At 55.6% G+C, this 56,208-nt stretch carries 52 protein-coding genes, 2 tRNA genes and 1 other RNA gene (1 of these 55 cut by a window edge); 30 read left to right on the top strand and 25 right to left on the bottom strand.

Annotated elements, in window-relative coordinates; all coding sequences use genetic code 11:
* Positions 1-73: 73 nt before the first annotated feature.
* Together aroH and ppsR are read right to left on the bottom strand one after the other, a co-directional pair.
* A complete protein-coding gene (gene aroH, locus ACMWJS_RS02200; protein WP_414746526.1) occupies positions 74-1,120 on the bottom strand; it encodes a 3-deoxy-7-phosphoheptulonate synthase AroH in 1,047 nt (348 codons plus the stop codon).
* 152 nt (positions 1,121-1,272) lie between these two features.
* Entirely contained in the window at positions 1,273-2,106 is an 834-nt protein-coding gene (gene ppsR, locus ACMWJS_RS02205) for a posphoenolpyruvate synthetase regulatory kinase/phosphorylase PpsR (protein ID WP_008500644.1), read from the bottom strand.
* Between the two features lie 335 nt (positions 2,107-2,441).
* Here ppsR and ppsA point away from each other — a divergent pair, with 335 nt between their 5' ends.
* The 3 genes from ppsA (at position 2,442) to ACMWJS_RS02220 (ending at position 8,833) form a co-directional block, all read left to right on the top strand.
* Positions 2,442-4,820 (top strand): phosphoenolpyruvate synthase, encoded by a 2,379-nt coding sequence (gene ppsA / locus ACMWJS_RS02210; RefSeq protein WP_045910280.1) that lies wholly within the window; start codon positions 2,442-2,444, stop codon positions 4,818-4,820.
* Positions 4,821-5,053: 233 nt separating this feature from the next.
* Positions 5,054-6,454, top strand: coding sequence for an MFS transporter (locus ACMWJS_RS02215; RefSeq protein WP_414746527.1), 1,401 nt, complete (start codon positions 5,054-5,056; stop codon positions 6,452-6,454).
* Between the two features lie 3 nt (positions 6,455-6,457).
* The gene (locus tag ACMWJS_RS02220) at positions 6,458-8,833 is read left to right on the top strand and encodes a glycoside hydrolase family 3 N-terminal domain-containing protein (RefSeq protein WP_414746528.1); all 2,376 of its coding nucleotides are present in this window, start codon (positions 6,458-6,460) and stop codon (positions 8,831-8,833) included.
* A 5-nt stretch (positions 8,834-8,838) separates the two neighbouring features.
* Here ACMWJS_RS02220 and rprA read toward each other — a convergent pair.
* Positions 8,839-8,946, bottom strand: an RNA gene (rprA, locus tag ACMWJS_RS02225) — antisense sRNA RprA.
* A gap of 209 nt (positions 8,947-9,155) precedes the next feature.
* On the bottom strand, positions 9,156-10,271 hold the full coding sequence (gene ydiK / locus ACMWJS_RS02230; RefSeq protein ID WP_045910283.1) for an AI-2E family transporter YdiK: 1,116 nt from the start codon (positions 10,269-10,271) through the stop codon (positions 9,156-9,158).
* 325 nt (positions 10,272-10,596) lie between these two features.
* Between ydiK and ACMWJS_RS02235 the strand changes: the two genes are divergently transcribed.
* The 3 genes from ACMWJS_RS02235 to ACMWJS_RS02245 all read left to right on the top strand — a co-directional run bounded on the left by ACMWJS_RS02235 (position 10,597) and on the right by ACMWJS_RS02245 (position 14,340).
* Complete coding sequence (locus ACMWJS_RS02235) at positions 10,597-13,653, top strand: FAD-binding and (Fe-S)-binding domain-containing protein (RefSeq protein ID WP_414746529.1); 3,057 nt, start codon at positions 10,597-10,599, stop codon at positions 13,651-13,653.
* Positions 13,650-14,060, top strand: coding sequence for a 1,4-dihydroxy-2-naphthoyl-CoA hydrolase (menI, locus tag ACMWJS_RS02240; RefSeq protein WP_021241102.1), 411 nt, complete (start codon positions 13,650-13,652; stop codon positions 14,058-14,060). The genes ACMWJS_RS02235 and menI overlap by 4 nt, the downstream gene beginning before the upstream one ends.
* Before the next feature lie 85 nt (positions 14,061-14,145).
* Positions 14,146-14,340 (top strand): YdiH family protein, encoded by a 195-nt coding sequence (locus ACMWJS_RS02245; RefSeq protein WP_047653618.1) that lies wholly within the window; start codon positions 14,146-14,148, stop codon positions 14,338-14,340.
* A gap of 45 nt (positions 14,341-14,385) precedes the next feature.
* Here the strand turns inward: ACMWJS_RS02245 and ACMWJS_RS02250 are convergent, their stop codons facing one another.
* Together ACMWJS_RS02250 and ACMWJS_RS02255 are read right to left on the bottom strand one after the other, a co-directional pair.
* A complete protein-coding gene (locus tag ACMWJS_RS02250; RefSeq protein WP_414746530.1) occupies positions 14,386-15,015 on the bottom strand; it encodes a helix-turn-helix domain-containing protein in 630 nt (209 codons plus the stop codon).
* A 69-nt stretch (positions 15,016-15,084) separates the two neighbouring features.
* On the bottom strand, positions 15,085-15,744 hold the full coding sequence (locus ACMWJS_RS02255) for a helix-turn-helix domain-containing protein (RefSeq protein WP_414746531.1): 660 nt from the start codon (positions 15,742-15,744) through the stop codon (positions 15,085-15,087).
* A 418-nt stretch (positions 15,745-16,162) separates the two neighbouring features.
* Between ACMWJS_RS02255 and ACMWJS_RS02260 the strand changes: the two genes are divergently transcribed.
* The 6 genes from ACMWJS_RS02260 to ACMWJS_RS02285 all read left to right on the top strand — a co-directional run bounded on the left by ACMWJS_RS02260 (position 16,163) and on the right by ACMWJS_RS02285 (position 22,183).
* On the top strand, positions 16,163-16,693 hold the full coding sequence (locus ACMWJS_RS02260) for a fimbrial protein (protein ID WP_414746532.1): 531 nt from the start codon (positions 16,163-16,165) through the stop codon (positions 16,691-16,693).
* Between the two features lie 79 nt (positions 16,694-16,772).
* The gene (locus ACMWJS_RS02265; RefSeq protein WP_262750402.1) at positions 16,773-17,450 is read left to right on the top strand and encodes a molecular chaperone; all 678 of its coding nucleotides are present in this window, start codon (positions 16,773-16,775) and stop codon (positions 17,448-17,450) included.
* Positions 17,451-17,494: 44 nt separating this feature from the next.
* Entirely contained in the window at positions 17,495-20,011 is a 2,517-nt protein-coding gene (locus tag ACMWJS_RS02270) for a fimbria/pilus outer membrane usher protein (protein ID WP_414746533.1), read from the top strand.
* Between the two features lie 9 nt (positions 20,012-20,020).
* Positions 20,021-20,968 carry a fimbrial protein gene (locus ACMWJS_RS02275; protein ID WP_334754748.1) on the top strand — a complete coding sequence of 316 codons (948 nt, stop codon included), beginning with the start codon at positions 20,021-20,023 and terminating at the stop codon, positions 20,966-20,968.
* Between the two features lie 5 nt (positions 20,969-20,973).
* Positions 20,974-21,492: a fimbrial protein gene (locus tag ACMWJS_RS02280; RefSeq protein WP_411814015.1), complete on the top strand. Its 519-nt coding sequence runs from the start codon at positions 20,974-20,976 to the stop codon at positions 21,490-21,492.
* A gap of 49 nt (positions 21,493-21,541) precedes the next feature.
* Entirely contained in the window at positions 21,542-22,183 is a 642-nt protein-coding gene (locus tag ACMWJS_RS02285; RefSeq protein ID WP_334754749.1) for a helix-turn-helix transcriptional regulator, read from the top strand.
* Positions 22,184-22,248: 65 nt separating this feature from the next.
* Here the strand turns inward: ACMWJS_RS02285 and fdhF are convergent, their stop codons facing one another.
* The 4 genes from fdhF to ycgZ all read right to left on the bottom strand — a co-directional run bounded on the left by fdhF (position 22,249) and on the right by ycgZ (position 25,462).
* Positions 22,249-24,399: a formate dehydrogenase subunit alpha gene (gene fdhF, locus ACMWJS_RS02290; protein WP_334754750.1), complete on the bottom strand. Its 2,151-nt coding sequence runs from the start codon at positions 24,397-24,399 to the stop codon at positions 22,249-22,251.
* 190 nt (positions 24,400-24,589) lie between these two features.
* Positions 24,590-24,868 (bottom strand): biofilm development regulator YmgB/AriR family protein, encoded by a 279-nt coding sequence (locus tag ACMWJS_RS02295; protein WP_023327185.1) that lies wholly within the window; start codon positions 24,866-24,868, stop codon positions 24,590-24,592.
* 29 nt (positions 24,869-24,897) lie between these two features.
* On the bottom strand, positions 24,898-25,218 hold the full coding sequence (locus ACMWJS_RS02300; protein ID WP_045910303.1) for a hypothetical protein: 321 nt from the start codon (positions 25,216-25,218) through the stop codon (positions 24,898-24,900).
* A 4-nt stretch (positions 25,219-25,222) separates the two neighbouring features.
* Positions 25,223-25,462 carry a regulatory protein YcgZ gene (gene ycgZ / locus ACMWJS_RS02305; protein ID WP_167212885.1) on the bottom strand — a complete coding sequence of 80 codons (240 nt, stop codon included), beginning with the start codon at positions 25,460-25,462 and terminating at the stop codon, positions 25,223-25,225.
* 339 nt (positions 25,463-25,801) lie between these two features.
* Between ycgZ and ACMWJS_RS02310 the strand changes: the two genes are divergently transcribed.
* The 9 genes from ACMWJS_RS02310 to ldtE all read left to right on the top strand — a co-directional run bounded on the left by ACMWJS_RS02310 (position 25,802) and on the right by ldtE (position 34,881).
* Positions 25,802-27,022 carry a diguanylate phosphodiesterase gene (locus tag ACMWJS_RS02310; protein WP_045910304.1) on the top strand — a complete coding sequence of 407 codons (1,221 nt, stop codon included), beginning with the start codon at positions 25,802-25,804 and terminating at the stop codon, positions 27,020-27,022.
* A 188-nt stretch (positions 27,023-27,210) separates the two neighbouring features.
* Entirely contained in the window at positions 27,211-27,939 is a 729-nt protein-coding gene (locus ACMWJS_RS02315) for a MerR family transcriptional regulator (RefSeq protein ID WP_039266180.1), read from the top strand.
* 313 nt (positions 27,940-28,252) lie between these two features.
* On the top strand, positions 28,253-28,621 hold the full coding sequence (gene sufA, locus ACMWJS_RS02320; protein WP_008500631.1) for a Fe-S cluster assembly scaffold SufA: 369 nt from the start codon (positions 28,253-28,255) through the stop codon (positions 28,619-28,621).
* Between the two features lie 8 nt (positions 28,622-28,629).
* Positions 28,630-30,120 (top strand): Fe-S cluster assembly protein SufB, encoded by a 1,491-nt coding sequence (gene sufB, locus ACMWJS_RS02325; RefSeq protein ID WP_334754751.1) that lies wholly within the window; start codon positions 28,630-28,632, stop codon positions 30,118-30,120.
* Between the two features lie 9 nt (positions 30,121-30,129).
* Entirely contained in the window at positions 30,130-30,876 is a 747-nt protein-coding gene (gene sufC / locus ACMWJS_RS02330) for a Fe-S cluster assembly ATPase SufC (RefSeq protein WP_048027583.1), read from the top strand.
* On the top strand, positions 30,851-32,122 hold the full coding sequence (sufD, locus tag ACMWJS_RS02335; protein WP_334754753.1) for a Fe-S cluster assembly protein SufD: 1,272 nt from the start codon (positions 30,851-30,853) through the stop codon (positions 32,120-32,122). Before sufC ends, sufD begins: the two co-directional genes overlap by 26 nt.
* Positions 32,119-33,339 carry a cysteine desulfurase SufS gene (gene sufS / locus ACMWJS_RS02340; RefSeq protein ID WP_414746534.1) on the top strand — a complete coding sequence of 407 codons (1,221 nt, stop codon included), beginning with the start codon at positions 32,119-32,121 and terminating at the stop codon, positions 33,337-33,339. The genes sufD and sufS overlap by 4 nt, the downstream gene beginning before the upstream one ends.
* Before the next feature lie 14 nt (positions 33,340-33,353).
* Positions 33,354-33,770: a cysteine desulfuration protein SufE gene (sufE, locus tag ACMWJS_RS02345; RefSeq protein ID WP_039023841.1), complete on the top strand. Its 417-nt coding sequence runs from the start codon at positions 33,354-33,356 to the stop codon at positions 33,768-33,770.
* Positions 33,771-33,867: 97 nt separating this feature from the next.
* A complete protein-coding gene (gene ldtE / locus ACMWJS_RS02350; RefSeq protein ID WP_167212896.1) occupies positions 33,868-34,881 on the top strand; it encodes a L,D-transpeptidase LdtE in 1,014 nt (337 codons plus the stop codon).
* A 60-nt stretch (positions 34,882-34,941) separates the two neighbouring features.
* Here ldtE and lpp read toward each other — a convergent pair whose 3' ends face one another.
* The 4 genes from lpp to ACMWJS_RS02370 all read right to left on the bottom strand — a co-directional run bounded on the left by lpp (position 34,942) and on the right by ACMWJS_RS02370 (position 39,805).
* Entirely contained in the window at positions 34,942-35,178 is a 237-nt protein-coding gene (gene lpp / locus ACMWJS_RS02355) for a murein lipoprotein Lpp (RefSeq protein ID WP_010430241.1), read from the bottom strand.
* A 309-nt stretch (positions 35,179-35,487) separates the two neighbouring features.
* Positions 35,488-36,900 carry a pyruvate kinase PykF gene (gene pykF / locus ACMWJS_RS02360; RefSeq protein WP_045284943.1) on the bottom strand — a complete coding sequence of 471 codons (1,413 nt, stop codon included), beginning with the start codon at positions 36,898-36,900 and terminating at the stop codon, positions 35,488-35,490.
* 377 nt (positions 36,901-37,277) lie between these two features.
* On the bottom strand, positions 37,278-38,423 hold the full coding sequence (locus ACMWJS_RS02365) for a trans-sulfuration enzyme family protein (protein ID WP_045910312.1): 1,146 nt from the start codon (positions 38,421-38,423) through the stop codon (positions 37,278-37,280).
* A gap of 11 nt (positions 38,424-38,434) precedes the next feature.
* Complete coding sequence (locus ACMWJS_RS02370; RefSeq protein ID WP_334754755.1) at positions 38,435-39,805, bottom strand: cystathionine beta-synthase; 1,371 nt, start codon at positions 39,803-39,805, stop codon at positions 38,435-38,437.
* A 400-nt stretch (positions 39,806-40,205) separates the two neighbouring features.
* On the opposite strand from ACMWJS_RS02370, the gene ACMWJS_RS02375 reads away from it, so the two are divergent.
* The 4 genes from ACMWJS_RS02375 to fumD all read left to right on the top strand — a co-directional run bounded on the left by ACMWJS_RS02375 (position 40,206) and on the right by fumD (position 43,045).
* Positions 40,206-41,228 (top strand): methionine ABC transporter ATP-binding protein, encoded by a 1,023-nt coding sequence (locus ACMWJS_RS02375; RefSeq protein WP_334754756.1) that lies wholly within the window; start codon positions 40,206-40,208, stop codon positions 41,226-41,228.
* Positions 41,221-41,889, top strand: a complete 669-nt coding sequence (locus ACMWJS_RS02380) for a methionine ABC transporter permease (RefSeq protein WP_008500617.1) — start codon at positions 41,221-41,223, stop codon at positions 41,887-41,889. Before ACMWJS_RS02375 ends, ACMWJS_RS02380 begins: the two co-directional genes overlap by 8 nt.
* 23 nt (positions 41,890-41,912) lie before the next feature.
* The gene (locus ACMWJS_RS02385) at positions 41,913-42,725 is read left to right on the top strand and encodes a MetQ/NlpA family ABC transporter substrate-binding protein (RefSeq protein WP_008500616.1); all 813 of its coding nucleotides are present in this window, start codon (positions 41,913-41,915) and stop codon (positions 42,723-42,725) included.
* A gap of 110 nt (positions 42,726-42,835) precedes the next feature.
* Positions 42,836-43,045, top strand: coding sequence for a fumarate hydratase FumD (gene fumD / locus ACMWJS_RS02390; RefSeq protein WP_023343959.1), 210 nt, complete (start codon positions 42,836-42,838; stop codon positions 43,043-43,045).
* On the opposite strand, the gene ACMWJS_RS02395 is transcribed toward fumD, so the two are convergent.
* From ACMWJS_RS02395 to ACMWJS_RS02410, 4 genes are read right to left on the bottom strand one after another with little or no spacing between them, the layout of a single operon-like run.
* Positions 43,026-43,712 carry an amino acid ABC transporter permease gene (locus ACMWJS_RS02395; RefSeq protein ID WP_048030750.1) on the bottom strand — a complete coding sequence of 229 codons (687 nt, stop codon included), beginning with the start codon at positions 43,710-43,712 and terminating at the stop codon, positions 43,026-43,028. The two genes, fumD and ACMWJS_RS02395, sit on opposite strands and share 20 nt — an antisense overlap.
* Positions 43,696-44,472: an amino acid ABC transporter permease gene (locus ACMWJS_RS02400; RefSeq protein WP_048030749.1), complete on the bottom strand. Its 777-nt coding sequence runs from the start codon at positions 44,470-44,472 to the stop codon at positions 43,696-43,698. The genes ACMWJS_RS02395 and ACMWJS_RS02400 overlap by 17 nt, the downstream gene beginning before the upstream one ends.
* Complete coding sequence (locus tag ACMWJS_RS02405; protein ID WP_048222746.1) at positions 44,472-45,287, bottom strand: amino acid ABC transporter ATP-binding protein; 816 nt, start codon at positions 45,285-45,287, stop codon at positions 44,472-44,474. The genes ACMWJS_RS02400 and ACMWJS_RS02405 overlap by 1 nt, the downstream gene beginning before the upstream one ends.
* A 2-nt stretch (positions 45,288-45,289) precedes the next feature.
* Positions 45,290-46,120: an ABC transporter substrate-binding protein gene (locus tag ACMWJS_RS02410; RefSeq protein WP_080347292.1), complete on the bottom strand. Its 831-nt coding sequence runs from the start codon at positions 46,118-46,120 to the stop codon at positions 45,290-45,292.
* Between the two features lie 246 nt (positions 46,121-46,366).
* Between ACMWJS_RS02410 and ACMWJS_RS02415 the strand changes: the two genes are divergently transcribed.
* Entirely contained in the window at positions 46,367-46,534 is a 168-nt protein-coding gene (locus tag ACMWJS_RS02415) for a hypothetical protein (protein WP_032666818.1), read from the top strand.
* 144 nt (positions 46,535-46,678) lie between these two features.
* Positions 46,679-48,085 carry a DUF1996 domain-containing protein gene (locus ACMWJS_RS02420; protein ID WP_334754912.1) on the top strand — a complete coding sequence of 469 codons (1,407 nt, stop codon included), beginning with the start codon at positions 46,679-46,681 and terminating at the stop codon, positions 48,083-48,085.
* Between the two features lie 45 nt (positions 48,086-48,130).
* Here the strand turns inward: ACMWJS_RS02420 and ACMWJS_RS02425 are convergent, their stop codons facing one another.
* Positions 48,131-48,271, bottom strand: a complete 141-nt coding sequence (locus ACMWJS_RS02425; protein WP_003857665.1) for a hypothetical protein — start codon at positions 48,269-48,271, stop codon at positions 48,131-48,133.
* Positions 48,272-48,396: 125 nt separating this feature from the next.
* Between ACMWJS_RS02425 and ACMWJS_RS02430 the strand changes: the two genes are divergently transcribed.
* Positions 48,397-49,179 carry an MBL fold metallo-hydrolase gene (locus ACMWJS_RS02430; RefSeq protein ID WP_334754758.1) on the top strand — a complete coding sequence of 261 codons (783 nt, stop codon included), beginning with the start codon at positions 48,397-48,399 and terminating at the stop codon, positions 49,177-49,179.
* A 72-nt stretch (positions 49,180-49,251) separates the two neighbouring features.
* The gene (locus tag ACMWJS_RS02435) at positions 49,252-49,887 is read left to right on the top strand and encodes a carbonic anhydrase (protein ID WP_109844381.1); all 636 of its coding nucleotides are present in this window, start codon (positions 49,252-49,254) and stop codon (positions 49,885-49,887) included.
* Between the two features lie 28 nt (positions 49,888-49,915).
* On the opposite strand, the gene ACMWJS_RS02440 is transcribed toward ACMWJS_RS02435, so the two are convergent.
* The 4 genes from ACMWJS_RS02440 to mdtK all read right to left on the bottom strand — a co-directional run bounded on the left by ACMWJS_RS02440 (position 49,916) and on the right by mdtK (position 53,316).
* On the bottom strand, positions 49,916-51,511 hold the full coding sequence (locus tag ACMWJS_RS02440; RefSeq protein ID WP_414746535.1) for an FAD-NAD(P)-binding protein: 1,596 nt from the start codon (positions 51,509-51,511) through the stop codon (positions 49,916-49,918).
* 120 nt (positions 51,512-51,631) lie between these two features.
* Positions 51,632-51,708, bottom strand: a tRNA-Val gene (locus ACMWJS_RS02445).
* A gap of 4 nt (positions 51,709-51,712) precedes the next feature.
* Positions 51,713-51,789, bottom strand: a tRNA-Val gene (locus ACMWJS_RS02450).
* 153 nt (positions 51,790-51,942) lie between these two features.
* Positions 51,943-53,316 (bottom strand): MdtK family multidrug efflux MATE transporter, encoded by a 1,374-nt coding sequence (gene mdtK / locus ACMWJS_RS02455; RefSeq protein ID WP_262821962.1) that lies wholly within the window; start codon positions 53,314-53,316, stop codon positions 51,943-51,945.
* Between the two features lie 225 nt (positions 53,317-53,541).
* Here mdtK and ACMWJS_RS02460 point away from each other — a divergent pair, with 225 nt between their 5' ends.
* Positions 53,542-54,183, top strand: a complete 642-nt coding sequence (locus tag ACMWJS_RS02460) for a riboflavin synthase (protein ID WP_047348807.1) — start codon at positions 53,542-53,544, stop codon at positions 54,181-54,183.
* Between the two features lie 31 nt (positions 54,184-54,214).
* On the opposite strand, the gene cfa is transcribed toward ACMWJS_RS02460, so the two are convergent.
* Together cfa and punC are read right to left on the bottom strand one after the other, a co-directional pair.
* Complete coding sequence (gene cfa, locus ACMWJS_RS02465; protein ID WP_008500601.1) at positions 54,215-55,363, bottom strand: cyclopropane fatty acyl phospholipid synthase; 1,149 nt, start codon at positions 55,361-55,363, stop codon at positions 54,215-54,217.
* A 298-nt stretch (positions 55,364-55,661) separates the two neighbouring features.
* On the bottom strand, positions 55,662-56,208 hold the 3' end of the coding sequence (gene punC, locus ACMWJS_RS02470) for a purine nucleoside transporter PunC (RefSeq protein WP_045910322.1). The gene runs 653 nt beyond the window's last position; the window shows 547 of its 1,200 coding nt (coding positions 654-1,200); its start codon lies off the right edge, out of view — the gene reads right to left on this strand; it ends in the stop codon at positions 55,662-55,664.

Raw genomic sequence — 56,208 nt, forward strand, 5'->3', positions numbered from 1 at the left:
ACCCTCTCCCACAGGGAGAGGGAGAAGGGCACGAATCGTAGGCCGGGTAAGCGCAGCGCCACCCGGCAGGATGTTAAAAGCGTGTGTCCACGGCTGCTGCGAGTTTCTCCAGCAGCAGCTCGCTGTCTTCCCAGCTCAGGCACGGGTCGGTGATCGACTGGCCGTATACCATCTGCTGGCCAGCAACGATTTTCTGCGTGCCTTCTTTGATAAAGCTCTCCGCCATAATCCCTGCAACGGCGGTTGAACCGCTGCGGATCTGCTGGCAGATCTCATCGCAGACGTCCAGCTGGCGGCGATGCTGCTTCTGGCAGTTGCCGTGGCTGAAGTCCACCACCAGATGTTCCGGCAGGTCGAACTCGGCCAGGGTTTCACAGGCCGCCGCAATATCTTGTGCATGGTAATTGGGTTTCTTGCCGCCGCGCATGATGATGTGCCCGTACGGGTTACCGCTGGTCTGGTAGATGGTCATATGACCGCTCTTGTCCGGCGACAGGAACATGTGGCTGGCACGGGCAGCGCGGATGGCATCAACCGCAATACGGGTATTGCCATCGGTCCCGTTTTTAAAGCCGACCGGACAGGAGAGGGCGGAGGCCATCTCGCGGTGGATTTGGCTTTCGGTGGTGCGTGCGCCAATCGCGCCCCAGCTGATCAGATCGGCGATAAACTGCCCGGTCACCATATCAAGAAACTCGGTGGCGGTCGGCACGCCCAGCTCGTTGACCTGCAAAAGCAGCTTACGTGCCAGCTCAATGCCGTGATTCACGCGATAGCTGCCGTTCAGGTCAGGGTCGGAAATCAGCCCTTTCCAGCCCACCACGGTCCGCGGTTTTTCAAAGTAGGTTCGCATCACAATCTCAAGGCGGTGCTGATACTTATCCCGCAGGCCCTGAAGCCGTTTTGCATAATCCATCGCGGCATTCAGATCGTGGATGGAGCAGGGACCAATCACCACCAGAAGACGCTTGTCTTCACCATTAAGTATTTTTTCAATGCGGCGGCGGGAGGCCGTCACGTGTTCCGCAACGGTAGCGGAAACAGGATGCCGCTGGGCCAGTTCAGCCGGCGTAACCAGGCTGTCAATGCGCGCAGTGCGGAGTTCATCGGTTTTATTCATGGAATGTCTCAGAAAATTTTTGCTTCATCGGCAGACTACCGGGAAGTGATGGGCATCACCTTAAACCAATCCCTGCTGATTTCAAGTTCGGGGCGACACCGCCCCGTGGTTGCAGATGATGATACCTGAATCCGAGCTAATGTACTAGCATGTTAGTACATGCGGCGATTAAGTCCCATGATGTCGAGAATTTTGGTGGCAATTTCTTCCACAGAGTAGTTGGTGCTGTTCAGCCACGGGATCTGATTTTTGCGGTACAGGGCTTCCACTTCGGAGACCTCCATCCGGCACTGGCGCATGGAGGCGTAACGGCTGTTCTCGCGGCGCTCTTCGCGGATGGCAGCAAGGCGTTCCGGATTAATGGTCAGGCCGAACAGTTTGTGCTGCAGCGGCTTAAGGGCGGCGGGCAGCACCAGGTTATCCATATCGTCAGCAATAAACGGGTAGTTGGCGGCGCGAATGCCGAACTGCATCGCCAGGTAGAGGCTGGTCGGCGTTTTGCCGCAGCGCGACACGCCAAGCAGGATCACCTGCGCCTGGTCGAGATTACGCAGAGAGATACCGTCGTCGTGCGCGAGGGTATAGTCAATGGCGGCGATACGTGCGTCGTACTTGGTCAGGTTGCCGGGGTTCAGCCCGTGGGTACGGTGGGCGATAGGCGTCGGGTCGAGCTTCAGCTCGCTTTGCAGCGGAGCCACCAGCGCCTGCACGATATCCTGGCAGAAGCCTTCACTCTGCAGAATGATGGCGCGAATCTCGGGGATCACGATGGAGTAGAACACCAGCGGGCGGACGCCGGTCTGTTGGTAAATGGCGTCGATCTGGTCCTTCACCGCTTTGGCGCGGCTCTCATTTTCGACAAACGGCAGCGTAATGCTGTTGATCGATACGGGAAACTGCGACATCACCGCGTGGCCCAGCACCTCGGCGGTGATCGCCGTACCATCAGAAATATAAAAAACGTGACGATCGACAGCACTATCCATTTTACCCACCCTGAATATCAGACGTAATTGTCTGAAAGCATAAATTAAAAAAGTAATTTACACAGCAAAGAACTTATCCTAATTATGAATGAAACGCTGTTTTTGATTTTCCTGAAAAGTGGATTTCATTTTTCAAATAGCGACTTTATTTTTGGGGTTTCTGGCTGAATATAGAGGAATCATCGGGTTAATCGTTGATGGGAAAGTATCCGAAAAGTTGAAATTTTAAATTGCTTACACGATTCACCGTTTTTTTAGCGGAAATAAATATGCCAGTATAAATACGTAGTCAGGTGTTACTTACTCCGATCAAATATCACAAAAGGATTGTTTCGATGTCCAACAATGGCTCGTCACCGCTGGTGCTTTGGTATAACCAACTCGGCATGAATGATGTAGACAGAGTTGGGGGCAAAAATGCCTCCCTGGGTGAAATGATTACAAACCTGTCGGGTATGGGTGTCTCCGTACCGAACGGGTTTGCCACCACCGCCGATGCCTTTAACCTGTTTTTAGACCAGAGCGGTGTTAACCAGCGCATTTACGACCTGCTGGATAAAACGGATATTGATGACGTCACTGAGCTTGCCAAAGCCGGGGCGCAGATCCGCCAGTGGATCATCGACACACCTTTCCAGCCGGAACTGGAAAAAGCCATTCACGACGCGTACAACCAGCTCTCTGCTGACGATGCGCAGGCCTCCTTTGCCGTGCGTTCCTCTGCGACCGCGGAAGACATGCCGGACGCCTCGTTTGCCGGGCAGCAGGAAACCTTCCTGAACGTCCAGGGTTACGATGCGGTGCTGGTGGCCGTGAAGCACGTGTTTGCTTCCCTGTTTAACGACCGTGCCATCTCCTATCGCGTGCACCAGGGCTACGACCATCGCGGCGTGGCACTTTCCGCTGGCGTGCAGCGCATGGTGCGCTCGGACGTAGGCTCATCCGGCGTGATGTTCTCCATTGATACCGAATCCGGCTTCGACCAGGTGGTGTTTATCACCTCCGCGTGGGGTCTGGGTGAGATGGTTGTGCAGGGTGCGGTAAACCCTGACGAATTCTACGTTCACAAGCCTACGCTGGCCGCTGGCCGTCCGGCGGTGGTGCGCCGCACCATGGGCTCGAAAAAAATCCGCATGATCTATGCCCCGACCCAGGAGCATGGCAAGCAGGTTAAAATTGAAGACGTACCGCAGGAACAGCGCGACCGCTTCTCCCTGACCGACGCCGAAGTGCAGGAGCTGGCGAAGCAGGCGGTGCAGATTGAAAAACACTACGGCCGCCCGATGGATATCGAATGGGCGAAAGACGGGAACACCGGCAAGCTGTTTATCGTGCAGGCGCGCCCGGAAACCGTCCGCTCTCGCGGCCAGGTGATGGAGCGTTATACGCTGCACGCCCAGGGCAAAATCGTGGCGGAAGGCCGTGCTATCGGTCACCGCATCGGTGCTGGCCCGGTGAAAGTGATCCACGACATCAGCGAGATGAACCGTATTGAGCCCGGCGACGTGCTGGTGACCGACATGACCGACCCGGACTGGGAACCGATCATGAAGAAAGCGGCGGCTATCGTCACCAACCGCGGCGGCCGTACCTGTCACGCGGCGATCATTGCACGCGAACTGGGTATTCCTGCGGTTGTCGGCTGCGGTGATGCTACCGAGCGCATGAAGGACGGACAGAACGTGACCGTCTCCTGTGCCGAAGGCGATACCGGCTACGTGTATGCCGATATCCTCGACTTCAGCGTGAAGAGCTCCAGCGTGGATACCATGCCGGATCTGCCGCTGAAGATCATGATGAACGTCGGTAACCCAGACCGCGCGTTCGACTTCGCCTGCCTGCCAAACGAAGGCGTAGGCCTGGCGCGCCTGGAATTTATCATCAACCGTATGATCGGCGTTCACCCGCGTGCGCTGCTGGAGTTTGACGACCAGGATCCGAAGCTGCAGAACGAAATCCGCGAGATGATGAAAGGCTACGACTCGCCGAAAGAGTTCTACGTCGGCCGTCTGACCGAAGGGATCGCGACGCTGGGTGCCGCCTTCTATCCGAAACGCGTGATTGTGCGTCTGTCTGACTTTAAGTCTAACGAATACGCCAACCTGGTCGGCGGCGAGCGCTACGAGCCGGAAGAAGAGAACCCGATGCTGGGCTTCCGCGGGGCCGGACGCTACGTGTCCGACAGCTTCCGCGACTGCTTCGCGCTGGAGTGTGAGGCGGTGAAGCGCGTGCGCAACGACATGGGTCTGACCAACGTGGAGATCATGATCCCGTTCGTACGTACCGTGGATCAGGCGAAAGCGGTTGTGGACGAGCTGGCGCGTCAGGGTCTGAAGCGCGGCGAGAACGGGCTGAAGATCATCATGATGTGTGAAATTCCGTCCAACGCCCTGCTGGCCGAGCAGTTCCTGGAGCACTTCGACGGCTTCTCTATCGGTTCGAACGACATGACGCAGCTGACGCTGGGTCTGGACCGCGACTCCGGCGTGGTCTCCGAGCTGTTCGATGAGCGTAACGAGGCGGTGAAGGCGCTGCTCTCCCTGTCCATCCGCGCGGCGAAGAAGCAGGGCAAATACGTCGGGATTTGTGGTCAGGGTCCATCCGACCATGAAGACTTTGCCGCCTGGCTGATGGAGGAGGGGATTGATAGCCTGTCCCTGAACCCGGATACGGTGGTGCAAACCTGGCTGAGCCTGGCGGAACTGAACAAGTAACCGCTTAAAAACGGATAAAGGCGAGGAGATATCTCCTCGCCTTTTTTATTTTCCCTCTTATTTGCTCCCCATCACAAATAAAGTAAAAAACCAAATATCATAATTTGTCTGTCAATTTAGACAATTGTTAGCGCGCAACGCGTTGCTAATACTTGAGCCTTACTGCGCATTTCCCTTTCAGTGATGCGCAACTGGTTGAAATACGTTTTAACCTGATAAAAAGGCAAATAACAATGACACTCTCCTCTGTATTGCGTACCAAAGATAAAATAGGTTATGGCTTAGGTGATATGGCCAGCGCGCTGGTCTGGCAAACGGCAACCTTATTTCTCGCTTATTTCTATACGGACGTTTTTGGGCTACCCGCCGCCATCATGGGCACCATGTTTTTAGTGGTGCGCGTGGTTGATGCGTTTGTCGACCCGTGCATTGGCGCCCTGGTGGATCGCACCCAGACGCGTCACGGTCGTTTCCGTCCCTGGCTGCTGTGGTTCGCCATTCCGTTTGGCGTAAGCTGCCTCATCACCTTCTATGTACCGGACGTGGGGCCGACGGCGAAAATCGTTTATGCCTGTGTGACCTACGCGATCTTAAGCCTGATTTACTCCGCCATTAACGTACCTTACTGCGCCATGCCCGGCGCGCTGACGCTGGATCCGCGCGAGCGTCACTCCCTGCAGTCGTGGCGCTTTGGCCTGTCGTTTATCGGCGGGTTGATTGTGACGGTGATTGCCCTGCCGCTGGTCTCACTGTTAGGCCAGGGCAACGTGCAGAAAGGCTATTTCTATGCCATGAGCCTGATGGGGCTGCTGGGCATTGTGCTCTTTTTCTGCTGTTTCCTGATGACCCGCGAGCGCTATTCGCCGCGCAATGATACCTCCGGCTCGATGCTGACCGATTTAAAACTGCTGGCCGGTAACAGCCAGTGGCGCATTGTTTTCCTGTTTAATATTTTGCTGTTAACGGCGGTGGTAACGCGTGGTTCCGCCACGATGTATTACGTGAACTATGTGCTGTTGCGCCCGGAGCTGGTTTTTGCCTTTATTGTTTCCGGGATGGTCGCTTCCTTAAGCGGCGCATTATTATCTGAACGGCTGCTGGGGAAATTTGACCGCGTGCGCGCCTACCAGTGGACCATTATTTCCTTCGTTATTTTCGGCGCGCTGATTTTCTTCCTGCCGCCTTCGCAGGTGTGGCTGATTTTTGGCCTCAACATCGTCTTTAGCTTTGTGCAAAACCTGACCACGCCGCTGCAGTGGACCATGTTCTCCGATGTGGTCGACTACGAAGAGCATCGCAGCGGCCGCCGCCTGGACGGCTTGGTCTTCTCCACCGCACTGTTTGCCATCAAATTAGGCCTGGCGCTGGGGGGCGCGGTGGTCGGCTGGGTGCTGGGCATGGTGGATTACGCCCCGGGACAGGCAACTCAGGCACCCCACGTACTCTCTACGATTAACGCGCTGTTCACCCTTATCCCTTGCGCGCTGTTCCTCTGCATGGTCGCGCTGCTTGCTATCTACAAGCTCAACAGTCGGCTGGTGGATTCCATCGCCCGGGAGTTGGCCAGCAAGCGTGAGGTGAGACCCGACGCGGGGCAGCTCAGCCCAACAATCCCTTCCGCACTACAGGAGTAAAACATGACAGCTATCTATAAGGACGCGGGACGTCCCGTGCACGAGCGCGTCGCCGATTTACTGGCGCGTATGACCCCGGAAGAGAAGTTCGCCCAGATGCATGCGTACTGGCTGATCCTCGATGAAAACGGCAACCATCGCGAACGCAGCGACCTCAGCGATGAATTCGCCGGCGTGAGCGAGCAGGCAGCGCTGAGTGAACGGCTAAAGCTGGGCGTCGGGCAGATCACCCGTCCGCTGGGTACCCATATCGTTGACGCGAAAACCGGGGTGCGCGCCGCTAACCGCCTGCAGCGCATGATGATGGAAGAGACGCGTCTCGGCATTCCGGCATTGTTCCATGAAGAGTGCCTGGTGGGGCTGCTGTGCAAAGACGCCACGCTGTTCCCGTCGTCGCTGAACTATGGCTCTACCTGGGATCCTGAACTGGTACAGCGCGCGGCAGAGCAGATCGGTAAAGAGGCGCGGTCCGTCGGCTGTCAGCAGGGGCTGGCGCCGGTGCTGGACGTTTCCCGCGACGTGCGCTGGGGGCGAACCGAAGAGACCTTCGGGGAAGATCCCTGGCTGGTGGGGGTGATGGCAACCGCCTACGTGAAAGGGTTGCAGGGCGATAAGCGCGATCTGTTGGCGACGCTCAAGCACTACGTGGGCCACTCGTTCAGCGAAGGGGCGCGCAACCATGCGCCGGTACATCTGGGCTTTAGCGAACTGAACGACACCTTCCTGCTGCCGTTTGAAATGGCGGTGAAGCTGGCCAATGCCGGGTCGGTGATGCCGGCCTACCACGATATCGACAATCAGCCGGGGCACAGCGACAGCTTCCTGCTGACCACCGTCCTGCGCGAACAGTGGGGCTTCGACGGGATTATTGTCGCGGATTACGGCGGCGTCAGCCTGCTGCACCAGCATCACGGTGTGTCCCACGATGCGGCCGAATCCGCCGCGCTGGCCTTTAACGCCGGGCTGGACGTCGAGCTGCCGAAAGATGACTGCGCGCGCCATCTGGCGGACGCCGTTGAGCGCGGGCTGATTTCCATGACCAGGGTGGATGAGATCGTGGCGCGCGTGCTGACCGAAAAATTCCGCCTGGGCCTGTTTGAAAACCCGTACGCGGATGAGAACGGTATCGATCTGCAAAATGACACCACCCGACAGGTTGCGCGTGAGGTGGCGACGAAATCGGTCACACTGCTGGAAAACAACGGTATTTTACCGCTCTGCGGTAAGCCCCGCGTGGCGGTGGTGGGGCCGACGGCAGACGATCCGCTGGCGTTGCTCAGCGGCTACAGCTTCCCGGTACATCTGATCATCAGCGATATGGTTGAAGAGACCTCGCAGGTAACGACCCCGCGCGCGGCGCTGGAACATTACCTCGGCGCGTCGCAGGTCCGTTACGCCAAAGGGTGTCACATCATCGAGAAACGGATGGCGGGTGCGCCGGTCTTCCCGGGCGACAGCGGCGGTAAGCCGATGCAGCAGTCGCCGGTCTCGCAAAGCACCGCGCTGATCCCCGAGGCCGTGAACGCGGCGCAGGAGAGTGACGTGGTGGTGGCCTGCGTGGGCGATCTCGCCGGGCTGTTCCAGAGCGGAACCGTGGGGGAAGGTTCCGACACCGACTCCCTGAATCTGCCGGGCGTGCAGCAACAGCTGCTGGAGGCGCTGGTGGCGACGGGCAAACCGGTGATTGTCGTGATGACCGGCGGGCGCCCGTACAACCTTCAGGGGCTGGAGGATAAGATTGCAGCGCTGCTGGTGGCGTGGGCGCCAGGGCAGGAAGGGGGCTGGGCGATCGCGGACGTGCTAACGGGACGCGCTGAGCCGCAGGGGCGTCTGGTGGTGAGCGTGCCGAAAAGCGCCGGTGCAATGCCGTATTACTACAATCACAAGCTCAAAAGCGGCGGCACGCCGTTTGCGTTCCACTTCGGTTCACGTTATCCGTTTGGCTTCGGCCTTGGCTGGACGACGTTTAGCTGGGGGGCTGCCCGCGTAGCTGAAAGCAACGTGCCGGTCGACGGCGAGGTGACGCTGAGCGTGGATATCACCAATGCCGGTGAACGCAGCGGCAGCGAGGTGGTGCAGGTTTACGTCAGGGATAAGGTCGCCACCCAGGTACGGCCGCTACAGGAGCTGAAGGCGTTCCAGCGCGTCACGCTCTCGCCGGGCGAAACCACCACGGTCAGCTTTACGCTACCGGTTGAGATGTTCAACTTTACCCGCCGGGACGGGAAACGCATCGTTGAGCCGGGCGAGTTTGAACTGCAGGTTGGCGCATCGTCGGCGGATATCCGCGCGGCGGTGAGGGTTAATGTGACAGGGGAAACACGTGTGCTGCCTGTTGAATGGCGGATGCTCAGTACCTGTGAGGTTAAGCGCGCGTAGTCAGGATAAAAAAAAGCCCATCGTGGGAGATGGGCAAAGACTACACACAGCAATTCGTTGTTTCACTCAGGGGATTTCCATGCTTATAAATCAAGGTGTTGATCTATAACCGTGTCCTAATAGTAGGCATGTCATCTTTTAGCGTCGATCGGATTCGTCTCAATAGTTAAAGAGACGTAAAGATTTTTTAAGGTGAATAGCGGACTTAGAGCAAAAAAGGCGGGTCTGACCAGTGAGCAACGAATAAATACTTTAGCAGCGTTAAAGTATTATGAGGGGGAATGTAGGCCGGGTAAGCGTTAGCGCCACCCGGCAAAAAAACTTAATGCGTGTTCTTCTCTTCCAGCTCTTCCAGTTCGCTCAAAATCACGTCCGGGTCTGTTCCCGGAGGCGGAATTTCATGCACCCAGGCGGAGAACAGACGCCAGGTGACGGCGAGCAGTACCGGGCCAATAAACAGGCCTATCATGCCAAAGGCAATCAGTCCGCCAATGACCCCGGAGAGGATCAGGATCAGCGGCAGGTCAGCACCCATGCGGATGAGTATCGGACGAATGACGTTATCCATGGTGCCGACCACGCAGCTCCAGACCAGCAGCACCGTTCCCCACGTGGTATCACCCGTCCAATACAGCCAGATAATACTAGGGACCAGCACCAGCAGCGGTCCCAGTTGCGCAAGACAGGTCATCAGCATGACCACGGTGAACACGGTAGCGTACGGTACGCCGGAAATCGCCAGACCGATACCGCCCAGCACCGCCTGCACCAGCGCGGTCACCACCACGCCCAGCGCCACCGCGCGCACGGCCTGCGCAGCCAGTAAAACCGCCGCGTCACCCCGTTTGCCCGCCAGGCGGGTGGCAAAGTGACGAACGCCTAAAGCCACCTGCTCGCCGCGCCAGTAGAGCAGGGCGCTGAAGAGCAGCATCAGGGTACAGTGCATCATAAACCGGCCGATATGCGCCGCCTGACCCACAAACCAGGTCGTGGTCGTGCCAATGTACGGGCGGACTTTTGCCATCAGCGCGCTGCCGCCCATCTCCAGCAGGCTATGCCAGCCGCTGTAGAGCTTGGCGCCCACCACCGGAATGCTGTTCAGCCAGGCGAGATCCGGCAGCGTCAGGTCACCGCTGCTAATAGCGCGAATAACGGGGCCACTGGAATCCACCAGGCTATTCACCAGCAGGGCAATCGGAATAATAAACAGCAGGAACAGCAGGAGCGTCATGACCAGCACCGCTAACCCGCGGCGGCCGAACAGCAGCTTCTGTAAACGCAGCAGCAGAGGCCACGTGGCAACGACAACGGTCGCGGCCCAGGCGAAGCCGAGAATAAAGGGTTGAACAATCCACAGACACGCAATAATCATGAGGGCCAGGAACAGCACCGACAGCAAAATTTGCGCAACATCCCTGGGCTGGCGAAGATTGACCATAAATGAAACTTTCCTTAAAAGAACGCCAGCATGGCTGGCGGGAACGGAAAACCGCGTCTCTCTAATCATTGATGATCTCAGCGGTTTTTGACAGGCGGATTTTGCCTGTAATTCGGCAGAGATTATAAGAAAAAAATGTGATAAAACTTTCCAGACACAACGCAAACGATTTTATACACAAAATCATTCGAGTTGCATCAAGGCGGCAAGTCTGAGAATCCCCAGGAGCTTACTGAAGTAAGTGACTGGGGTGAGCAGACGCAGCCAACGCAGAGGCAGCTCGAAGGATGACGTGTATATACAACTCTAATTAGGGTCGACAGTTATGATCCCACAGATTTCTCAGGCACCTGGCGTCGTTCAGCTGGTGCTTAATTTTTTGCAAGCACTGGAGCAACAGGGTTTTACAGGTGATACCGCCACGAACTATGCCGACAGGCTGACGATGGCGACCGATAACAGTATTTACCAGCTTCTTCCCGATGCCGTGGTTTTCCCTCGTTCAACGGCCGACGTGGCGCTTATCGCCCGGCTGGCCACGCAGGAGCGCTTCGCCTCGCTGGTCTTTACGCCGCGCGGCGGCGGCACCGGGACCAATGGTCAGGCGCTGAACCAGGGCATCATTGTTGATATGTCGCGCTATATGAACCGCATCATTGAGATCAACCCGGAAGAGGGGTGGGTGCGGGTCGAAGCGGGCGTTATCAAAGATCAGCTTAACCAGTACCTCAAGCCTTACGGTTACTTTTTTGCCCCGGAGCTTTCCACCAGTAACCGCGCGACCCTCGGCGGGATGATCAACACGGATGCCTCCGGTCAGGGCTCGCTGGTCTACGGCAAAACCTCCGATCACGTGCTGGGCTTGCGTGCCGTTCTGCTGGGCGGCGATATTCTCGATACGCAGCCGATGCCGGTCGAACTGGCGGAAACGCTGGGCAAAGATAACACGGCCAGCGGACGCATCTATCGTACCGTGCTGGAGCGCTGCCGCGACAACCGCCAGCTTATTCTCGATAAGTTCCCCAAACTGAACCGCTTCCTGACCGGGTACGACCTGCGTCACGTCTTTAACGACGACCTGACCCAGTTTGATTTAACCCGCGTGCTCACCGGCTCCGAAGGGACGCTGGCGTTTATCACCGAGGCGCGGCTGGATATCACCCGCCTGCCGAAGGTGCGTCGGCTGGTGAACGTCAAATATGACTCCTTCGATTCCGCGCTGCGCAATGCGCCGTTTATGGTGGAAGCGAAAGCGCTGTCGGTGGAAACGGTTGACTCCAAAGTGCTTAACCTGGCCCGGGAAGATATTGTCTGGCACTCCGTCAGCGATCTCATTACCGACGTGCCGGATAAAGAGATGCTCGGTCTTAACATCGTGGAATTTGCCGGCGACGATGCGGCGCTGATTGAGAGCCAGGTCACCACGCTCTGCCAGCGGCTGGATGAGCTGATTGCGCAGGGCGAAGGCGGTGTGATTGGCTGGCAGCTCTGTAACGATCTGGCCGGGATTGAGCGTATCTATGCGATGCGTAAAAAAGCCGTGGGCCTGCTCGGCAATGCGAAAGGGGCGGCGAAGCCGATTCCCTTTGCCGAAGATACCTGCGTGCCGCCTGAGCATCTGGCGGATTATATCGTCGAGTTTCGCGCCCTGCTGGACAGCCACGGCCTGAGCTACGGCATGTTCGGCCACGTCGATGCCGGGGTACTGCACGTGCGTCCGGCGCTGGATATGTGCGACCCGCAGCAGGAGATCCTGATGAAGCAGATCTCCGATGATGTGGTGGCCTTAACCGCCAAATATGGCGGTCTGCTCTGGGGAGAGCACGGGAAAGGATTCCGCGCGGAATACAGCCCCGCATTCTTCGGCGAACAGCTCTATGCGGAGCTGCGCAAGGTGAAGGCGGCTTTCGACCCGCATAACCGCCTCAACCCGGGCAAAATCTGCCCACCTGAAGGCGTGGACGCGCCAATGATGCAGGTGGATGCCGTCAAGCGCGGCACATACGACAGACAGATCCCGATTGCGGTGCGCTCCTCCTGGCGCGGTGCGATGGAGTGTAACGGCAACGGCCTGTGCTTTAACTTTGATGTGAAAAGCCCGATGTGTCCGTCAATGAAAATCACCAGCAACCGTATCCACTCTCCAAAGGGGCGGGCGACGCTGGTGCGTGAATGGCTGCGTCTGCTGGCCGATCGCGGGGTTGACCCGCTAAGGCTGGAGCAGCAGCTTCCGGAAAAACGGGCCAGCCTGCGCTCGCTGATTGAACGCACCCGCAACAGCTGGCATGCCAACAAGGGCGAGTATGATTTCTCTCATGAGGTGAAAGAGGCGATGTCCGGCTGTCTGGCCTGTAAAGCCTGCTCAACCCAATGCCCGATTAAAATCGACGTGCCGGAATTCCGCTCGCGCTTCCTGCAGCTGTATCACACCCGCTACCTCCGCCCGGTGCGCGACCATCTGGTGGCAACGGTGGAAAGCTACGCGCCGCTGATGGCGCGCGCGCCGAAGACCTTCAACTTCTTTATCAACCAGCCGCTGGTGCGCAAGCTCTCTGAAAAACATATCGGCATGGTCGATTTGCCGCTGCTGTCGGTGCCGTCTCTGCAGCGCCAGCTCGTCGGGCATCGCTCGGCGAACATGACCCTGGAGCAGCTGGAGGCACTCACGCCTGAGCAAAAAGCGAAGGTGGTGCTGGTGGTGCAGGATCCGTTTACCAGCTACTACGATGCCCAGGTGGTGGCGGATTTCATCCGCCTGACCGAAAAGCTGGGGTATCAGCCGGTGGTCCTGCCGTTCTCACCCAACGGTAAGGCGCAGCACATTAAAGGCTTCCTGACGCGCTTTGCGAAGACCGCGCAGAAAACCGCTGACTTCTTAAACCGCGTGGCGCAACTCGCGATACCGATGGTCGGCGTCGACCCGGCGCTGGTGCTGTGCTATCGCGATGAATACAAGCAGACGCTGGGCGACAAGCGCGGTGATTTCCACGTCATGCTGGTGCACGAGTGGCTGCCGATGGCCCTGGAAGGCAAAGCTGTACAGGACGTCAGCGGCGAACCGTGGTATCTGTTCGGACACTGCACAGAAGTCACCGCGCTGCCGGGTGCCCCCGCGCAGTGGGCCTCCGTATTTGCCCGCTTCGGCGCGAAGCTGGAGAGCGTCAGCGTGGGCTGTTGCGGCATGGCCGGCACCTACGGGCACGAAGTGAAAAACCACGCCAACTCGCTCGGCATCTATGAGCTGTCCTGGCATCAGGCGATGCAGCGTTTGCCGCGAAACCGCTGTCTGGCGACGGGATACTCCTGCCGCAGCCAGGTGAAACGGGTAGAAGGTAACGGGGTACGTCACCCATTGCAGGCTTTACTGGAGATAATTGGATGATCTGGAAACGTGCCGTGACGCTGCAGGCGCTGAACGCCATGGGCGAGGGGAATATGGTGGGGCTGCTGGATATTCAGTTCACCCGCATCGGCGACGATGATATCGAGGCCACCATGCCCGTCGATCGTCGCACACATCAGCCGTTTGGTTTATTGCACGGCGGGGCGTCCGTCGTGCTGGCCGAAACTCTGGGCTCGGTGGCGGGATATCTCTGTACCGAAGGGGAGCAGAAGGTGGTCGGACTCGAGGTGAATGCTAACCATATCCGCTCGGTACGCAGCGGGCGCGTGCGCGGAGTTTGCCGCGCGCTCCACGCCGGTAGCCGCCATCAGGTATGGCAGATTGACATTCTCGACGAGCAGGATCGCCTGTGCTGCTCGTCGCGGCTGACGACGGCGGTCGTGTAAAGTTTTCAGATGTTTTGCCTTTGGTCAAAAACTAGTCAGTGGGTTGTGATATACTGGTCAGGTTTTGTACATAAGCGAGGACATCATGGATACTGAAATAACCCCAATACAGCTGGCAATTGAATATTTACGTCGCGATAAGAGCAATCTGTCCCCGGCGCAGTATCTGAAAAAGCTGAAACAGCTTGAGCTGGAATTTACAGATTTGCTGGCGCTCTCTTCGAATGAGTTGAAAGAAGAGATTTACTTTGCCTGGCGGTTGGGCGTTCACGTCCATTGAGAGAGTAAAAAAGGCCGCAAGAGCGGCCTTTTTTGTGTCTGACGTTCAGTATTTAGCGGGGAGCTTGTTGATTTTAATAAGCCTGCCTTCTTCCATTTCGATAAATCCGCCGGTTTTTAAATCCGCCAGAATGCGCATCACGCCGCTGCGGGAGAGCTGGGTTTTCTCCCTGATATACCTTTCCGCCGTCACGCTGCCGCGATAGCTCTCATCTTCATCCATCAGTTTTATGAGCTGCTGGCGAATCATCTCATACGCCGTGGGCGCGCCCTGTGGCATCACGTTGTTATAAAGACGGCTATAGACAAACATCAGCTGTTGAGAGAGCAGTCCCCAAAGCGCCTTCTCTTGAATAATGGCATTCACCCGTTCGGTGGTGAGCGTCCCGATCAGACACGGGCTGACGGTCTTAAGATAATCATTAAAATAGATATCGGTGAGGTTAGCGATGCCGAAGATGGCAGGGCTGCGGGCCGTAGACAGCATCCTGTCATCGCTTTTTCTGTAGATGGCGACGGTTCCCTCAAGAATTAAATAGCACATGCCCTGACCGTTGACCTGCAGGTCCAGCCGCTCGCCGCGGGCGATATGTCGCGTTGTGCAATCAGATAACAGGTGTGAAATAAGTTCTTGCGCGTAGGGGGAACCCCGTTGAGACTTTTCTGGAAGGGACATGGTTGCCGACAGCCTTAAAAATAACCTGGCTAATTATAGCGCTTCTCCTGGTTTCAGGCACGCTGGCTGTCAATATTTGCGGGGCAGATGGTGAATGTCAAGCAGCACCCCACGCTCCATGGTGATGTACTTCCCGGTCCGCAGTTCTGCAAGAATGCGCATAATTCCGCTACGCGAAAGATAGGTCCTGCTTTTGATATACGCGGCCGCCGTTGTATTTTGCCGTATGGCATCGGGCTCCTGCATTAGCTCAACAAGCTGGAAACGAATGATGTCGTAAGCAGACATTTGCGATATTTGCGCGCAGTGCTCATACACCCGCGAGGCCGTATAAATCAGCAGCTTTGAAAAGTGCTCCCATAAATCCTGCTGCCCAACGATCTGATTAAACGTCTCCAGCGGCACGCGGGCTATTTCAGCCGTCTCAAGGGCCCTGACATACAGATGTTCCGAAGAAAACTGGCTGCTGACGCCAAGAATAAAAGGCGCAGATTCAGAGTTTAAAACAATACCATCGCCGCGACGATGAAGCGCCACACTCCCCTGGAGAAGTAAAAAACACTGGCGAATCTCATCTTTATAATAATGTACGGTTTCCCCTCGGCTGATAATTATTCTGTCCGCCGCAGGTACCACTGATTTAATCAGGGCGTCTATATGGCTAAGCGGTTTTAAACCCAGAACGGTTGATTCCTGGTGATTCAGTGGAGGGGGTAAACGCGTATTCATAAGATACCTCACGGCGACTACGGGTCCGATCGTTTTTTGAACTGTGGGAAGAATTATCTTAAAAATGAAGGGGTCAGGGAATGTTTCGACGAGGTCTAAAAGTAGACCATTGAGTCGTTGTAATCTAACAGCCTGAATATAAACAAAAAGATTTCATAGTCTATTAATAGACCAGGACAGCATGGCTTAAGTATTTCCTGAAAGGAATGTTGTTTTTTCGTTAAATCAAAGTCTACAGCTAGACCATCTAAACGTTGTATTCACCCGTATGATTATATAAATTTTAACCAGCCAGTCAGAAAGAACTTATGGCTTTAATAAAAAACAAATGAATTCACATTGATGTATTCATCAGCTTTCTGCTGCATGAGTGTTAATAATAAATAAAGTTATCCCCTAAATCAGGAAAATAAAGATTATGAAAAAGAACGTTATTTTAGCGATGGCTGCGACGGGGGCCGTCTTAATGATGGGCAACGCTTTCGCTGCTGCAGGAACCGTCAATTTTAATGGTAACATCCTGGACTCTGCCTGCGATGTTGCGGTTTCATCTCAAAATCAGGTGGTGGTATTGGGCGATTACAATAAATCAGAATTTACGGTGACGGGTTCCCGAACGGCGGCAGCGAAATTCGATATTGTCCTGAAGAACTGCCCGGTCACGGTCACCAGTGCCAAAGTGCGTTTTGACGGTACCCCCGATCTGACCAACGCCGACCTGCTGGCTATTGATACCTCCGTCGCCGGTGCGGCAACGGGTGTTGCCATCAATTTGATGACCGCAGATAAAGCGGATCTGCCTTTACATGGCAGCAACAGCTATAGCTATACGCTAAGCAGTACCGCAGATAATACGCTGAATTTCTACGCGCAGTATATTTCAACGGCGTCATCGGTGACGGCCGGCCCTGCCAACTCCGTAGCTAATTTCTCCGTTGTTTATAACTAATCATTAAGCAGAACCTGAGCCGGTTCCACGCGGTTCTGCGTGGGGGCATTCACTGCCCCCGTGTTTCACGAGGTGTAACATGCATTTTATTAGCAAGACCCTGCTCATCGCGGTCATCCTCTCTGCATCGTTTTCGCATGCTTATGCCGGGGTCATTATTGGCGGGACCCGCGTCATTTTTGATGGCGGGAAAAAAGAGGCATCAATCAGCATTAACAATGCAGACAGCGTGCCTTATTTAATCCAGTCCTGGGTTGAGATGCCCGAGGGTAATGCTAATAAAGCGCCTTTTATTGTTACGCCTCCGTTATATCGACTGGATGGGGGTCAGCAAAACATTGAGCGCATTTTGTTCTCAGGTTCATTACCTCAGGATAAAGAGAGTCTTTTCTGGCTGAATATTAAAGCGATACCGTCTGCCTCGAAGCAGACAAACTCACTGCAAATTGCCGTCAAAACGCGCATCAAGCTTATTTATCGCCCGACAGGTCTGAAGGCATCCACCCCGGAAGAGCAAGCGAATAAATTAACCTGGTCGCGTAGCGGGGATAAACTTCTGGTCACCAATCCAACGCCCTATGTCATCAATTTTAATGAAATAAGCATCGGCGATAAAAAGCTGGATGAGGTCTCCTGGGTGGCGCCTGGCGCAATGGCGGCATTTACCTTACCCGCAGGAGCCAGTGGCAGTCATATTTCATTCAAAGTTATTAATGATTACGGCAGCCCCGGAATAATACATCAGGCCAGCTTTTAATTTATTAAAAGCGGTGCTCCTCGTTTCGAGTCAGGTTCATGATGATGGCAACGAAAACTAAAAAAATGCAGCCTGCGCGTCTGGCGATCTGTATCGCCTTCGCGCTGGTCAATGCAATGCAGACTGTTGATGCCCGTGAGTCGTTCAACGCTGAACTGGTTGAGCTGGACAATCCGGGCGCAGATAAAGCTGATTTATCTGCTTTTGAATCAGGTTCGCAGGCACCAGGGAAATACCATGTTGACATCATTCTTGACGACCAGCTCATCGAGACCAGCGATATTGACTTCATCTCCGTAAACGGCGGGCAAGAGGGCGATAGCCTTAAGCCTTGTCTGAGTCTTGAACAGCTAAATAAATGGGGCGTCAAAACCGCGCTTTTTCCCGACTTAGCGAGCCAGGGCACGTCCTGCGTCAACCTGCAGGCTATCCCTCATGCCAGCACGGATTTTCAGTTCGCCGCGCAGCGACTGATTATCAGCATTCCTCAGGCCGCCATTGACCAGCCTGCACGTGGGTATGTTTCGCCAGCGCTCTGGGATGAAGGGATCGCCGCCGTCATGTTGAACTACAGCCTGAGTGGCGCAAGCAGCCGGGCGAAACAAAACGAGAATAAAAACAGCGACAGTCAATATGCCAACCTGCGCCCGGGTCTCAACGTTGGGCCGTGGCGAGTGCGGAATTACACCACCTGGTCACGGGATGAGACCGGGCAGGACAAATGGGATACCGTCTACACCTACGTGCAGCGGGCCATTATTCCGCTCAACGCGCAGCTCACCCTGGGGGATAGCTCGGCGCCAGCAGACGTGTTCGACAGTATGCCATTTCGTGGCGGACAGCTGGCTTCGGATGATGACATGCTCCCGGATTCGCTGAAAGGCTATGCACCCGTGGTGCGGGGTATCGCGCGCACCAATGCCCAGGTGGTGGTACGGCAAAATGGCTATCAGATTTATCAGACCTACGTGGCGCCTGGGGCATTTGAAATTACCGATATGTACCCGACGGGGGGCGCCGGGGATCTGGACGTCACCGTTAAAGAGGCCGATGGCAGCGAGCAACATTTCACCCTGCCGTACGCGTCATTACCGGTTTTGCAGCGTGAAGGGCGCCTGAAATATGCGGTGACCGGAGGGCAGTATCGTTCTTATAACGGCAGCGTTGAGAAGACACCCTTCGGGCAAATCACCGGGATCTATGGTCTGCCGTATGGACTCACGATTTATGGCGGGCTGCAGGCGTCGAGTAAATACCAGTCCCTCGCACTGGGCGTTGGGAAGAATATGGGGGATTTCGGTGCCATTTCTGCGGACATGACCCAGGCCTGGTCCACCCCGCAGGGCAGTGATAAATCCAACGGTCAATCCTGGCGCGCGCGGTACAGCAAAAGCGTGATCGGAACGGGGACGCAATTTTCGATTGCGGGTTACCGCTATTCCACGTCCGGCTATTACGGCATGCAGGAGGTACTGGATTCGTACGGTGACAGTAGTGCGCTTCAGGACCGGCGTCGCAACCGGGCCGAGCTGACGATGAGCCAGACGCTGGGCGGTAATCTTGGTTCGCTGACGCTAAGCGCGGCCCGTGAAGACTACTGGAATTCGGGTCAGACGATGGCCTCCTACACCCTGGGTTACAACAACGCCTGGCATAACATCAGTTACGGACTCACCTGGACCTACAGTAAAAACGGCAGTGCGGGTGATAAGCGATACGACAGCGATCGGCTGCTGGCTTTTAACGTCAGTATTCCTCTCGACAAATTTTTACCGCAGACCTGGACGAACTATGGCGTGAGCGCCAGCAAGAATAACGGCACCACGCACAACCTCGGGTTGAACGGCGTGGCGCTGGAAAACCACGCGCTGAACTGGAACGTGCAGCAAGGCTACGGGTCGGATGGCGTCGGCTATACGGGTAATGTGAACGGTGATTATAAGGGAACCTACGGCGAAGTTACCGCGGGCTATAGCTACGACAGGAACAGCGAGCGGCTTAATTATGGCCTGCAGGGCGGCATTATTGCCCACAGAGAAGGGATCACGCTTTCGCAGCCCCTGGGCGAGACTAATGCTCTGATTCGCGCACCGGGCGCGCACGGCGTGGATATTCGCAATCAGCCGGGAGTCAGAACGGATTACCGGGGATATACGGTGGTCAGTAACCTCGCCGTTTATCGTAAAAATGACATCACCCTTGCCCCGGAAAGCCTGCCGGATGAGGTTGAGCTGGATATCAATACCCGGACGGTGACGCCGACGCGAGGGGCAATCGTGATGGCCGACTATAAGGCAAAAGTGGGGCGACGTGCGTTGTTCAATGTTATGCACAACGGCCATGGCGTTCCCTTTGGCGCGATTGCGAGCCTGAAAGGCGTCGAGAGCAGCAGCTTCATTGTGGGTGATAAAGGCCAGGTTTATCTCACCGGGCTGGATACACAGGGCACCGTCTTTGTTACGTGGGGAGCGGAACGCGATCGGCAATGCCGCGCCCCGTACGTGCTTACCCCGCCGTCGCCTTCCGGCGGAATAACAGAAATCAACGTCAATTGCCTTTAGGATTTTAAAATGCGCTTAATGAACATGCTATTCCTTCTGAGCATTGCCGCAGGCTGGAATAGTGCCCATGCAGGAACATGCACGACGATTACGCCACAGGACTCAACCTTGTCTGTCGGTACAATTACGGTGCAACGCGACGTCGCCGTTGGGACCGTCCTGTTTTCGCGTAATGCAACGCTAACCGGTTCCTATTTAACGGGATGTACCAATCCGTTAATGCTGGGTTTTAGCATGCGCTACCTTAATGCCACGCCGAGTACCTACGGTAATCATGTCTACGACACTAACGTCAGCGGTATTGGAATACGTTTTTCATCGGGTAATTATTTTGAAAACCCGGCTAATACCTTTTCCTATACTGCGCAGGCAAGTTATGTCGAGTGGTGGGGCGGTAAAGTAGAACTTATCGTCACCGGACCGGTTGCGTCCGGTTCGCTGACGCCGGGGGTACTGGGTGTGGTGACGCTGCAGGGGAGCGATGGTGTATATCGTGATGGCCTGACGACGACCCTGCTGGGCGGAACGATTAACGTGCTTGCCTGCACGATTACGACGCCGCAACTGACGTTTCCGATAGGGGATATTTCTGCCGCGGCGTTTGGCGCAACGGTGGGCACCACGCCGGTGGGCGCCCAGAATACCCAGAATCTCGGGCTTAACTGCGATGCGGGGGCTAACGTCAACGTGTCACTCAGCGGTATTCAGAATCCCGACGTTGCGGCGACGAGCGTGCTGGCGCTTACGGGGCAAGGGAATACCGGCACGGCGAAAGGCGTCGGCGTTCAGCTGCTCTATAACGGTACGCCTCTCATGCTCAATACGCGTCTGCCGTTAAAGCCCGCGGCGGGTGGCCTGGAAGCGTTCCCCTTAACGGCGCGTTATTATCAGACGCAAACGACGGTAGAACCCGGCACAGCAAATGCGTCAGCAACCTTAAATTTGACATACCAGTAAAGGGAATGACGATGAATATTTTGCGCACGGCAGCGTTCACCGCGGCATTAATCAGCGGCAATCTCATTGCAGCGGATACCGTTAACGTCAGCGTCACCGGTAATATTGTTGCCTCTCCCTGTGTATTTAATGGGGGAAATAACAATCTGGATGTTAATCTCGGCAATATTCAGGCATCCAATATGGCAACCCCGGGATCGTCTTCCGAACCTGTGCCTTTTAACCTGATGTTTACCCAGTGCCCTGCGGGTACGCGCAGCGTGACGGTCTTATTTACCGGAAACCCCGATCCCATCGCAGGGGCGGGTTACTATATGAACAGCGGTTCGGCCACTCACGTCGCAATAGCGATGAACGATGCCGCTACCGGTGCTTTAAAGGGAACCGGGACTCAGATTACGCAGGCCATCTCAGCAGACAGAACCGCGACGATAGCCCTGCAGGCATCGGTCAACTCTGTTACCGGGAGCGCGACGCCGGGGAGCATCAGTGCCGTCGTGGTCATGACGATGCAATACAACTGATCGGCCCGTGCGTGAGTTATCCTTTTATTTGCAGATGTCGGTAACCGCTATGTTGAATATTCTGATTAAAGAACCGGATTCTTTTTTAAAAAATGGCCTGCAATATTTTCTTGTCGATTTCTTCCTGCATAATTTTAGATATCAGGTTAATTTTGGCATTGAGTTTACTTTTGACAGCGTCAATAGCGCCGATATTGTTATCCTCTCTTTATGCCCGGGTGAAGCGCTGACCTGTATACCTGAATTAAAAGCGAGAAAAAAAGGGATCTTAATTGGGATGGTCGATGACGAACGGCGCTTCACTGAATTTTCATCCTGTTTTCAGGATATGATTTTCATCTCCCGCCGGGCCCCGCTGGATCGGGTAAGCGAGAGACTCTTTCTTGCATGGTACCGTACGCAACTGCCGGATTATCGCTGGAAACATAAAGACTGCTTCCACTGCCCGCATAAAATATTATCGACGCAGCAGATTCGTCTTTCGGTGAATTTATACAAAGGGTTATCGATCGGACAGATTGCGAACAGGCTCAGGACGAGTAACAAAACGATATTCACGCATAAGTATTTATTGATGCAAAAATTCGATCTGCGCAATGATTTCGAACTTATGGCGCTGATTCACCGGATGGTTGAAAAGAACGCCCACCCGAATAAATTGCATGACCATTTAGTGGGGCAGGACGGCTAAGAGGGAGAAAAGGGCGCAGGCGCTGTTTTGTCGCCGGGTGACGGTTACGGCACCCGGCATTTTCCTCAGACGTTCGCCGCACTCATCAGCCGCGACTTCATGGACTGATACGCCGACGCGGCATAGTCCTCCGCCCAGCGCTGGTCCTCAATCGCCTCCAGTTGCACCGCGCAGTACTTCGTTTCCGGGGTTTTGGAGATGGGATCGAGGTTGTCCTGGGTCAGCTCGTTGCAGGCGCCAATCCACCACTGATAGGTCATATAGACGGCCCCGGCGTTGATACGCTCGCTGATGCTGGCGCGGGTAATCACTTTCCCGCGACGTGAACGTACCCAGACCAGCTGCCCGTCAGTAATGCCCAGCTTTTCTGCATCGGCAGGGTTCATTTGCACCCGACCCGGCTCGTCGGCCAGGCTTTGCAGCGCGGCGCAGTTCCCGGTCATGGAGCGGCAGGAGTAGTGTCCCACCTCGCGTACCGTACACAGCACCAGCGGGAAATCCGCATCCGGGGTTTCCGCCGGCGCGCGCCACGGTGCGGCAAAAAGTTGCCCTTTACCGCTCGGCGTGTCGAACTGATTGTCTTTGTACAGGTACGGCGTACCGGGGTGATCCAGCGTCGGGCAGGGCCACTGCACGTGGCCCATCTCGCCCATTTTTTCATACGTCACGCCGAAGAAGAGCGGGCACAGCGCGCGCATCTCATCCCAGATCTGCTGGTTGGAGTCATAATGCATTGGGTAGCCCATCTCGGTGGCGAGCAGGCTGATGATCTCCCAGTCACGCTTCACGTTGCCGCTGGCGTCGATGGCTTTGCCAAAACGCTGGAAGCCGCGATCGGCACAGGTAAAGACGCCGCCGTGTTCACCCCAGGAGGTGGCCGGGAGCAGAACGTCCGCCACCTCTGCCGTTTTGGTCATAAAGATGTCCTGAACCACGACAAAATCGAGCGCCTCAAAACCGCTGCGCACCAGGCCGAGATCGGCTTCGGTCTGAAGCGGATCTTCTCCCATGATGTAATAGGCCTTAACCTTGCCTTCCAGCGCAAGGTGAGGCACTTCGGTAATGCGCGTCCCGACGCGATCGTCCATCGCATTGACGTCAATTCCCCAGGCGTCGGCGAACTTCTGCCTGACCGCCGGATCGGTCACATCCTGATAGCCGGGGAACATATTCGGCAGAACGCCCATATCGCAGGCACCCTGGACGTTGTTTTGACCGCGCACCGGCCCGACGCCGACGGCAGGGCGACCGAGATTCCCGGTCAGCAGCGCCAGGCTGGACAGCCCTTTGACCACATCCACAGCCTGACCAAACTGGGTCACGCCCATCCCCCACATCACGGTGGCGGAAGGGGCCGCCGCGAAGGTGCGCATTGCCTGGCGGACGTCACGGGCGGGGATGCCGGTAAGATGTTCGACCTGCTCCGGCGCATAATCTTTTACCGTTTGCCGGTAGGCCTCAAGCCCCTCCGTAAAGCGCGCCACGTAGCTTTTATCGTACAGCTCCTCTTCCAGCAGCACATAGCCAAAGGCGTTCACCAGCGCCATGTTGCTGCCATTTTTCAGCTGCAGATGTTGGTCGGCAATACGCGCCGTTTCAATACGCCGCGGATCGCAGACGATAATTTTTGCGCCGTTTTCACGTGCTTTGAGCACGCGGCGGGCGACGATAGGGTGGGAGTCCGCGCAGTTATAGCCAAAGACCAGCAGGCATTTTGAGTTTTCAATATCGCTAATGGAGTTGCTCATCGCGCCGTTACCGAGCGTTTCCTGTAAACCGGCGACGGACGGGCCATGACAGACGCGCGCACAGCAGTCCACGTTGTTGGTGTTCAGCACTGCGCGGGCAAATTTTTGCATCACATAGTTGGTTTCATTGCCGGTTCCGCGCGAGGAGCCGGTGGTCATGATCGACCGCGGCCCGTGCTGCGCTTTAATACTGCTGAGCCTGTGGGCGGTGTAGCGGATCGCCTCTTCCCAGGTAACGGGGGTGAAGGCTTCGCCTTTGCGGTAGCGGATCATGGGCTGGGTGAGGCGAGGGGTGAGCAGACGGGTATCGTTAAGGAAGTCCCAGCCGTAAAATCCTTTCAGACATAAGGTGCCCTGGTTTGTGACTCCCGCTGCTGCTTCGGCACGGATGATACGGTTATTTTCAACGACAAGGTTCAATTTACAGCCTGCACCGCAGTACGGGCAGACGCTGGCGATCTTTTTCATCAATAACAGACCTGTTAAGAAATGAAGCAAAGTTGACTGGCAACCCAGTCCCGTGTACGGAGGTAAGCAGGAACCGTGCCAGGTTGATTTTGCGTGGATTACAGGGCGTTATGCGGGGAGGGCGCGTGTCATCGTCAGGCCGATCGTCAGTTTTGACGATGACACGTTAGGGGGCGTGGCGAGCAGGAACTCAGAGATCGTCCATCGTGTAACCCACCACGATTTCCAGCGTCTTGCGAATCACATCCGCCTGAACCACGTCGTTGGTGGCTTCCAGCGTCTGAATGAGCCAGAGGATGATCGCCTTGTTGGACAAATGCCCTTCGGAGGCTAGAACACAGCGTACTGCAGTAGAAAAAATAGCGGACTCTTCAGCAAAACGATCGCCTGCATGGCGGAAATACTCCGCCAGTGCACTGTCTAAAAAAGCAGAGTGGTATTCGGGTTGAAGCTGAATATTTTGTCTCATTTGTTCTCACCGTAGCTGTTAAATTGCAGTCAATGTATTTTTTTGGGATCGGACGGTTTTCCACTTCCAAATAACGGCACAACATTGTCTCGGGTATCGTTGAGAGATCCCTCTCTTTTCGTTCGTCCTTGCGCGGTTCTGCGACGTGTAAAGGCGGTGCTGTTTGAGCCGATCTCGGCAATCACCACCGCAAGTGTCTCCCGCCGCTGGGGATCCTTTTCATGTTCTTTCATGACCCGCAGACGCTGTAGCAAGCCTTCAGTTGTCACCGGTCCCCGCTCTTTCAGAAGAGAGAGAACGGCTTCACCGATAAGCTGGTCTATCAGTCGGTCTGCGTTACTACTATTCATATCCTTACCGTTCGAAGAGCAGACCAAGCAGCATGTGGTAATGCTCTTCCTCTTCCGGGCTGTCGGCTTTTTCGAGGCGACTCAGCAATTTTGTACAAAGCGATTTGCGATTAAGGTTTCGCCCGTCGCTGAGAATTTCAACAACCACCTGGCCCAGCGTTTCCTGCTGGGTAGGAAGCGCGGCTTTTTCGAAGTACTGTGCGATTGCTGCTGCGGAATCTGCGACGTAACCTTTCTGCTGCATGTTTCGCTCCTGTAAAATTTTGTAATCAGTAACGTTACATTTAAGGTATACATAATTTCCAAATCTGTACATCTAAAATGTACAGTTTTTTAGATTTTTTACGATATATCTTATAAATCATTTATTTTTCATTGCGTTGGGTTGGCGTTGCGATGAGGGTAGAGTGCAGGATATATTGTACAAAAAGCGCAGGTGCTGGTAAGTTGTACAGCCGAGTCAAAAGGTCTCGTTAACTGCCGTAAATGGTTGAGATGTAAATTATTTGTCAGGCAATTAATGTGCTATAAATGAACATTACCCACGTCTTTCGTGGCCAAAACCCTAACCCCCAGGAATAGCATGCTCACAACCATCATTTACCGCAGTCATATCTGCGAGGACGTTCCAGTAAAAGCGCTGGAAGCAATGGTCGCTGCTGCAAATCGTAAAAATCGGCAATCCAATGTCACGGGGATCTTGCTGTTTAACGGCACACATTTTTTTCAACTGCTGGAAGGGCCGGTTGAGCACGTTTCGGCTATCTATGAGCAGATCTGCAACGACCCGCGCCACCATAACGTGGTCGAGTTAATGCGCGATCACGGGCCTGTCCGGCGTTTTGGCAACGTGGGTATGGAGCTTTTTGATTTGCGCCACTTCGACCGGGACGAGGTACTGCAGCAGGTGCTCAATAAGGGGACGACACGCTACCAGCTGACGTATAACGACCGCCCTCTGCAGTTTTTCCGCACCTTTGTCGAGGCCACGGAAAAAGCGAACTATTTTGAACTGCCGCCTGCGGACTCATGGGAATTCGTTCGCGAAGAAACGCGCTTGTCCGCGCAGCCTGAGGTGGTCGCGAAGGGGGCGGATTGCAGCTTCGCGTTCCAGCCGATAGTCGATCCATTTATGCAGCAGGTTGTCTCCTGGGAGGCGCTTCTCCGCACCCCGTCCGGCGACTCGCCGGGGGCTTATTTCGCCAGCCTTCCGCATGAGGAAGTGTACGCGTCTGATTTGCAAAGCAAGCAGGTGGCGCTCTCCATGGCCAGCGCGCTGGGGTTACAGGACCAGACGTTATCCCTTAACCTGCTTCCTATGACGCTGGTTAACATTCCCAACGCCGTGGATTTTCTGCTTACCGCGATCGAAGCAAACGGTTTTGTACCTGAACAAATCGTGGTGGAGTTCACCGAGAGCGAAGCCATTTCCCGCTTTGATGAGTTCACGGATTCGGTCAGGCAGTTAAAAAGCGCGGGTATCAGCGTGACGATCGATCACTTTGGTGCCGGTTTTGCCGGGCTGCAGCTACTGGCCCACTTCCAGCCTGACAGAATTAAGATTAATCGTGATTTGGTCGCGAACGTGCATAAAAGTGGCCCCCGACAGGCCATTATTCAGGCCATCATCAAATGCTGTTCCTCGCTCGAAATCCAGTTCTGCGCGGTTGGAGTAGAGAAGGCGGAAGAGTGGATGTGGCTGGAATCTGCGGGGATTTCCCAGTTCCAGGGGCATCTTTTTGCCAGCCCCCGGCACGGCGGGATTCCAGCCATTGCGTGGCCGGAGAAAAAGTTCGAATTGTGATAAAGCTGTACACAATCGGACAGACGTAACTGTACGAACGGTAAATTTTATACAACAATGTATTAACAGGTGAATGGCGTCGTAAGCCATTCACCCGTTCAAAATGCGGTCTTAGTTATACAAATGGTGTGTACAATCTGATAAGGTTGGTGCAGTTAGGTATGGAAGTTCTGAGCGTGAGGGAGTTAATGGCCTATTACAGTATCGGCGAAGTGGCCGAACGATGCGGTATCAACCCCGTTACGCTGCGTGCCTGGCAGCGCCGTTATGGATTGTTGAAGCCGCAGCGCAGCGAAGGGGGTCATCGTCAGTTTGACGATGAAGATATCCTGCGTATCGAAGAGATCAAACGCCTGATGAAGAGCGGCGTTTCGGTCGGGAAAGTAAAAGCCTTGCTGGAAAATAAGGAAGTTCTGACTCAGGGTAACTGGGTCTCGTTCCAGGAAGAGATGATGACCGTTCTGCGCTATGCCAGCCCGGCAAAGCTGCGCGCCAAAGTCGGTGAGTTCCGCCGCGATCACCCGATAGACGCCCTGATTGACAATATTATTTCTCCCGTTCGTCAGCGGATGAACCAGGACCAAAATACCGTGCGTCACATGGCGAGCCTGTTTGACGGGGTCCTGATCGAATTCGCGATCGCAAGCCTGGCGGAGTCTCGCAAAAAAGCCGGTAAAGATGCGCTCCTGATTGGCTGGGAATGTGATGACCGCACCCATCTGTGGCTTGAAGCCGCGCGCTTATCGCAGAAGGGCTGGCACATTGATGTCCTGGCAGAACCGATTGATTCGCCGCGTCCCGAGCTTTTCCCGGGGCAGAAAATCTTCGTCTGGACGGGGAAATCGCCAACGCCTCGACAGCAGGAACAGCTCGACCACTGGCGTGAGCAAGGTTTTGCTGTTTCATTCCACCATTGAGTGTAAGAGGCCTTGAGGGCCTTTTTTTGTTTTTGTCACTTTCCATGCAAAGACTATCTCAAAAATAGGCATTTCCGATGCATATTTTACTTTTCACCTCTCCGCCACAAACCCCACGACGAAATGCATTATTAATCAATGCATTGAACAATTAAATCCATCCTGCCTGCATCTTGTCACAGGGTCTATGCTTAATAAAAGTAGGCAAAAAGGGCGGTTTAGCCGAATGCCCCTGCTGACAGAGGGTTGAAGTGATAATCGTTATCACTAACATGGTGTTATGCCCTGATGGCTTATCAGATGAGGTGGACCTATGGAACTGCATTCAGAAACCTTTAATCCTGCCGATTTCGCCTGGCGCGGGTTAACGCTCACGCCAGCGGCGGCGGCACATATTCACGAGCTGGTGGCGAAAAAGCCCGAGATCCTTGGTGTGCGTTTAGGTGTCAAACAGACCGGCTGCGCAGGTTTCGGTTACGTGCTTGATACCGTCACCGAACCCGAGAAAGATGACCTGGTGTTCGAGACCGACGGCGCAAAATTGTACGTCGCGCTGCAGGCCATGCCCTTTATCGATGGCACCGAAGTGGACTACGTCCGCGAAGGCTTAAATCAGTTATTCAAATTTCATAACCCGAAAGCCCAGAACGAATGCGGCTGCGGCGAAAGCTTTGGGGTATAGGCGGAACTATGTCTCGTAATACTGAAGCAACGAGTGAAGTAAATACCTGGAGCGGCGGGCACCTCAACTATAAAGAGGGGTTCTTCACCCACCTACAGACCGATGAGCTGGCAAAAGGCATCAACGAGGATGTCGTGCGGGCGATTTCGGCGAAACGTAACGAGCCCGAGTGGATGCTGGAGTTTCGCCTGAGTGCCTACCGCGCCTGGCTGGAGATGGAAGAGCCGCACTGGCTGAAAGCGCATTATGACAAGCTGAACTACCAGGATTACAGCTACTACTCCGCGCCGTCCTGCGGCAGCTGTGATGACACCTGCGCCTCGCAGCCCGGCGCGGTGCAGCAAACCGGCGCGGAGAACAGTTTCCTCAGCAAAGAGGTAGAAGAAGCCTTTAACCAGCTGGGCGTACCGGTGCGCGAAGGGAAAGAGGTGGCGGTGGACGCTATCTTTGACTCGGTCTCGGTGGCCACCACCTACCGCGAGAAGCTGGCAGAGCAGGGGATCATTTTCTGCTCCTTCGGCGAAGCGATTCACGATCATCCGGAACTGGTGAAAAAGTACATCGGGACCGTTGTGCCTTCAAACGATAACTTCTTTGCGGCGCTTAACGCGGCGGTGGCCTCGGACGGTACCTTTATTTACGTGCCGAAAGGCGTGCGCTGTCCGATGGAGCTTTCCACCTATTTCCGTATTAATGCCGAAAAAACCGGCCAGTTCGAACGTACCATTCTGGTGGCCGATGAGGGGAGCTACGTCAGCTACATCGAAGGGTGCTCCGCCCCGGTCCGCGACAGCTATCAGCTGCACGCGGCGGTGGTGGAGGTCATCATCCATAAAGACGCCGAGGTGAAATACTCAACGGTGCAAAACTGGTTCCCGGGCGACGGCAATACTGGCGGTATCCTGAACTTCGTGACCAAGCGTGCGCTGTGCGAAGGGGAAAATAGCAAGATGTCGTGGACCCAGTCCGAAACCGGTTCGGCCATCACCTGGAAATACCCGAGCTGCATCCTGCGCGGGGATAACTCCATCGGCGAGTTTTACTCGGTGGCGCTCACCAGCGGTCATCAGCAGGCCGATACCGGCACCAAGATGATCCACATTGGTAAAAACACCAAATCGACCATTATCTCGAAAGGCATCTCCGCCGGACACAGCCAGAACAGCTATCGCGGGCTGGTGAAAATCATGCCGACGGCCACCAATGCGCGAAACTTTACCCAGTGTGACTCGATGCTGATTGGCGCAGACTGCGGCGCACATACCTTCCCGTACGTCGAATGCCGTAATAACACGGCCCAGCTGGAGCACGAGGCGACCACGTCACGGATTGGGGAAGACCAGCTCTTCTACTGCCTGCAGCGCGGGATTAGCGAAGAAGACGCCATCTCGATGATTGTCAACGGCTTCTGTAAGGACGTGTTCTCTGAACTGCCGCTGGAATTTGCCGTTGAAGCCCAGAAACTCCTCGCCATCAGTCTTGAACACAGCGTCGGTTAAGGAAAGCACATGTTAAGCATTAAAGATTTACAGGTCAGCGTAGAAGATAAAGCCATCCTGCGTGGCCTCAATTTTGACGTTAAGCCGGGCGAAGTCCACGCCATCATGGGGCCGAACGGTTCCGGGAAAAGTACGCTTTCTGCGACGCTGGCCGGGCGCGAAGATTATGAGGTGACCCACGGCTCGGTCGAGTTTAACGGCAAAGATCTGCTGGAGATGTCGCCGGAAGATCGTGCGGGAGAGGGCATTTTTATGGCCTTCCAGTACCCGGTCGAAATTCCTGGCGTCAGCAACCAGTTCTTCCTGCAAACTGCGCTCAACGCGGTGCGCAAATACCGTGGGCTGGAGGCGCTCGACCGCTTCGACTTCCAGGATCTGATGGAAGAGAAGATCAGGCTGCTGAAAATGCCGGAAGATCTGCTCACCCGCTCGGTGAACGTCGGTTTTTCCGGCGGCGAGAAAAAGCGTAACGACATTCTGCAGATGGCGGTACTCGAGCCCGAGCTGTGCATTCTGGATGAGACCGATTCCGGTCTGGATATCGACGCCCTGAAGATTGTCGCTGACGGCGTCAACGCCCTGCGCGACGGCAATCGCTCGTTTATTATCGTCACCCACTACCAGCGCATTCTGGACTACATCAAGCCGGATTACGTCCACGTGCTTTACCAGGGGCGCATTGTGAAATCCGGTGATTTTACGCTGGTTAAACAACTGGAGGAGCAGGGTTATGGCTGGCTTACCGAACAGCAGTAATGCGCTCCAGCAGTGGCACCGGCTGTTTGAAGCCCAGGGCGGCACGCGCTCGGCGCAGGCGCAGCAGCATCTGCAGCAGATGCTGCGTCTTGGCCTGCCGACGCGTAAGCATGAGAACTGGAAGTACACTCCGCTTGATGGCCTTCTGAACGCCGAGTTTGTTACCCGTCTGGCGGATCTCAACCCAGCGCAGCGCGACGCGTTGGCCTTGCGTGTCGATGCCGTGCGCCTGGTGTTTGTCGATGGCCAGTTCCGTCCGGAACTGAGCGACACGCTCCAGGAGAGCGGCTTTGAGATTGAGATAAACGACGATCGCCAGCGCCTGAGCGCCCCGGTTCAGCCCGAGGTTTTCCTGCACCTGACCGAGAGCCTGGCTCGAAGCGTGACGCATATCGCCGTGAAGCGTAACCAGCGTCCGACAAAGCCGCTGTTGCTCATGCATATCACTCAGGGTCTGAACGGCGATGAAATCAATACCGCGCACTATCGTCACCATCTTGAGCTGGCGGAGGGCGCGGAGGCCACGGTCATCGAACATTACGTCAGCCTCAATGAGACGCGTCACTTTACCGGGTCGCGTCTGACGATGAACGTGGCGGCCAATGCCCAGCTACACCACATCAAACTGGCGTTTGAGAATGCGCAGAGCCATCACTTTGCCCATAACGACATTGTCCTGGGCCAGGATGCCGCGGCGTACAGCCACAGCTTCCTGCTCGGTGGGGCGGTGCTGCGCCACAACACCAGCACGCAGCTTAACGGGGAAAACACCACGCTGCGCATCAACAGCCTGGCGATGCCGGTTAAATCGGAAGTGTGTGACACGCGCACGTGGCTGGAGCACAACAAAGGCTACTGCAACAGCCGCCAGCTGCACAAAACCATCGTCAGTGATAAAGGGCGTGCGGTGTTTAACGGCCTGATTAACGTGGCGCAGCACGCCATTAAAACCGACGGGCAGATGACCAACAACAATCTGCTGTTAGGGCGACTGGCGGAGGTGGACACCAAACCGCAGCTGGAAATCTACGCGGATGACGTCAAATGCAGCCACGGTGCGACGGTCGGGCGAATCGACGACGAGCAGATGTTCTACCTGCGCTCCCGCGGCATCGACCAGCAGGCGGCGCAGAAAATGATTATCTACGCGTTTGCCGCCGAACTGACGGAAGCGCTGCACGATGGTCAGTTAAAACTGCAGGTGCTGGATCGGATCGGTCAGCGCCTGCCTGGAGGCGAAGCATGAGTTTTCCCGTCGAAAAAGTACGGGCAGATTTCCCGGTTCTGACCCGTGAAGTAAACGGTCTGCCGTTGGCCTATCTGGACAGCGCGGCCAGCGCGCAGAAGCCGAATCAGGTGGTGGATGCCGAAGCCGAGTTCTATCGCCACGGCTATGCCGCCGTGCATCGCGGTATTCATACCCTGAGCGCCGAGGCGACCCAGCGGATGGAAAACGTGCGCACGCAGCTTGCCGCCTTCCTTAACGCCCGCTCGCCGGAAGAACTGGTCTTTGTTCGCGGGACCACCGAAGGGATTAACCTTGTCGCTAACAGCTGGGGCAATGCTCAGGTTCACGCGGGCGATAACATCATCATCACCCAGATGGAGCACCACGCCAATATCGTGCCGTGGCAGATGCTCTGCGAGCGCGTGGGCGCCCAGCTGCGGGTGATCCCGTTAAATGCGGACGGGACGCTTCAGCTTGAGCAGCTTGACGTCTTGCTGGATGATCGTACGCGGCTGGTGGCGGTTACCCAGGTCTCCAACGTGCTGGGGACAGAAAACCCGGTGGCAGAGATCGTCGAAAAGGCCCATCAGGCGGGCGCAAAGGTCCTGATTGACGGGGCCCAGGCGGTGATGCACCACGCGGTTGACGTCCAGTCGCTGAACTGTGATTTCTACGTCTTTTCAGGCCACAAGCTCTATGGGCCGACCGGGATCGGCGTGCTGTATGTGAAAGAAGACATCCTGCAGGCGATGCCGCCGTGGGAAGGGGGCGGGTCGATGATCGCCACCGTCAGCCTGACGGAAGGCACGACCTACGCGCGTGCGCCGTGGCGTTTTGAGGCGGGCACGCCCAACACCGGGGGTATTATCGGGCTGGGGGCGGCAATCTCCTACGTCTCTGCCATCGGCCTGGACGCCATTCAGGAGTACGAACAGCTGCTGATGCACTACGCGCTGGCGGAACTTGCCAGCGTGCCGGATTTGACCCTCTACGGGCCTGCCGATCGGCAAGGGGTGATTGCGTTTAATCTCGGGAAACACCACGCCTATGACGTGGGCAGTTTTCTCGATAACTACGGCGTGGCGGTCCGTACCGGGCACCACTGCGCCATGCCGCTGATGGCGTTTTACCAGGTACCGGCAATGTGCCGCGCATCGCTGGTGATGTACAACACGACGGAAGAGGTCGACAGGCTGGTGGCGGGGCTTAAGCGCATTCACCAGCTGCTGGGCTAACGGAGAGGCGAAAGATGGCAGAGCTGCCGGACAAAGATAAATTACTGCGCAACTTCTCGCGTTGCGCAAACTGGGAAGAGAAGTATCTCTATATCATTGAGCTGGGACAACGCTTACCGCCGCTCGGTGAAGAGGCGCACAGCGCAGAGAACACTATTCAGGGCTGTCAGAGCCAGGTGTGGATTGTGATGGCGCAGTCTGATGACGGCACGATCGAATTGCGCGGCGACAGCGATGCCGCCATTGTAAAAGGGCTTATTGCGGTCGTCTTTAGCCTTTACCAGCAGATGTCGGCGCAGGATATCGTCGCGTTTGATGTCCGTCCGTGGTTTGAAAAAATGGCCTTAACCCAACACCTCACCCCGTCCCGTTCTCAGGGACTGGAAGCGATGATTCGCGCCATCCGCGCCAAAGCTGCAATCCTTAGCTAGACTTACAGAACTGCATTCATTCTGTTTCGCGAGGTGGTTCCCGCCTCGCTGGTTTTTCAGCTTTCTGGCGTTCTGTCAGTGAATAAGGAATCTCAGCATGAAGCGCGCGTCTCTCATTACTCTATTACTCCTCAGTTCGCTCGGTGCCCTTAATTCGGCCCGTGCGATGGACTATCCGTTGCCGCCCGCAGGCAGTCGTCTGATTGGGCAAAATCAAACCTACACGATACAGGAAGGGGATAATAAGCTGCAGACCATTGCCCGTCGGTTTAATACGGCGGCGCAGGTGATCCTGGAAACCAACAATACCATTGCGCCGGTAAACCCTGCGCCGGGAACCGTGATAACCATTCCGTCGCAAATGCTGTTGCCGGATACGCCCCGCGAGGGAATTGTGGTCAATCTCGCTGAGCTTCGGCTCTACTACTTCCCGCCGGGGCAAAACATTGTTCAGGTTTTCCCCCTGGGCATTGGTCAGCTGGGGCTGGAAACGCCGGTGACGACCACGCGGGTGAGCCAGAAAATCCCTAATCCTACCTGGACACCCACGCCTGGCATCAGAGCACGCTCTCTGGAGCAGGGCATTAAACTGCCTCCGGTGGTTCCTGCCGGGCCAAATAACCCCCTGGGACGCTTCGCGCTGCGTTTAGGCGTGGGGAATGGGGAATATCTTATCCACGGTACCAGCGCGCCGGACAGCGTCGGCCTGCGGGTCAGCTCTGGCTGTATGCGAATGAACGCCCCGGACATTAAGGCCCTGTTCGAACAGGTGCGGGTGGGCACGCGGGTGCAGATTATTAATGAACCCGTGAAGTTTTCCATTGAGCCGGATGGTAAACGCTATATTGAGGTCCACCGTCCGCTGGCGCAGGTAGAAGGGGAAAATCCACAGGTCTCGCCCATTACCCATTCCGCCGAGTTTGCGACCTTTGTTTCCCAGGCGGGAAGCGATAAGGCGCTAATTGATAAAGCCCTGTCACGTCGCGCCGGGATCCCGGTTATCGTGTCGGCCGGTAGCGGCCCGTCAGCCAGCAATAGCGTGTTGTCGGTGCAGAACAGCCGGGTATCTGCTGCGGTAGCGGAAGATGAAGGGGAGAAGGTGACGCAGTAGCCGTTTAATGCAGGCAAAAAAAATGGCGCACAATGTGCGCCATTTTATTAACAGGTACTATTACTTACGGTATTTAGTAGCCTGGTTGTCCAGACGCTGGTTAGCGCGAGCTGCGTCGTCTTTAGCAGCCTGAACGTCGGAACGGATTGCGTTCACGTCGTTGCTCAGCTGGTCAACTTTAGCGTTCAGAGTCTGAACGTCAGAAGACAGCTGATCGATTTTAGCGTTGCTGGAGCAACCAGCCAGCAGAGTAGAACCCAGGATTACCGCGCCCAGTACCAGTTTAGTACGATTCATTATTAATACCCTCTAGATTGAGTTAATCTCCATGTAGCGTTACAAGTATTACACAAAGTTTTTTGGGTTGAGAATATTTTTTTGATGGGAATACACCTATTTTTGATCGTTCGCTCAAAGAAGCATCGAATCAGCCGGTTTCGGGTAAAAATCTAAGGAAAAAAAGGCATTTATCATCGGATTCATCTTAGATAATTCGCAATTAAATAGAAAAACCCGATTTGCATTTTGAATGACTTTGGCTAATGCCAGGAATAAAAAAAGCGCCCGACGGGCGCTTTTTATCCAAATTAATTCGTTCGGGAATTATTACAGCACGTGAACAGATGCGGTATTGGTGGTGCCGCTTGGTACCAGCGCGCCAGAAACCATGACCACAACGTCACCTTTCTGTGCCAGACCGCTTTCCAGAGCCAGTGCTTTACCCTGAATGTAGAAATCGTCAGTAGAGGCGATCTCTTTAACCAGATGCGCAACGACGCCTTTGCTCAGCACCAACTGACGAGCGGTGGTTTCGTTGGTGGTCAGGGCCAGGATGGTCGCATCCGGGAAGTATTTACGCACGGCGCGCGCAGATTTACCGCCCTGAGTGGCAACCACGATCAGTGGGGCTTCCAGTTTCTCAGCGGTTTCTACTGCACCGCGGCATACTGCTTCGGTGATACGCAGCTTGCGGCTGTCGTTATTGAAGTCCAGACGGCTGGTCATCACGCGGTCAGTACGTTCACAGATGGTCGCCATGATGCCGACCGCTTCCAGCGGGTATTTACCTTTCGCGGATTCGCCGGACAGCATAACCGCATCAGTACCGTCGAGGATGGCGTTTGCCACGTCGCCTGCTTCAGCGCGGGTTGGGCGTGGGTTTTTGATCATGGAGTCCAGCATCTGCGTTGCGGTGATAACCACTTTACGCGCGCGCACACACTTCTCGATCATCATCTTCTGCGCGAAGATCACTTCTTCAACCGGGATTTCAACGCCCAGGTCGCCACGTGCAACCATGATGCCGTCAGACGCTTCGAGGATTTCGTCGAAGTTGTTCAGGCCTTCCTGGTTTTCGATTTTGGAGATGATCTGGATCTTCTCGCCGCCGTGCGCTTTCAGGTGCTCACGGATTTCAACCACGTCGGAACGCTTACGGATGAAGGAGGCCGCGACGAAGTCAACGCCTTGCTCGCAGCCGAAGATCAGGTCCTGCTTGTCTTTTTCAGCCAGGGCTGGCAGCGCGATGGACACGCCCGGCAGGTTAACGCCTTTGTTTTCGCCCAGGTCGCCGTTGTTCAGCACTTTACAGATAACTTTGTTGCCTTCGATAGCGGTGACTTCCATACCGATCAGGCCATCGTCGACCAGCACGGTGTTACCGACGGACAGATCGCTGGTGAAGCCTTCGTAGGTCACTGCAACGATTTCGCTGTTGCCGACGACGGATTTGTCGGTGGTGAAGGTGAAGGTCTGGCCCGCTTTCAGAGAGACGTCGTTACCGCCTTCCAGTTTGATGGTACGGATTTCTGGACCTTTGGTATCCAGCAGGATGGCCGCTTTTTTACCGGTCTTGCTCATCACGTTGCGCAAGTTCTGGATGCGCTGGCCGTGCTCTGCGTAGTCACCGTGGGAGAAGTTCAGACGCATCACGTTCATGCCGGCGTCCAGCATTTTGCTCAGCATCTCTTCAGATTCGGTTTTCGGGCCGATAGTACAAACAATTTTCGTCTTTTTCATGACAGTCTTAGTCTTTAAGTTGGGAAGGATATGGAAATCTCGCTCCGGGGGCGCACCGCCGCGGAGTCAAACCTGTGTTGCAAAAGAGTATATGACACGCACTAAGGATAGGAGACATCAAATGAGCGTGCAGAAGAAAGTGTGCCTGAGTGACAGCCCAACGAAGGAGAGGAGAAGTTGTACGTTGTTTTTTGTATTCCAAGCGCTGAAACCATTCACCAGGGATTTGGCGCGCATTATACGCTGATTTTAAGATAAAAGGAAAATGGAAACGGTGTTTCAGAAATAATCAATGCTGTTTCACATAATATTGTTATCAAGGCGTTAAGCCATGATGACAACTTATGGCGGCAGGTGAGTAACCTGCCGCCGTTTGCTTATTTTTGCAGCGCCTGGCTGAGGTCCGCAATCAGGTCTTTAGGATCTTCAATTCCCACCGACAGGCGGATCAGCTGCGGCACAATGCCGTTTGCCAGCCGTTGTTCCAGCGGAATCGAGGCGTGCGTCATGCTGTAAGGCTGGCTTACCAGGCTCTCCACGCCGCCCAGGCTTTCCGCAAGGGTGAACAACTTCAGGTTGCGAATCACCTCGGTGGCGCGTTGCGCATCGCCTTTTACCACGACGGAAATCATGCCACCGGGCAGCGCCATCTGCGTGCGGGCCAGCTGGTACTGTGGATGTGATTCCAGGCCAGGATAGAATACCTTTTCGACCAGAGGATGCTGATCAAGCCATTGCGCAATCGCCAGCGCGTTGGTGCTGTGCTTTTCGACCCTCAGCGCAAGCGTGCGAATACCGCGCAGTGTCAGGAAGCTGCTGAACGGATCCAGGACGCCGCCCACCGCGTTTTGCAGATAGCCCAGCTTGTCCGCCAGTTCCTTGTTGTCCCCGACAATCGCCAGCCCGGCCACGACGTCAGAGTGGCCGTTAAGGTATTTGGTGGCAGAGTGCACCACGATATCGAAACCGGACTCCAGCGGACGGTGGATCACCGGCGACGCGAAGGTGTTATCCGCCACGCTGATGACGTTATGCCGACGGGCAATGGCCGCGATGGCCGCCAGATCGGCCAGCTTCAGCAGCGGGTTGGTCGGCGTCTCGACCCACACCATACGCGTCTGTGGGCGAATGGCGGCCTCGAGCCCGGCCAGGTCGTCCGGTTTAACCCAGCTAACCTGCAGCCCGGTGCTGCGCTTGCGCACATTTTCGATCAGGCGGTAAGTCCCACCGTAAACGTCATCAATGGCGACAATATGGCTGTCTTTATCCAGCAGTTCGAGTACCGTGGAGATGGCCGCCAGACCGGAGGCAAAGGCGTAGCCGCGCGTGCCGCCCTCCAGTTCGGCAATCGCCGTTTCCAGCGCATGGCGGGTAGGGTTGCCGCTGCGGGAGTACTCATAACCGGTATGCTCCCCGGGCGCGGGTTGCGCAAACGTCGAGGTGGCGTAAATCGGCGGCATGACGGCGCCGTGCTGGTCGTTGAATTCGCCGCTGTGTACGCTGAGGGTGGCCAGATTTTTCATCATTGATTCCTTTATTGCTGTAGACGGTTGCGCCAGGCGGTCAGAACGTCGCTGCGCGTAATCAGACCGAGAAAACGGTCGTTGTCATTAATGACGGCCACCAGGCCGCGGTCGAAGATGGCGTTCAGGGCGCTTTCCGGCGCGTGTTTATCAAGGAATTCGACCTGACGCGTCATGGCTGCCGTCACCGGCAGCGCGAAGCGATCGCCGTCGCCGCCGATATGCCGCAGGAGATCCCACTCGTCGATAATGCCCACCACATTGCCGTTCTCCAGCACCGGCAGCTGGGAGATGTCATACAGACGCATGCGCGCCAGGACAGTGGAGAGCGTGTCGTCCGGGGCGGCGGTGACGGTCGCACCTTCGTCGTGGCGCAAGGCGATGTAGTCGGAGAGATCGCCGGCCTGAGGACGCGTGATGAGCCCCTGCTGTCGCATCCAGTCGTCGTTGAACATCTTCGAGAGATATTTATTGCCGCTGTCGCAGGCGAAGGTCACCACCCGCTTCGGCGTGGTTTGCGCCTGGCAATACTTCAGCGCGGCCGCCAGCAGCGTGCCGCTGGAGGAGCCCGCCAGAATGCCCTCCGTTTTCAGCAGCTCGCGCGCGGTGGTGAAGGCCTCGCGGTCGGTGATGCGCCAGGCGCAATTCACCCCTTCAATGTGGGCCAGCGGAGGAATAAAGTCTTCGCCAATTCCCTCAACCAGCCAGGAGCCCGCGTCGTGGTAGCGTCCGGTTTCCACCTGGTCGGCGAGAACGGATCCAGCCGGGTCAGCCAGGACAAATTCCGTGTGCGGAGAGTGCTCGGCGAACCACGCCTGCAGGCCGCCCAGCGTGCCGCCTGAGCCGACGCCCACCACGATGGCGTCGATCCTGCCGTCAAGCTGTTCATACAGTTCCGGCGCCGTGGTGGTGCGGTGCGCCAGCGGGTTGGCTTCGTTGTTGAACTGGTCGATGTAAAACGCGCCGGGCAGTTCGTTCGCCAGACGCTGGGCGTAATCCTGGTAATAGGCAGGATGGCCCTTGTTGACGTCGGAGCGGGTCAGCACCACCTGGGCACCCAGCGCGCGCAGGTGGAAAATCTTCTCGCGGCTCATTTTGTCCGGCACCACCAGGATCAGCGAGTAGCCTTTCTGGGCGGCGATCAGGGCCAGGCCGAGACCGGTATTGCCCGCCGTGGCCTCAATAATCGTGCCGCCTGGCTGCAGCTGGCCGGTACGTTCCGCTTCGTTAATCATCGACAGCGCAACGCGATCCTTAATCGACCCGCCCGGATTTTGGTTTTCCAGCTTCAGGAACAGCGAGCAGGGACCGGTATCAAGCTTATGCAGCTGGATCAGCGGGGTACGACCAATCAGTTCGGTGACGGAGTGATAAATCGTCATGATGTTTTCCTTTCTGGATGTCATGACGGGATGATAGGGCGGTGAAATTTTCTCAATAAAGAACCATTCACTGCCGTTTAGAACAGAAAGGAATATAAATGCCATTTCTGGATGGAAGGACAGCAAGACGTAAAGTTGTCTGGATGTGAGGATGGCTATATCGGGATAAAATGCTGCAAAAATGAGCGTTTTTTGCGCCCGTCCGCCAGCAGATATGCATCCGGCAGATAATCATTGCTGAAATTGGTCTAAATGCTTCCCACCCGGTAAATCCGCTGTTTATTGCCGAAAGTTATAACACATTCTTTTTTGTTCATTTAAAAGCTGATAACGCCTGTTTACTATCGTTTGGACATCCATACTGCTAAACCGCCACGGGCGGCACGGATAACGAATAAGAATGATTGTACTGAGCAATATTTCGAAGGTTTTTGACAACGGAAAGGTGGCACTCACAGCCGTTGATAATGTCAATTTGACGATAGCACAGGGACAGATATACGGGATCATTGGTTACAGCGGCGCAGGTAAAAGTACGCTTATCCGCCTGCTGAATGGTCTGGAAAAACCGAGCAGCGGCAGCGTAACCATCAACGGGCAGAACATTTCTGCCGCAAAAGGTGAAGCACTGCGCCAGGCGCGTCTGAAGATCAGCATGGTGTTTCAGCACTTCAACCTGCTGTGGTCGCGCACGGTCAGCGAGAATATTGCGTTCTCGATGCAAATTGCTGGCGTACCGAAAGCCGAAATTAAGGCCCGCGTGGCCGAGCTTATTGAACTCGTTGGCCTGAAAGGTCGCGAGCATGCTTATCCGTCACAGCTGAGCGGTGGGCAAAAGCAGCGCGTGGGCATTGCGCGTGCGCTGTCTAATCGCCCGGATGTGCTGCTCTGCGATGAAGCCACCTCCGCGCTTGACCCGCAGACCACCGATCAGATCCTCGATCTGCTGCTGGATATTAACCGTCGGTTCAAGCTGACCATCGTGCTGATCACGCACGAGATGCACGTGGTGCGCAAAATCTGCGACCGCGTGGCGGTGATGGAGAACGGTAAAGTGGTGGAAGAGGGCGACGTGTTGAGCGTCTTTACCCATCCGCAGCAGCCGATTACGCAGCAGTTTGTTCGTCAGGTGAGCCAGTACGCTGAAGAAGAAACCTTCAATACCGAACTGGCAAACGATCTGGAAGGTACGGTCATCAGGCTGACCTTTACCGGGCACAGCACGCACAAACCGATTGTGGGCGAACTGACGCTGCGCTACGGCCTGCCGTTTAACATCCTGCACGGAAAAATGACCCAAACCGCTCACGGCGTGTTTGGTCAACTCTGGGTGCACGTCGTGGCATCTGATGAACAACTGAACAATATCCTCGCCGACCTGCAGCACAGCGATATTGAAGGCGAGGTGATTAAACATGGCTGAGAATCTCTTTCCGCATCTCAAGTGGGATCAGCTCTGGGCGGCAACGCTGGAGACGCTGTACATGACCGCGCTTTCCGGTGTGGCGACCTTTGTATTAGGCATCGTGCTGGGTCTGGCGCTGTTTTTAACCGCGCGCGGCGGATTGTTCCACAACCGCACGGTGTATAGCGTCATTTCGATTGTGGTGAACGTGTTCCGCTCGATTCCGTTCATCATTTTGATTGTGCTGCTGATCCCGTTCACCAAGACCGTTGTCGGCACCATTCTTGGCGCCAACGCGGCGCTGCCGGCCCTGATTGTGGGTGCCGCACCGTTCTACGCACGCCTGGTGGAGATCGCCCTGCGTGAAGTGGATAAAGGCGTGATTGAAGCGACGCGCTCGATGGGCGCACGACTGAGCACGCTCGTGTTTCGGGTTTTACTGCCGGAATCATCACCTGCACTGGTATCGGGTATTACGGTAACGCTGATTGCGCTGGTGAGCTACAGCGCCATGGCGGGGGTGATTGGCGCCGGTGGTTTGGGAAATCTGGCTTATCTGGAAGGATTCCAGCGCAACCATGGTGACGTCACGCTGGTGGCAACGGTGACCATTCTGATCATCGTTTTCATTATCCAGTTCTGCGGCGATGTCATTACTTCACTGTTAGATAAACGCTAATAAATACACACAGGAACCACATCATGAAAAAGACACTGACACTGATCGCCGCTGCAACCCTGAGCGCCCTGAGCTTCGCCTCCTGGGCCGACACCCTGACCGTGGGCGCATCCAATACGCCGCACGCCGAAATTCTGGAGCAGGCAAAGCCGATTCTGGCGAAGCAGGGTATCGACCTGGAGATTAAACCGTTCCAGGACTACATTCTGCCGAACACCGCGCTGGCGGGTCATGACATCGATGCGAACTATTTCCAGCACATTCCTTACCTGAACAGCGTGCTGAAAGATCATGCGGGCGATAAGGACTACGATTTTGTCAGTGCGGGCGCGATCCACATTGAGCCAATCGGCATCTACTCCAAAAAATACAAGTCGCTGAAAGACCTGCCGGAAGGTGGCAAGATCATCATGCGTGACGCGGTTTCTGAAGAGGGTCGTATTCTTTCCATCTTCGAGAAAGAGGGCGTGATCAAGCTGAAGCCGGGCATCGATAAAGTGACCGCGCGCATCAGCGACATCGTCGAGAACCCGAAAAAGCTGAAGTTCACGCCTAACGTTGAAGCGTCTCTGCTGCCGCAGATGTACAACAACAACGAAGGCGACGCGGTGGTGATTAACGCCAACTACGCGATTGACGCCGGTCTGGATCCGGTTCACGACCCGATTGCGGTTGAGAGCGGTGAAAACAACCCGTATGCCAACATTATCACCGTGCATCGCGGTGACGAGAAGAAGAAAGACATCGTCGCGCTGGTGAACGTGCTGCACTCGAAAGAGATTCAGGACTGGATCCGCACCAAGTACAAAGGCGCGGTCATTCCAGTAAACAACTAATTAGCTGATTTTACAGATGAAGCCCGGCGAGTTCCTCGCAGGGCTTCTTTTTTGTATCCGGCAGGAGAATCATTTAAGCTCAACGTTTAACAGGCAATGGAGTGATGACGATGGGTAACGTGACCAAAGATGAAGCGCTGTATCAGGAGATGTGCCGGGTGGTCGGGAAGGTCGTGCTTGAGATGCGTGATTTAGGGCAGGAGCCAAAGCATATTGTCATTGCCGGGGTACTGCGTACCGCGCTGGCGAACCAGCGCGTGAAACGCAGTGCATTGACAACCGAGGCAATGGAAACGGTGGTTAAAGCGCTGGCCGGGTAAGGCGCCAGCGTTTCGCAAGCTGCTCGAGCGAGCAGCAGAGCAGGTAGTAGACTACGCCCGTAAAGATAAAAATGGCCGCCGGGTAGATTTGCACCCGGTTGTTGACCTGTCCCGCCACCGTGGTCAGCTCCGGGACGTTCACGATAAACGCCAGCGACGTATCCTTCAGCAGGCTGATAAAAATCCCCACCAGCGACGGTAGAATATTCCTCAGCGCCTGCGGCAGCAGCACGCGCCACAGGGTTTGCTGCGTGCTGAATCCCTGTGACAGCGCGGCTTCGAACTGCCCGGTCGGCAGCGCGCTCAGTCCGGCCAGCACTGAGTGCATCACGGTGGCCGCCGTAAACCAGGCCAGCGCCAGCGTGACGGTCAGCGCCCCGGGAAGATCGCCCCCGGTCATGAGCGGCAGGAGATACCACATCCAGAAAATCACGAAGATGAGCGGGATCCCGCGAATCAGCTCTGCCCATAAAAAGAGGACTTTTCGCACGAGCCCGGTAAAGCGCCAGGCCAGGCACGCGAGCAGTATCCCTCCGGGCAGAGCGATAACCGCAGCGCCTGCTGCCATCATTAACGAAAGCAGCACGCCTCCCGGTTCACCGGCTGCCGCGCGTCCCCACAGTAGATAATCGAGGTTATCGGTGATGACATTAAGTCCGGCAATCATGTTTTTCACTCCCTGTGGTGGCGACGATCGGGCGTTTACGTTTCGCCTGCGGCCCAAGGCGGACCAACACCATTCCCATGACCAGACCGGTCAGCAGATAGAGTGCAGTACCGAGGGTAAATGCCTCCAGCGCGTGCGCGTTAAAGCTTTCGATCTGCCTGACCTGGTAGGTGAGCTCGGCAAAGCCAATCCCGCTGGCGAGCGAGGAGAGCTTCATCAGGTTGAGATACTGGCCCACAACGGGCTGCCAGGCGTTAGCCAGCCCCTGCGGCAGCAGGATGTAGCGAAATACGCGCCATGCTGAGAATCCCTGGGCCAGCGCCGCCTCCCGTTGCCCGACTGGCACAGAACGCAACCCGGCTTCCACTTCTTCGATTAAAAACGCCGAAGTAAAAACGCCCAGCCCCCAGGCAGAACATAAAAATTCGGGCGTAAACCACCAGACGTCGCCGGGCAGAATGGACCAGCTGTGATCGGCGTTGACCACGTCGCGAAACGCCTGCGGCAGCCCGTTCCAGGCGGCAAAATACCAGAACAGCAGCTGCACCAGCAGCGGCGTATTGCGAAACAGCGATACCCAGCCGCTGACGATCGCTTTCCCGACGCGTCCACCGGACAGGCGCAGGAGCATAAAGAGCAGTGCGAGCAGGCTGGCCAGCGCGATCCCCGCCAGCGTTACCCACAAGGTGGTGAGAAATCCGGAAAGTATCCACTGCAGAGGCTGTCCGGTCAGTACCCCCTGCCAGTCGAGCGCGGGCATTACAGATGCTCCTGATGCAGCGGATCCAGCACCTTTTGCAGGAAACGCTGCGCGCGCGGATGCGCTGGCTGGCTGAAAAACTGCGCTGGCGGCGCGGTTTCCAGAATTTGCCCGCCGTCGATAAAGACAATCCGGTCGGCGATTTCCCGGGCAAACTGCATCTCATGGGTCACTACGATCATCGTGATCCCGCTGTGGGCGAGGGCTTTCATCACGAACAGCACTTCACCAATCATCTCCGGATCCAGCGCGGAGGTGGGTTCATCGAACAGAATGATTTGCGGTGAAGAGGCGAGGGCGCGGGCTATCGCCACGCGCTGCTGCTGTCCGCCGGATAGCTCTGCCGGGAAATGGTGGGCCTTTTCCAGCATCCCGACTTTCTCCAGCAGGGCCAGCGCGCGCGCCTGGGCTGGCTGTGGCTTCCAGCCATGAACGTGCTCCAGTGCGAGGGTGATGTTCTGGCTGGCGGTGAGATGGGCATAAAGGTTGAACTGCTGGAATACAAACCCCACGCGGCTTCGCAGCTGGCGCAGCCCGCTACCGGAGAGCTTTCCGGTAGGCTTGTTGTCGACCAGGATCTCTCCGCCGCTCAGGGGTTCAAGCTGGTTGATAAGACGAATCAGGGTGGATTTACCGGAACCCGACGGGCCGAGGATAGCAACCACTTCACCGGGCGTGATGGTGAGGTTAATGTCGTTCAAAACCTGATGGTCACCGTAGCGTTTGTCCACATGACGAAACTCGACGCTGGCCTGTTCCAGATGTGAAAAATCCGCGGCACCGGCCGCGGAGTGTGAAAATAAACCTGAGAGCATAATTACCTGGCTTCTATTTTAAAGCCGCGAGGCTGTGGAGCAGGGGTGCCAGGACCAAACCAGACATCATAGATTTTTGCCGCCTGACCGGTCTTCTCGAGATTAACCAGCTCGTCGTTGACGGCTTTCAGCAGCGCCGTTTCACCTTTCTTCACCCCCACGCCAATCTCTTCTTTACTGAGCAGATCGGGCAGGATTTTGAAGTTGGCTTTGTCCGGCGCCTGCGCCAGCAGACCGGCCAGAATGGTGCTGTCCTGAGTGATGGCCTGTACGTTGCCGTTGCGCAGTGCGGTCAGCGCCAGGGGAATGTCGTCATAAGAGAGGACGCGGGACTGCGGGAAACGCTGGTGCAGCGCCTGCTCGCCCGTTGTGCCTTTGACTGCACCAATGCGCGCCCGGCTATAGTCATCGAGCTTGTCCGGTGATTTCGCCGGAACCAGGAACTGCTGGCCAGTGACGAAGTAAGGCGTCGAGAAATCAATGACCTGTGCGCGTTCCGGGGTGATAGTAATATCCGCCACGATCAGGTCGGCTTTGCCGGACTGCAGTAGCGGAATGCGGTTGGCCGGATTGGTGGCAACCAGTTCAAGCTTCACGCCGAGCGATTTTGCCAGCGCTTTGGCGAAGTCCACGTCGTAACCCACGATCTCATGCGTTTTGGCATCAATCGAGCCAAACGGCGGGTTGGCATCAAACGTGGCCACTTTCACCACCCCTGCTGCCTTGATATCCGCCAGCTGATCGGCCTGCGCCTGCGCTGAAAACAGGCCCCAGGCTGCCACTACGCCCAGAGCCAGCGTCCGTTTTTTAAACCCTTTCATTTTTGCTGCCATAGTCATTCGCCATCCCGTTGTTTTTGTTTTACCCCGTTACGCTCCCATAAGGGAAAGCTATCGCCAAATAAGAAATCGTTCTTTGCTATGAGCAAAAAAGCATTAGTGAACAAGGTGTTAATGAAGAGTGAAAAGGACGAGGGTGCTATTTGCAGATCCTGCACATCGACAGTGGATTTTGGTATTTCCCCTGCACGGGATTGGGGTGCTTAACTGAAGGCAGATACGGCGAGAGAGGGTAAGACGATGAAAAAATGGATCAGCACGTTACGGCGGTTTTTTGCGGCCCGGCCAGCGAATGCGGAGAACAGCGCGCAACGTGTTCTTGAGTCGATACTGCCTGTCGCCAGCCTGTATGGCGTAGACGTTGCCAACATTGACCCGGAGTGGTTCCATGATAAAACGCCACGCTGAACTGCGCCGCACGCGCGAAACGTACTGGAATGAGGTGTGCGTGATGTCTGTAAAGCCTCAAAAGACGGAAAAGTACGCTCTGAATCATTCGGTTAATTAGCCCGCTTTTGTTACCAATGTGTCCTTTCAGTCATGGAGAAAATGATGAAACGGACCACGTTAACGCGCGCGCTTTCTGTCCCTGCGCTACTTTTCACAATTCATGCGGCACACGCCGCGCCGCAGGCGCATGTTGTTTGCGGCTATTCCCATACCCTTGGCGATGACGCCATTATGATGTACGGCATGCCCAACGAGGCCATGCTGCACGACTTCTTCGGCAACGTGCAAACGGATGCTTACTCCAGCCGTGAATCCCTGCGCCGGGATGAAATGACCACCTGCGATAACAAAGCCGACAGCTCCGCCTACTGGGCACCTTCGCTGCGCCTGCCTGACGGCACGGTCGTCAAACCGGCATATCAAAAAACTTATTATCAGGCATCGAACGTGGACGCCTGGCCGTTACACCCTTTCCCGGCGGGGCTGTCGCTGCTGGCGGGCGACCATCACGGTAGTGCCCCGAATCCACATATCACCTTTTTATGTGCCAACGGCAAGGGTTACACCACCAAAACCGGTGAGGTCTGCGGCTTGCGCAAGGCGAACGATGCCGTGCAGTTTAATATCGGCATTCAGTTTCCAAACTGCTGGGATGGAGTGAACCTGAAGCCTGCCCATGGTCTGATTAACGCCACCTACGACGTCAAGGGGCAGTGCCCGTCCACCTTCCCGGTGAAAATTCCCACCGTGAACATGAACATTGCTTACGTACTCCCGACGATTAGCTCGCTTGATACCAGCAAAGTGCAGCTCTCCATGGACCCCATCATGCACGGCGATGAGCGTGAAGAGCGGTGGGGTAGCCTGTATACGGCGCATGCAGATTTCATGAACGGCTGGACGGAAGACGCCGCGCGCTTTATGACTGACCTGTGTATGAACCGCGGGTTAGATTGTGGCACCACCGTCCCGTATGGATATTCCAGAGCGAAGGCCAACGTCTGGCTTAGCAGCCTGGAGCCAGATCTTTCCCAGCCCGAACCACAGGTTTTACTGGTGCAGGATAACTGGCAGAACGGGGGACGCACGAAAAACAGCGAAACGCTGTCGCTGGTGAAGTTCCACATTCCCCCTCTGCCTGCCGGGCAGGATCCTTCGCAGTTTACATACCGCGTGCGGGTTTATGGCGGGAAAGTAGAAACTAACGGTGCCGATCAGATCTTCTTCTATCCGGCCAGCAATGACTGGGATCCTGCTACCGTAAGATGGGCCTCGCGTCCGGCCTGTAACTATCGCTCCGACGCAGTGCTCTATCTGAACCATTCTCGTGAATACCGGATGGTGAACGTGGACAAAGCCGTGCGCAAGGCGCTGGCGGAAGGAAAAACCGAAATCTCGTGGTATATCGGCGGTGACCGCCAGGGGAATCATTACCAGTTCGAACCGGCTTCTTCTTCAGAAAGCCTGGTTCTGATGCTAACGGGGTTTAAAAAGACGCCTGAGCTGTAATCTTGCCCGCAATAAAAAAAGCACCGGTTTTCCGGTGCTTTTTTATCAGATCTTGCAGGCGTCGCCGCAGTCGTCGTCGGCGACAATCGCCTGCGCTTTTTTATCCGCGTCGTCCAGACGTTCTGCATTACGCTCTTCTGCTTCATCCAGACCGTTAAACACTAAGTTATCGAGATCAATTTCCATGTTGCACCTGCTCTGTTCAGTTTTCGATACTGGCACAGTATAGGGCAAAAAAAGCCAGCAATGTACCTCGCAGCACATAAGGATAATCCCTGCCATACTCAGTGCTTTATCGCTGAGGAGAGCACATGATTACACTCTGTAAAACCTGTGGAACCGCCTACGATACGCAGCCGGACAGATGCCCAATTTGTGAGGATGAACGCCAGTATGTGCCCATCACGGGGCAGGCGTGGACCGATCTCGATACCGTCAACGCGACGCACAGCAACAAATGGCAGCAGCTGGAGCCGCGATTGTTCGGTATCAAAACCGTTCCGGCGTTTGCTATCAACCAGCGGGCGCTGCTTTTGCAAACGCCGCACGGCAATATCCTCTGGGACTGCATCGCCAACATTGACCCGGCAACCAAAACGCTTATTAACGCCCTCGGCGGCATCAGCGCGATTGCGATTTCACATCCGCACTATTACACCACGATGCAGGAGTGGGCTGCGGCGTTTGACGCGCCGGTGTACCTGCACGCCAGCGACAGAGAGTGGGTGATGCGCGACAGCCCAGCCATTCATTTCTGGGAAGGCGATGCGCTGGAGATTTTCCCGTCTGTTACCCTGCTGCGTCTGGGCGGGCATTTTGCCGGGGGAACGGTGCTGCACTGGCAGGAGGGGGACGGGAAGCTGCTGGTGGGCGATATTCTGCAGGTCACGCCGGGTAAAGACGCCGTCTCGTTTATGTGGAGCTACCCGAACTATCTTCCGCTGCCGGCCCGCACCGTGGCGTCCGTCGTGAGTCATCTGGAAGGCAGAGCGTTTGAACGTCTGTACGGCGCGTTCGAAGGGCAGAACATCCTCGCTAACGCGGACGAAATTGTGCAGCGGTCGGGCCAGAAATATATTGCTTGTCTGAAGTAAACCACGATGGGTAAACTTTACGAGTGTGATCTCGATCATACCTAAACTAAAACAGATAAAAGAGACATTGCTATGCAACATATCATTGAAGGTTTTCTCAGCTTTCAAAAAGAGATTTTCCCGCAACGTAAAGAACTCTTCCGCAGTTTAGCGTCCAGCCAGAATCCCAAAGCGCTGTTCATCTCATGCTCCGACAGCCGTCTGGTCCCGGAACTGGTCACCCAGCAAGAGCCAGGACAACTCTTTGTCATTCGTAATGCTGGCAACATTGTGCCGCCGTTCGGACCGGAGCCAGGCGGTGTGTCCGCTACCATCGAATACGCCGTCGTGGCGCTGGGCGTCACGGATATCGTGATTTGCGGTCACTCCAACTGCGGCGCGATGAAGGCGATTGCCGATAACGCGAACCTGGAGCCGATGCCTGCCGTGTCACACTGGCTGCGCTATTCCGACGCGGCAAAAGCCGTGGTAGAGAAGAAAACCTGGGATAAGCCGATCGATAAAGTGAATGCGATGGTGCAGGAAAACGTCTTTGCGCAACTGAGCAACATCAAGACCCATCCGTCCGTCGCGGTGGGCCTGCGTAATAACTCCATCCGACTGCACGGCTGGGTGTACGACATTGAAAGCGGCGAAATCCTCGCGCTGGATAAAGCGACGAAAAGCTTCGTCTCGCTGTCGGAAAACCCGGAAGTCTTCTTCGAGTAATCCGCAACAGCAGGGCACGGATGCCCTGTCAGTATTCAAAATAGGGTAATCTCCGCCGCACGCGTGACGCGGGTTTTTCCGCCGCTTTCGCCATCGCCTCTGCAATCTCTGCACACTCCACCAGCCCCTGAACGAAGGGACGATCGTGCATCAGCCACGGTATCGCACCGAAGGCGATGCGCCCGCGAACGGAGTCAGGCGCTTTTAAGGTGTAATCCTCGCCGATATCGGGTATCTCATCGCCGGTCGCTTCCAGCTGTTTTCGCAGCGTCGGGAAGGACAGATCTTTCGTTTTGAGCGGCTTTTGTCCGCGCGCGTCAATAAATACGTCGAAACGATAGACGGTCTCTTGTGTGGTTATCACCGTTCGATCGCTGCCAACGTCGAGCGTGTAGTCGTCACCGAGCGCGGCCACGCTGATGATGCCGGCTTCGCGAAGCGCGAGCAGCCTGCGGATAGACTGCGGAGGAATGGCGGCATAGTTGTCGATAAAAACCCGAGCCAGGCCCTGCTTAAAGCGTTTTCTGTCCTGCTCGCTGAGATGGGGAACGATCTCCTGAACGACCTCATGCAGCCGCAGCACGGTATAGCGCCAGGCCACGGTACGGCGTTCCCGTTTGTTGCGTTCAACCTCGTTGAGATTCTCTTCCGCCCAGGTAAAGGGGCCGTGGCGTTGACGATCCTCAAACCAGGCCTCACGAACAGTGTCCGCATTCAGCGTATGCAGAGACATCTTCTCGCACCACGCCGGATCGGCAAGCTGAAGCTCTTTGACCATCAGGGCAAAAATGCGGTCAAGCAGGCCATCCGGTCCTTTGGCTATCTCGCTTTCCACCACGAATTCGGTCAATACCGACAGCGGCTCGTAAGGAATAGGGCAGTAAAAATCGGCTTCCGGCAGAATGCCCGTCCGGGACATCAGCGTAATGTGTAACCCTTCGCTGCTTTTATCGAGGATGAATTTACCGTCACGAAACGCACCGTGCTGCATCACCACCGCCATAGCCGCGTCCAGGCCGCTCAACGAGGTACCCATAATGCCCACGCGGCAAGGGGGAATGCGGGCGTCCATCAGACCGGACCACGGGCTTGGGAAGAACGTGCGCGTGGCTTCATCCTCCTCTGGCCAGACGTGGCCGGTGGCAATAACCGCCAGGTCGAATTGATCTGGTAAGGTGCGGTCGTTGACCGAAATCGTCACGCCGGTTGTCGAAGGGATGATGTCGGTGACCTTCGCGGATTCATGGACTTTAACCTCGAACCCCATTTTTTTCGCCTCTTTTACGATTGAACGAAAGCTGTCGCGAAAGTACTCTCCCAACAGAAGCCTGGGCAGGAACTGTCGGTCATGCAGGCTGGCTTTATCCACCTTAAAGCGTGCCAGATGGGCGTCGCTCTGTTCCTTAAGCCAGTCGAGGTAGGTCATAAAAATGGGCGGGATTTCAATGCTCGCAATGTTCGCCAGCATCAGTCGGGAATTATCGTCGTCGTTATAGGGCATGCCCACGCCGGCTTCATCGGCCTGTTCAAAGACGGAAACGGAGAGCGGCGTGCTGTTTTGAAGCAGGTGATAAAAGGTGTAAATCCCTGTGGGGCCGGAGCCGATAATCGCGATCTTCTTCATCGACACGTTTCCTGTGTTTTTTTTCCATAGGAAAAGCGTAGCAGGAAAATAATGATGAAAATAAGGGATTAAGAAAATTCAGGCTATCAGAGGAGAATTTGCACCATTTCAGGACTGAAATGGTGCGTCCGAGTGGACTCGAACCACCGACCCCCACCATGTCAAGGTGGTGCTCTAACCAACTGAGCTACGGACGCAGAATGGTGCGTTCAATTGGACTCGAACCAACGACCCCCACCATGTCAAGGTGGTGCTCTAACCAACTGAGCTATGAACGCAACGTGTTGTCGGTGACAACGGGGACGAATATTAGCGGCACAGCACCGAGGTGGCAAGAGGGAAAATGCAATTTTCTCTCTGATTTCACGCGATTGCTGTATTACCGCGCAAAGTGAAGAGAAAGTAGCCGCCGGGTGGCGGCTACTGCGTATTTAACGTGCAGCGCGTTGCAAAATGATCGTGGATGGCTGGCGCTGCAGGAAGCGCATGCGCATCATCATCATAATCGCCGCCGACGTCAGGCCGATGATAAAGCCCATCCAGAACCCCGCCGGTCCCATGCGGTCCACCACCAGGTCGGTCAGGGCCAGAATATACCCACATGGCAGACCCAGCACCCAGTAGGCGATGAAGGTGATAAAGAAAATGGAGCGCGTGTCTTTATAGCCGCGCAGCACGCCGCTGCCAATCACCTGAATGGAGTCCGAAATCTGGTAAATCGCGGCCAGCAGCATCAGGTGCGATGCCAGCGTGACGACTTCCGGATTGTCGTTATAGAGCAGGGCAATCTGCTCGCGCAGCGCAACGGTAAAAAGCGCCGTGCAAATGGCCATGCAGACGCCGACGCCCAGTCCGGTGCGCGCGGCGGTTTGCGCATCGAGCGTCGAGCCTTGCCCCAGGCGGAAGCCCACGCGGATCGTCACTGCCGCGGCCAGCGACATCGGCAGGACGAACATCAGGGAGCTGAAGTTCAGCGCAATCTGGTGGCCCGCGACATCAATAATGCCCAGCGGAGAGACCAGCAGGGCGACCACGGCAAACAGGGTCACCTCAAAGAACAGCGCAAGGGCAATCGGCAACCCTAGCTGCACCAGACGCGTCATGATGCTCCAGTCCGGCGTGCTGAATTTGTTCTCGTTACGAATATCGCGCATGGAGCGGGCGCGCTTCACGAAGGTAAGCATCGAGAAGAACATGACCCAGTAAACGGCTGCCGTCGCCACGCCGCAGCCGACGCCACCCAGCTCCGGCATCCCGAAATGACCGTAAATAAAGACATAGTTAACCGGGATGTTGACCAGCAGCCCGATAAAACCCATCACCATGCCGGGCTTGGTTTTCGCCAGGCCTTCACACTGGTTACGCGCCACCTGGAAAAAGAGGTAGCCCGGCGCGCCCCAGAGCAGCGCGCGCAGATAGCCCACGGCTTTGTCCGCCAGCGCCGGGTCAATATTATGCATAGCGCGAATGATATGGCCCGCGTTCCAGAGCACCACCATGATCAGCACGGAGACAAACCCTGCCAGCCAGAAACCCTGGCGAACCTGATGGGCGATGCGCTCGCGGCGGCCCGAGCCATTGAGCTGAGCGATAACAGGCGTGAGCGCGAGCAGCAGACCGTGGCCGAACAGGATGGCCGGAAGCCAGATTGACGTGCCGATAGCCACGGCCGCCATGTCGGTGGCGCTGTAGCCACCTGCCATTACCGTATCCACAAATCCCATTGCGGTCTGGGCCACTTGCGCGACGATCACTGGTATAGCCAGTGCCAATAACTGGCGCGCTTCATTCATGTACTTCTGCACGTGAACACCTTTATTTTGTAGTTATTTGAGAGACTAAAAAAGCCGCCGAAACGGGCAGCAAGAAGAAAATGCAGGGGGGTGCCAGCTATTGTAGCGGGCTTTAGCTATTTATCTAGTGAAAAAATCGCCAGAAAATGCGCTCCGCTGGCAACCTGTTTTTCCAACTGTTATTGTGGAGGGATTAAACGGTGTCATCACCGTTCGGAAAAAACAGGAGTTGTAAGCATGTTTACTGGTATTGTGCAGGGCACTGCCAAAGTGGTGTCCATTGATGAAAAACCTAATTTCCGTACTCATGTTGTTGAGCTGCCGGAATATATGCTTGAGGGCATCGAAACCGGCGCCTCGATTGCCCATAACGGCTGCTGCCTGACCGTGACCGAAATTAACGGCAACCAGATTAGCTTTGATTTAATGAAAGAGACGCTGCGGATCACTAACCTGGGCGAGCTGGTGGTAGGCGATACCGTCAACGTTGAGCGCGCGGCGAAGTTCAGCGATGAGATTGGCGGTCACCTGATGTCCGGGCACATCATGACCACTGCCGAAGTGGCGAAAATCGTGACCTCGGAAAATAACCGTCAAATCTGGTTTAAAATGCAGGACCCGTCATTAATGAAATACATCCTCTATAAAGGATTTATTGGCATTGACGGGATTAGCCTGACGGTGGGAGAAGTGACGCCAACACGTTTTTGCGTGCATTTAATTCCTGAAACGCTGCAGCGCACCACGCTGGGCGCCAAAAAACTGGGGCATCGCGTGAATATCGAAATCGATCCGCAAACCCAGGCGGTGGTGGATACGGTTGAACGCGTGCTGGCAGCTAAAGAAGCCGCAATAATAAAGACCGTAGAAGAAGAATAAAAAATAACCCCGGATAACCGGGGTTATTTTTTTAGCGTGCGACACGCAGTCCGTGTTCAATCCCCCGGCTGAATACCACCTGCCAGAGCTGAATATCCCGTGCGCGAAACGCCCCCGCGCAGGCATTCAGATAATAGCTAAACATCCGTTTGAATCGTTCTGAATAGTTGTCCGCAATCTCGGGCCAGGCTTTCTGGAAACGTTCATGCCACGCCATTAAGGTGGTGTCGTAGTCCGCGCCAAAGTTATGCCAGTCTTCCATCACGAAATGGGATTCACTGGCGTTGGCGATCTGGCGAACGGACGGTAAACAGCCATTCGGAAAGATGTATTTATTGATCCACGGGTCAACGTTATTGTCGGTCCGTTTAGAGCCGATGGTGTGCAGCAGGAAGAGCCCGTCCGGTTTCAGATTACGATCCACCACCTCAAAGTAGGTATCGTAGTTTTTTGGCCCCACGTGTTCGAACATGCCGACGGAAACGATCCGGTCGAACTGCTCGTTCAGGTCACGGTAGTCCTGCAGCCGGATATCCACATCGAGACCCTGACAGCGCTCTCGCGCCATTTTTTGCTGTTCCGCTGAGATCGTCACGCCGACCACGCTGACGCCATAGTGCTTCGCCATAAAATACGCCAGCCCGCCCCAGCCGCAGCCGATATCCAGCACGCGCATGCCGGGCTGTAGCTGCAGTTTTTCACTGATCAGACGCAGCTTGGCCTGCTGTGCTTCCTCAAGCGTCGACGCGTCTTTCCAGTAGGCGCAGGAGTATTGCATGAAAGGGTCCAGCATGCGGCTGAACAGGTCATTGCCGAGATCGTAATGCTCTTTGCCGACGATCCAGGCGCGTTTTTTACTTTGCAAGTTAAACAGTCGGGCAGAGGCGACACGCAAGGTGTCTTTCAGATTGCGGGGGAGTTGATTTTCCAGACCGGCACGCAACACGCTGGCAAAAAAGATATCCAGCCGTTCACATTCCCACCAGCCATCCATATAACTTTCTCCCAGGCCTAGCGACCCTTCCCGCAACACGCGTTTAAAAAAGTCGGGATGTTTAACCTGGGGATCGGATGGCGAAGATCCGTTGATAGTGATGCCTGCTCGACCTAACAGTTCACTGACGATCCGGGACCAGTTGTCGTCCGGAACGCTGACTTCTTCTATACACGATGAACTCATAGCTTCTCCATCACCCTGATGTGATCAGAACCTTCAAACAGCGTAGACGCTTTTTTTGGTTTGTGAGAAATCTCACGGTAAATACCGCGAGGCTAGTATCCGACGTAGAACAGAGGAAGGGAGATAACCCTTGCCGAAATGCCTTCCATGGTAAAACGGGAGCACTCCGGCTCCCGTTAACACTTAATATTTATCGTATTTAATTGAACCAAATTTAGTATAGGCCTCAAAATTTGGTGATTCAATAGAAAATTGTTAGCAACCTAATCACTGAAATGTAACATGATTTCTGGCGCAATCAGGCATGCGAGGTTTCCACCTGCGCACCGCTATCCTGCTCACGCTGCGCGGACGCCTGCATGCGGTAACCCAATACCGCCAGCGCAACGGTGACCAGCATCACGCTGGTGGTGGTCAAAAGCGGCGTCGCAATCAGCGCCGAGACCACCAGGCTTGCCAGGAAGCACAGACCCAGCTGCAGGGTATTTTGCAGCGCGGCGGCGCGGCCAGTCGCCTGCGGGAACGGACGTAACGCCTGTGCCACCACGATCGGGTAAATCGCCCCGTTCGCCACGGCCATCACGCAGAAGGGAATCAAAATTTCAGCCAGGCCCGCGCCCGGAATAAACCCGACGGCCCAGGTACCGATGACGCTCAGCGCATAGAGCACCAGCAGCCATGGCAGCATCTGCTGGCCTTCCCATTTTTGCAGCGCCGCGCGGCAGCCGTACCCGCCCACCAGGAACGCGATGGTCTGCGGAACATAGCTCAGACCGATGGCCGCCGGGCTGTAGCCCATATCGTGCAGAATAAACGGCGAGCCAGTGAGCCACGCGAAGAAGCTG

Origin of the sequence: Enterobacter sp. HK-058-C-ECC (assembly GCF_047531125.1) — a bacterium.
In the GTDB taxonomy this organism is placed as follows: Bacteria; Pseudomonadota; Gammaproteobacteria; order Enterobacterales; family Enterobacteriaceae; genus Enterobacter; species Enterobacter quasiroggenkampii.

What these genes read in the sequence shown, in the direction of transcription:
- aroH (WP_414746526.1), bottom strand. Translation starts at nt 1,120, where the DNA reads ATGAATAAAACCGATGAACTCCGCACTGCGCGCATTGACAGCCTGGTT.
- ppsR (WP_008500644.1), bottom strand. Translation starts at nt 2,106, where the DNA reads ATGGATAGTGCTGTCGATCGTCACGTTTTTTATATTTCTGATGGTACG.
- ppsA (WP_045910280.1), top strand. Translation starts at nt 2,442, where the DNA reads ATGTCCAACAATGGCTCGTCACCGCTGGTGCTTTGGTATAACCAACTC.
- ACMWJS_RS02215 (WP_414746527.1), top strand. Translation starts at nt 5,054, where the DNA reads ATGACACTCTCCTCTGTATTGCGTACCAAAGATAAAATAGGTTATGGC.
- ACMWJS_RS02220 (WP_414746528.1), top strand. Translation starts at nt 6,458, where the DNA reads ATGACAGCTATCTATAAGGACGCGGGACGTCCCGTGCACGAGCGCGTC.
- ydiK (WP_045910283.1), bottom strand. Translation starts at nt 10,271, where the DNA reads ATGGTCAATCTTCGCCAGCCCAGGGATGTTGCGCAAATTTTGCTGTCG.
- ACMWJS_RS02235 (WP_414746529.1), top strand. Translation starts at nt 10,597, where the DNA reads ATGATCCCACAGATTTCTCAGGCACCTGGCGTCGTTCAGCTGGTGCTT.
- menI (WP_021241102.1), top strand. Translation starts at nt 13,650, where the DNA reads ATGATCTGGAAACGTGCCGTGACGCTGCAGGCGCTGAACGCCATGGGC.
- ACMWJS_RS02245 (WP_047653618.1), top strand. Translation starts at nt 14,146, where the DNA reads ATGGATACTGAAATAACCCCAATACAGCTGGCAATTGAATATTTACGT.
- ACMWJS_RS02250 (WP_414746530.1), bottom strand. Translation starts at nt 15,015, where the DNA reads ATGTCCCTTCCAGAAAAGTCTCAACGGGGTTCCCCCTACGCGCAAGAA.
- ACMWJS_RS02255 (WP_414746531.1), bottom strand. Translation starts at nt 15,744, where the DNA reads ATGAATACGCGTTTACCCCCTCCACTGAATCACCAGGAATCAACCGTT.
- ACMWJS_RS02260 (WP_414746532.1), top strand. Translation starts at nt 16,163, where the DNA reads ATGAAAAAGAACGTTATTTTAGCGATGGCTGCGACGGGGGCCGTCTTA.
- ACMWJS_RS02265 (WP_262750402.1), top strand. Translation starts at nt 16,773, where the DNA reads ATGCATTTTATTAGCAAGACCCTGCTCATCGCGGTCATCCTCTCTGCA.
- ACMWJS_RS02270 (WP_414746533.1), top strand. Translation starts at nt 17,495, where the DNA reads ATGGCAACGAAAACTAAAAAAATGCAGCCTGCGCGTCTGGCGATCTGT.
- ACMWJS_RS02275 (WP_334754748.1), top strand. Translation starts at nt 20,021, where the DNA reads ATGCGCTTAATGAACATGCTATTCCTTCTGAGCATTGCCGCAGGCTGG.
- ACMWJS_RS02280 (WP_411814015.1), top strand. Translation starts at nt 20,974, where the DNA reads ATGACGATGAATATTTTGCGCACGGCAGCGTTCACCGCGGCATTAATC.
- ACMWJS_RS02285 (WP_334754749.1), top strand. Translation starts at nt 21,542, where the DNA reads ATGTTGAATATTCTGATTAAAGAACCGGATTCTTTTTTAAAAAATGGC.
- fdhF (WP_334754750.1), bottom strand. Translation starts at nt 24,399, where the DNA reads ATGAAAAAGATCGCCAGCGTCTGCCCGTACTGCGGTGCAGGCTGTAAA.
- ACMWJS_RS02295 (WP_023327185.1), bottom strand. Translation starts at nt 24,868, where the DNA reads ATGAGACAAAATATTCAGCTTCAACCCGAATACCACTCTGCTTTTTTA.
- ACMWJS_RS02300 (WP_045910303.1), bottom strand. Translation starts at nt 25,218, where the DNA reads ATGAATAGTAGTAACGCAGACCGACTGATAGACCAGCTTATCGGTGAA.
- ycgZ (WP_167212885.1), bottom strand. Translation starts at nt 25,462, where the DNA reads ATGCAGCAGAAAGGTTACGTCGCAGATTCCGCAGCAGCAATCGCACAG.
- ACMWJS_RS02310 (WP_045910304.1), top strand. Translation starts at nt 25,802, where the DNA reads ATGCTCACAACCATCATTTACCGCAGTCATATCTGCGAGGACGTTCCA.
- ACMWJS_RS02315 (WP_039266180.1), top strand. Translation starts at nt 27,211, where the DNA reads ATGGCCTATTACAGTATCGGCGAAGTGGCCGAACGATGCGGTATCAAC.
- sufA (WP_008500631.1), top strand. Translation starts at nt 28,253, where the DNA reads ATGGAACTGCATTCAGAAACCTTTAATCCTGCCGATTTCGCCTGGCGC.
- sufB (WP_334754751.1), top strand. Translation starts at nt 28,630, where the DNA reads ATGTCTCGTAATACTGAAGCAACGAGTGAAGTAAATACCTGGAGCGGC.
- sufC (WP_048027583.1), top strand. Translation starts at nt 30,130, where the DNA reads ATGTTAAGCATTAAAGATTTACAGGTCAGCGTAGAAGATAAAGCCATC.
- sufD (WP_334754753.1), top strand. Translation starts at nt 30,851, where the DNA reads ATGGCTGGCTTACCGAACAGCAGTAATGCGCTCCAGCAGTGGCACCGG.
- sufS (WP_414746534.1), top strand. Translation starts at nt 32,119, where the DNA reads ATGAGTTTTCCCGTCGAAAAAGTACGGGCAGATTTCCCGGTTCTGACC.
- sufE (WP_039023841.1), top strand. Translation starts at nt 33,354, where the DNA reads ATGGCAGAGCTGCCGGACAAAGATAAATTACTGCGCAACTTCTCGCGT.
- ldtE (WP_167212896.1), top strand. Translation starts at nt 33,868, where the DNA reads ATGAAGCGCGCGTCTCTCATTACTCTATTACTCCTCAGTTCGCTCGGT.
- lpp (WP_010430241.1), bottom strand. Translation starts at nt 35,178, where the DNA reads ATGAATCGTACTAAACTGGTACTGGGCGCGGTAATCCTGGGTTCTACT.
- pykF (WP_045284943.1), bottom strand. Translation starts at nt 36,900, where the DNA reads ATGAAAAAGACGAAAATTGTTTGTACTATCGGCCCGAAAACCGAATCT.
- ACMWJS_RS02365 (WP_045910312.1), bottom strand. Translation starts at nt 38,423, where the DNA reads ATGAAAAATCTGGCCACCCTCAGCGTACACAGCGGCGAATTCAACGAC.
- ACMWJS_RS02370 (WP_334754755.1), bottom strand. Translation starts at nt 39,805, where the DNA reads ATGACGATTTATCACTCCGTCACCGAACTGATTGGTCGTACCCCGCTG.
- ACMWJS_RS02375 (WP_334754756.1), top strand. Translation starts at nt 40,206, where the DNA reads ATGATTGTACTGAGCAATATTTCGAAGGTTTTTGACAACGGAAAGGTG.
- ACMWJS_RS02380 (WP_008500617.1), top strand. Translation starts at nt 41,221, where the DNA reads ATGGCTGAGAATCTCTTTCCGCATCTCAAGTGGGATCAGCTCTGGGCG.
- ACMWJS_RS02385 (WP_008500616.1), top strand. Translation starts at nt 41,913, where the DNA reads ATGAAAAAGACACTGACACTGATCGCCGCTGCAACCCTGAGCGCCCTG.
- fumD (WP_023343959.1), top strand. Translation starts at nt 42,836, where the DNA reads ATGGGTAACGTGACCAAAGATGAAGCGCTGTATCAGGAGATGTGCCGG.
- ACMWJS_RS02395 (WP_048030750.1), bottom strand. Translation starts at nt 43,712, where the DNA reads ATGATTGCCGGACTTAATGTCATCACCGATAACCTCGATTATCTACTG.
- ACMWJS_RS02400 (WP_048030749.1), bottom strand. Translation starts at nt 44,472, where the DNA reads ATGCCCGCGCTCGACTGGCAGGGGGTACTGACCGGACAGCCTCTGCAG.
- ACMWJS_RS02405 (WP_048222746.1), bottom strand. Translation starts at nt 45,287, where the DNA reads ATGCTCTCAGGTTTATTTTCACACTCCGCGGCCGGTGCCGCGGATTTT.
- ACMWJS_RS02410 (WP_080347292.1), bottom strand. Translation starts at nt 46,120, where the DNA reads ATGGCAGCAAAAATGAAAGGGTTTAAAAAACGGACGCTGGCTCTGGGC.
- ACMWJS_RS02415 (WP_032666818.1), top strand. Translation starts at nt 46,367, where the DNA reads ATGAAAAAATGGATCAGCACGTTACGGCGGTTTTTTGCGGCCCGGCCA.
- ACMWJS_RS02420 (WP_334754912.1), top strand. Translation starts at nt 46,679, where the DNA reads ATGAAACGGACCACGTTAACGCGCGCGCTTTCTGTCCCTGCGCTACTT.
- ACMWJS_RS02425 (WP_003857665.1), bottom strand. Translation starts at nt 48,271, where the DNA reads ATGGAAATTGATCTCGATAACTTAGTGTTTAACGGTCTGGATGAAGCA.
- ACMWJS_RS02430 (WP_334754758.1), top strand. Translation starts at nt 48,397, where the DNA reads ATGATTACACTCTGTAAAACCTGTGGAACCGCCTACGATACGCAGCCG.
- ACMWJS_RS02435 (WP_109844381.1), top strand. Translation starts at nt 49,252, where the DNA reads ATGCAACATATCATTGAAGGTTTTCTCAGCTTTCAAAAAGAGATTTTC.
- ACMWJS_RS02440 (WP_414746535.1), bottom strand. Translation starts at nt 51,511, where the DNA reads ATGAAGAAGATCGCGATTATCGGCTCCGGCCCCACAGGGATTTACACC.
- ACMWJS_RS02460 (WP_047348807.1), top strand. Translation starts at nt 53,542, where the DNA reads ATGTTTACTGGTATTGTGCAGGGCACTGCCAAAGTGGTGTCCATTGAT.
- cfa (WP_008500601.1), bottom strand. Translation starts at nt 55,363, where the DNA reads ATGAGTTCATCGTGTATAGAAGAAGTCAGCGTTCCGGACGACAACTGG.